General features: G+C 44.4%; 64 protein-coding genes, 4 tRNA genes and 1 other RNA gene (1 of these 69 cut by a window edge). 31 read left to right on the top strand and 38 right to left on the bottom strand.

Going from position 1 to position 51,197, the window contains the following annotated elements:
- Positions 1-26 precede the first annotated feature (26 nt).
- The 8 genes from BME93_06800 to BME93_06765 form a co-directional block, all read right to left on the bottom strand.
- Complete coding sequence (locus BME93_06800; protein ID WRQ72945.1) at positions 27-632, bottom strand: hypothetical protein; 606 nt, start codon at positions 630-632, stop codon at positions 27-29.
- A gap of 259 nt (positions 633-891) precedes the next feature.
- A complete protein-coding gene (locus tag BME93_06795) occupies positions 892-1,479 on the bottom strand; it encodes a Fe-Mn family superoxide dismutase (GenBank protein ID WRQ72944.1) in 588 nt (195 codons plus the stop codon).
- A 20-nt stretch (positions 1,480-1,499) separates the two neighbouring features.
- On the bottom strand, positions 1,500-2,273 hold the full coding sequence (locus tag BME93_06790; GenBank protein WRQ72943.1) for a ferritin family protein: 774 nt from the start codon (positions 2,271-2,273) through the stop codon (positions 1,500-1,502).
- Positions 2,270-2,620, bottom strand: coding sequence for a hypothetical protein (locus BME93_06785; GenBank protein ID WRQ72942.1), 351 nt, complete (start codon positions 2,618-2,620; stop codon positions 2,270-2,272). The genes BME93_06790 and BME93_06785 overlap by 4 nt, the downstream gene beginning before the upstream one ends.
- Positions 2,621-2,696: 76 nt before the next feature.
- Positions 2,697-3,323: a tyrosine-type recombinase/integrase gene (locus BME93_06780; GenBank protein ID WRQ72941.1), complete on the bottom strand. Its 627-nt coding sequence runs from the start codon at positions 3,321-3,323 to the stop codon at positions 2,697-2,699.
- Complete coding sequence (locus tag BME93_06775) at positions 3,308-3,889, bottom strand: site-specific integrase (GenBank protein WRQ72940.1); 582 nt, start codon at positions 3,887-3,889, stop codon at positions 3,308-3,310. The genes BME93_06780 and BME93_06775 overlap by 16 nt, the downstream gene beginning before the upstream one ends.
- A gap of 110 nt (positions 3,890-3,999) precedes the next feature.
- Entirely contained in the window at positions 4,000-5,418 is a 1,419-nt protein-coding gene (proS, locus tag BME93_06770) for a proline--tRNA ligase (protein ID WRQ72939.1), read from the bottom strand.
- A 7-nt stretch (positions 5,419-5,425) separates the two neighbouring features.
- Positions 5,426-6,256: a DUF63 family protein gene (locus tag BME93_06765; GenBank protein ID WRQ72938.1), complete on the bottom strand. Its 831-nt coding sequence runs from the start codon at positions 6,254-6,256 to the stop codon at positions 5,426-5,428.
- A 44-nt stretch (positions 6,257-6,300) separates the two neighbouring features.
- Between BME93_06765 and BME93_06760 the strand changes: the two genes are divergently transcribed.
- From BME93_06760 to BME93_06745, 4 genes are all read left to right on the top strand, one after another.
- A complete protein-coding gene (locus BME93_06760) occupies positions 6,301-7,383 on the top strand; it encodes an NAD(P)-dependent glycerol-1-phosphate dehydrogenase (GenBank protein ID WRQ72966.1) in 1,083 nt (360 codons plus the stop codon).
- Between the two features lie 67 nt (positions 7,384-7,450).
- Positions 7,451-7,654 (top strand): hypothetical protein, encoded by a 204-nt coding sequence (locus tag BME93_06755; GenBank protein WRQ72937.1) that lies wholly within the window; start codon positions 7,451-7,453, stop codon positions 7,652-7,654.
- A gap of 2 nt (positions 7,655-7,656) precedes the next feature.
- Positions 7,657-7,923, top strand: a complete 267-nt coding sequence (locus tag BME93_06750) for a type II toxin-antitoxin system RelE/ParE family toxin (protein WRQ72936.1) — start codon at positions 7,657-7,659, stop codon at positions 7,921-7,923.
- 220 nt (positions 7,924-8,143) lie between these two features.
- Positions 8,144-8,950 carry an LEA type 2 family protein gene (locus BME93_06745; protein WRQ72935.1) on the top strand — a complete coding sequence of 269 codons (807 nt, stop codon included), beginning with the start codon at positions 8,144-8,146 and terminating at the stop codon, positions 8,948-8,950.
- A 145-nt stretch (positions 8,951-9,095) separates the two neighbouring features.
- Here the strand turns inward: BME93_06745 and BME93_06740 are convergent, their stop codons facing one another.
- A complete protein-coding gene (locus BME93_06740; GenBank protein WRQ72934.1) occupies positions 9,096-9,833 on the bottom strand; it encodes a peptidylprolyl isomerase in 738 nt (245 codons plus the stop codon).
- 52 nt (positions 9,834-9,885) lie between these two features.
- On the opposite strand from BME93_06740, the gene cyaB reads away from it, so the two are divergent.
- On the top strand, positions 9,886-10,407 hold the full coding sequence (gene cyaB / locus BME93_06735; protein ID WRQ72933.1) for a class IV adenylate cyclase: 522 nt from the start codon (positions 9,886-9,888) through the stop codon (positions 10,405-10,407).
- On the opposite strand, the gene BME93_06730 is transcribed toward cyaB, so the two are convergent.
- Complete coding sequence (locus tag BME93_06730) at positions 10,391-11,035, bottom strand: metallophosphoesterase (GenBank protein WRQ72932.1); 645 nt, start codon at positions 11,033-11,035, stop codon at positions 10,391-10,393. The genes cyaB and BME93_06730 overlap by 17 nt on opposite strands.
- A 61-nt stretch (positions 11,036-11,096) precedes the next feature.
- Here BME93_06730 and BME93_06725 point away from each other — a divergent pair, with 61 nt between their 5' ends.
- Positions 11,097-11,303: an AtpZ/AtpI family protein gene (locus tag BME93_06725; protein WRQ72931.1), complete on the top strand. Its 207-nt coding sequence runs from the start codon at positions 11,097-11,099 to the stop codon at positions 11,301-11,303.
- A gap of 51 nt (positions 11,304-11,354) precedes the next feature.
- Positions 11,355-13,208: a threonine--tRNA ligase gene (locus BME93_06720; GenBank protein ID WRQ72930.1), complete on the top strand. Its 1,854-nt coding sequence runs from the start codon at positions 11,355-11,357 to the stop codon at positions 13,206-13,208.
- A 9-nt stretch (positions 13,209-13,217) separates the two neighbouring features.
- On the opposite strand, the gene BME93_06715 is transcribed toward BME93_06720, so the two are convergent.
- Both BME93_06715 and BME93_06710 read right to left on the bottom strand, forming a co-directional pair.
- Positions 13,218-13,291: transfer RNA gene (locus tag BME93_06715), tRNA-Pro, on the bottom strand.
- An 8-nt stretch (positions 13,292-13,299) separates the two neighbouring features.
- Complete coding sequence (locus tag BME93_06710; protein WRQ72929.1) at positions 13,300-13,539, bottom strand: winged helix-turn-helix domain-containing protein; 240 nt, start codon at positions 13,537-13,539, stop codon at positions 13,300-13,302.
- A gap of 63 nt (positions 13,540-13,602) precedes the next feature.
- Here BME93_06710 and ffs point away from each other — a divergent pair.
- The 8 genes from ffs to sppA all read left to right on the top strand — a co-directional run bounded on the left by ffs (position 13,603) and on the right by sppA (position 19,125).
- Positions 13,603-13,917: signal recognition particle sRNA (gene ffs, locus BME93_06705), an RNA gene on the top strand.
- 3 nt (positions 13,918-13,920) lie between these two features.
- Positions 13,921-14,005: transfer RNA gene (locus tag BME93_06700), tRNA-Ser, on the top strand.
- A 247-nt stretch (positions 14,006-14,252) separates the two neighbouring features.
- A tRNA-Val gene (locus BME93_06695) sits at positions 14,253-14,326 on the top strand.
- Between the two features lie 109 nt (positions 14,327-14,435).
- Positions 14,436-14,774 carry a cupredoxin domain-containing protein gene (locus BME93_06690; protein ID WRQ72928.1) on the top strand — a complete coding sequence of 113 codons (339 nt, stop codon included), beginning with the start codon at positions 14,436-14,438 and terminating at the stop codon, positions 14,772-14,774.
- 107 nt (positions 14,775-14,881) lie between these two features.
- A complete protein-coding gene (locus tag BME93_06685; GenBank protein WRQ72927.1) occupies positions 14,882-17,038 on the top strand; it encodes a heavy metal translocating P-type ATPase in 2,157 nt (718 codons plus the stop codon).
- Positions 17,039-17,185: 147 nt separating this feature from the next.
- Positions 17,186-17,413, top strand: a complete 228-nt coding sequence (locus BME93_06680) for a hypothetical protein (GenBank protein ID WRQ72926.1) — start codon at positions 17,186-17,188, stop codon at positions 17,411-17,413.
- A gap of 67 nt (positions 17,414-17,480) precedes the next feature.
- Complete coding sequence (locus BME93_06675; protein ID WRQ72925.1) at positions 17,481-18,062, top strand: Yip1 family protein; 582 nt, start codon at positions 17,481-17,483, stop codon at positions 18,060-18,062.
- A gap of 4 nt (positions 18,063-18,066) precedes the next feature.
- Positions 18,067-19,125: a signal peptide peptidase SppA gene (gene sppA, locus BME93_06670; protein WRQ72924.1), complete on the top strand. Its 1,059-nt coding sequence runs from the start codon at positions 18,067-18,069 to the stop codon at positions 19,123-19,125.
- On the opposite strand, the gene truD is transcribed toward sppA, so the two are convergent.
- The 8 genes from truD to BME93_06630 all read right to left on the bottom strand — a co-directional run bounded on the left by truD (position 19,086) and on the right by BME93_06630 (position 24,460).
- On the bottom strand, positions 19,086-20,369 hold the full coding sequence (gene truD / locus BME93_06665; protein ID WRQ72923.1) for a tRNA pseudouridine(13) synthase TruD: 1,284 nt from the start codon (positions 20,367-20,369) through the stop codon (positions 19,086-19,088). The genes sppA and truD overlap by 40 nt on opposite strands.
- A 228-nt stretch (positions 20,370-20,597) precedes the next feature.
- Positions 20,598-21,209 carry a uracil-DNA glycosylase gene (locus BME93_06660; protein ID WRQ72922.1) on the bottom strand — a complete coding sequence of 204 codons (612 nt, stop codon included), beginning with the start codon at positions 21,207-21,209 and terminating at the stop codon, positions 20,598-20,600.
- A complete protein-coding gene (locus BME93_06655) occupies positions 21,203-21,859 on the bottom strand; it encodes a hypothetical protein (GenBank protein ID WRQ72921.1) in 657 nt (218 codons plus the stop codon). Before BME93_06655 ends, BME93_06660 begins: the two co-directional genes overlap by 7 nt.
- Positions 21,860-21,979: 120 nt before the next feature.
- Positions 21,980-22,324 (bottom strand): AbrB/MazE/SpoVT family DNA-binding domain-containing protein, encoded by a 345-nt coding sequence (locus BME93_06650; protein ID WRQ72920.1) that lies wholly within the window; start codon positions 22,322-22,324, stop codon positions 21,980-21,982.
- Between the two features lie 5 nt (positions 22,325-22,329).
- Complete coding sequence (locus tag BME93_06645) at positions 22,330-22,539, bottom strand: DUF4258 domain-containing protein (GenBank protein WRQ72919.1); 210 nt, start codon at positions 22,537-22,539, stop codon at positions 22,330-22,332.
- Between the two features lie 60 nt (positions 22,540-22,599).
- Complete coding sequence (locus tag BME93_06640) at positions 22,600-23,382, bottom strand: NAD+ synthase (protein WRQ72918.1); 783 nt, start codon at positions 23,380-23,382, stop codon at positions 22,600-22,602.
- Positions 23,383-23,745 (bottom strand): P-II family nitrogen regulator, encoded by a 363-nt coding sequence (locus BME93_06635; GenBank protein ID WRQ72917.1) that lies wholly within the window; start codon positions 23,743-23,745, stop codon positions 23,383-23,385.
- Positions 23,738-24,460: a DUF1538 domain-containing protein gene (locus tag BME93_06630; GenBank protein WRQ72916.1), complete on the bottom strand. Its 723-nt coding sequence runs from the start codon at positions 24,458-24,460 to the stop codon at positions 23,738-23,740. The genes BME93_06635 and BME93_06630 overlap by 8 nt, the downstream gene beginning before the upstream one ends.
- Before the next feature lie 138 nt (positions 24,461-24,598).
- Here BME93_06630 and BME93_06625 point away from each other — a divergent pair, with 138 nt between their 5' ends.
- Genes BME93_06625 through BME93_06610 form a run of 4 tightly spaced genes read left to right on the top strand, consistent with a single transcriptional unit; the run spans position 24,599 to position 28,502 of the window.
- Positions 24,599-25,864 carry a serine hydroxymethyltransferase gene (locus tag BME93_06625; GenBank protein WRQ72915.1) on the top strand — a complete coding sequence of 422 codons (1,266 nt, stop codon included), beginning with the start codon at positions 24,599-24,601 and terminating at the stop codon, positions 25,862-25,864.
- Positions 25,848-26,492 (top strand): phosphoserine phosphatase SerB, encoded by a 645-nt coding sequence (serB, locus tag BME93_06620; GenBank protein ID WRQ72914.1) that lies wholly within the window; start codon positions 25,848-25,850, stop codon positions 26,490-26,492. Before BME93_06625 ends, serB begins: the two co-directional genes overlap by 17 nt.
- 11 nt (positions 26,493-26,503) lie before the next feature.
- Positions 26,504-27,364 carry a coiled-coil protein gene (locus BME93_06615; GenBank protein WRQ72913.1) on the top strand — a complete coding sequence of 287 codons (861 nt, stop codon included), beginning with the start codon at positions 26,504-26,506 and terminating at the stop codon, positions 27,362-27,364.
- A 55-nt stretch (positions 27,365-27,419) separates the two neighbouring features.
- Positions 27,420-28,502: a DUF373 family protein gene (locus tag BME93_06610; GenBank protein WRQ72912.1), complete on the top strand. Its 1,083-nt coding sequence runs from the start codon at positions 27,420-27,422 to the stop codon at positions 28,500-28,502.
- Between the two features lie 11 nt (positions 28,503-28,513).
- On the opposite strand, the gene BME93_06605 is transcribed toward BME93_06610, so the two are convergent.
- From BME93_06605 to BME93_06595, 3 genes are read right to left on the bottom strand one after another with little or no spacing between them, the layout of a single operon-like run.
- Positions 28,514-30,178, bottom strand: coding sequence for an ATP-dependent DNA ligase (locus tag BME93_06605; GenBank protein ID WRQ72911.1), 1,665 nt, complete (start codon positions 30,176-30,178; stop codon positions 28,514-28,516).
- A gap of 6 nt (positions 30,179-30,184) precedes the next feature.
- A complete protein-coding gene (locus BME93_06600) occupies positions 30,185-31,177 on the bottom strand; it encodes a homoserine dehydrogenase (protein WRQ72965.1) in 993 nt (330 codons plus the stop codon).
- A 2-nt stretch (positions 31,178-31,179) separates the two neighbouring features.
- On the bottom strand, positions 31,180-31,686 hold the full coding sequence (locus tag BME93_06595) for an amino acid-binding protein (protein ID WRQ72910.1): 507 nt from the start codon (positions 31,684-31,686) through the stop codon (positions 31,180-31,182).
- Positions 31,687-31,769: 83 nt separating this feature from the next.
- Between BME93_06595 and BME93_06590 the strand changes: the two genes are divergently transcribed.
- Positions 31,770-32,288: a nitroreductase family protein gene (locus BME93_06590; GenBank protein ID WRQ72909.1), complete on the top strand. Its 519-nt coding sequence runs from the start codon at positions 31,770-31,772 to the stop codon at positions 32,286-32,288.
- Between the two features lie 42 nt (positions 32,289-32,330).
- Entirely contained in the window at positions 32,331-33,881 is a 1,551-nt protein-coding gene (locus BME93_06585) for a tRNA uridine(34) 5-carboxymethylaminomethyl modification radical SAM/GNAT enzyme Elp3 (protein WRQ72964.1), read from the top strand.
- Here the strand turns inward: BME93_06585 and BME93_06580 are convergent.
- From BME93_06580 to BME93_06535, 10 genes are all read right to left on the bottom strand, one after another.
- Entirely contained in the window at positions 33,868-34,287 is a 420-nt protein-coding gene (locus BME93_06580) for a secondary thiamine-phosphate synthase enzyme YjbQ (GenBank protein ID WRQ72908.1), read from the bottom strand. The two genes, BME93_06585 and BME93_06580, sit on opposite strands and share 14 nt — an antisense overlap.
- Before the next feature lie 302 nt (positions 34,288-34,589).
- A complete protein-coding gene (locus BME93_06575; GenBank protein ID WRQ72907.1) occupies positions 34,590-34,889 on the bottom strand; it encodes a nucleotidyltransferase family protein in 300 nt (99 codons plus the stop codon).
- Positions 34,890-35,008: 119 nt separating this feature from the next.
- Positions 35,009-35,575 carry a class I SAM-dependent methyltransferase gene (locus BME93_06570; GenBank protein ID WRQ72906.1) on the bottom strand — a complete coding sequence of 189 codons (567 nt, stop codon included), beginning with the start codon at positions 35,573-35,575 and terminating at the stop codon, positions 35,009-35,011.
- Positions 35,572-36,345, bottom strand: a complete 774-nt coding sequence (gene rsmA, locus BME93_06565) for a 16S rRNA (adenine(1518)-N(6)/adenine(1519)-N(6))-dimethyltransferase RsmA (protein WRQ72905.1) — start codon at positions 36,343-36,345, stop codon at positions 35,572-35,574. Before rsmA ends, BME93_06570 begins: the two co-directional genes overlap by 4 nt.
- Entirely contained in the window at positions 36,346-36,924 is a 579-nt protein-coding gene (locus BME93_06560) for a DUF655 domain-containing protein (protein ID WRQ72963.1), read from the bottom strand.
- Between the two features lie 35 nt (positions 36,925-36,959).
- Entirely contained in the window at positions 36,960-37,310 is a 351-nt protein-coding gene (locus BME93_06555; protein ID WRQ72904.1) for an RNA polymerase Rpb4 family protein, read from the bottom strand.
- Positions 37,311-37,314: 4 nt separating this feature from the next.
- A complete protein-coding gene (locus tag BME93_06550) occupies positions 37,315-37,605 on the bottom strand; it encodes a 50S ribosomal protein L21e (protein WRQ72903.1) in 291 nt (96 codons plus the stop codon).
- A gap of 14 nt (positions 37,606-37,619) precedes the next feature.
- The gene (locus BME93_06545; protein ID WRQ72902.1) at positions 37,620-38,873 is read right to left on the bottom strand and encodes a tRNA pseudouridine(54/55) synthase Pus10; all 1,254 of its coding nucleotides are present in this window, start codon (positions 38,871-38,873) and stop codon (positions 37,620-37,622) included.
- A gap of 94 nt (positions 38,874-38,967) precedes the next feature.
- Positions 38,968-39,387 carry a hypothetical protein gene (locus BME93_06540; GenBank protein WRQ72901.1) on the bottom strand — a complete coding sequence of 140 codons (420 nt, stop codon included), beginning with the start codon at positions 39,385-39,387 and terminating at the stop codon, positions 38,968-38,970.
- Positions 39,388-39,398: 11 nt separating this feature from the next.
- A complete protein-coding gene (locus BME93_06535; protein ID WRQ72900.1) occupies positions 39,399-40,403 on the bottom strand; it encodes an adenylosuccinate synthetase in 1,005 nt (334 codons plus the stop codon).
- Positions 40,404-40,532: 129 nt separating this feature from the next.
- On the opposite strand from BME93_06535, the gene albA reads away from it, so the two are divergent.
- Together albA and BME93_06525 are read left to right on the top strand one after the other, a co-directional pair.
- A complete protein-coding gene (gene albA / locus BME93_06530; protein ATZ61691.2) occupies positions 40,533-40,823 on the top strand; it encodes a DNA-binding protein Alba in 291 nt (96 codons plus the stop codon).
- 27 nt (positions 40,824-40,850) lie between these two features.
- A tRNA-Lys gene (locus tag BME93_06525) sits at positions 40,851-41,219 on the top strand.
- A 485-nt stretch (positions 41,220-41,704) separates the two neighbouring features.
- Here the strand turns inward: BME93_06525 and BME93_06520 are convergent.
- Complete coding sequence (locus BME93_06520) at positions 41,705-42,436, bottom strand: tRNA(His) guanylyltransferase Thg1 family protein (protein ID ATZ61846.2); 732 nt, start codon at positions 42,434-42,436, stop codon at positions 41,705-41,707.
- Positions 42,423-42,713 carry a PRC-barrel domain-containing protein gene (locus BME93_06515; protein ID ATZ61689.2) on the bottom strand — a complete coding sequence of 97 codons (291 nt, stop codon included), beginning with the start codon at positions 42,711-42,713 and terminating at the stop codon, positions 42,423-42,425. Before BME93_06515 ends, BME93_06520 begins: the two co-directional genes overlap by 14 nt.
- Positions 42,714-42,784: 71 nt before the next feature.
- Here BME93_06515 and BME93_06510 point away from each other — a divergent pair, with 71 nt between their 5' ends.
- From BME93_06510 to purM, 5 genes are read left to right on the top strand one after another with little or no spacing between them, the layout of a single operon-like run.
- Positions 42,785-43,903 carry a CBS domain-containing protein gene (locus BME93_06510; GenBank protein ATZ61688.2) on the top strand — a complete coding sequence of 373 codons (1,119 nt, stop codon included), beginning with the start codon at positions 42,785-42,787 and terminating at the stop codon, positions 43,901-43,903.
- Entirely contained in the window at positions 43,903-45,066 is a 1,164-nt protein-coding gene (locus tag BME93_06505) for a TraB/GumN family protein (GenBank protein ID ATZ61687.2), read from the top strand. The genes BME93_06510 and BME93_06505 overlap by 1 nt, the downstream gene beginning before the upstream one ends.
- A 12-nt stretch (positions 45,067-45,078) precedes the next feature.
- Positions 45,079-45,699, top strand: coding sequence for a hypothetical protein (locus BME93_06500; protein ID ATZ61686.2), 621 nt, complete (start codon positions 45,079-45,081; stop codon positions 45,697-45,699).
- 48 nt (positions 45,700-45,747) lie between these two features.
- On the top strand, positions 45,748-47,154 hold the full coding sequence (locus BME93_06495; GenBank protein ATZ61685.2) for an aspartate kinase: 1,407 nt from the start codon (positions 45,748-45,750) through the stop codon (positions 47,152-47,154).
- Positions 47,151-48,149, top strand: a complete 999-nt coding sequence (purM, locus tag BME93_06490) for a phosphoribosylformylglycinamidine cyclo-ligase (protein ATZ61845.2) — start codon at positions 47,151-47,153, stop codon at positions 48,147-48,149. The genes BME93_06495 and purM overlap by 4 nt, the downstream gene beginning before the upstream one ends.
- 200 nt (positions 48,150-48,349) lie before the next feature.
- Here purM and BME93_06485 read toward each other — a convergent pair whose 3' ends face one another.
- From BME93_06485 to BME93_06475, 3 genes are read right to left on the bottom strand one after another with little or no spacing between them, the layout of a single operon-like run.
- Complete coding sequence (locus BME93_06485; protein ATZ61684.2) at positions 48,350-48,523, bottom strand: hypothetical protein; 174 nt, start codon at positions 48,521-48,523, stop codon at positions 48,350-48,352.
- A gap of 46 nt (positions 48,524-48,569) precedes the next feature.
- Entirely contained in the window at positions 48,570-48,947 is a 378-nt protein-coding gene (gene sepF / locus BME93_06480; GenBank protein ATZ61683.2) for a cell division protein SepF, read from the bottom strand.
- A 58-nt stretch (positions 48,948-49,005) separates the two neighbouring features.
- Positions 49,006-49,509: an RNA-binding protein gene (locus tag BME93_06475; protein ID ATZ61682.2), complete on the bottom strand. Its 504-nt coding sequence runs from the start codon at positions 49,507-49,509 to the stop codon at positions 49,006-49,008.
- 117 nt (positions 49,510-49,626) lie between these two features.
- On the opposite strand from BME93_06475, the gene BME93_06470 reads away from it, so the two are divergent.
- The 3 genes in view from BME93_06470 to purF are tightly spaced (at most 28 nt apart) and all read left to right on the top strand, a layout consistent with a single transcriptional unit that may run on beyond the window.
- Entirely contained in the window at positions 49,627-49,869 is a 243-nt protein-coding gene (locus tag BME93_06470; protein ID ATZ61681.2) for a small nuclear ribonucleoprotein, read from the top strand.
- Positions 49,866-50,048: a 50S ribosomal protein L37e gene (locus BME93_06465; protein ATZ61844.2), complete on the top strand. Its 183-nt coding sequence runs from the start codon at positions 49,866-49,868 to the stop codon at positions 50,046-50,048. Before BME93_06470 ends, BME93_06465 begins: the two co-directional genes overlap by 4 nt.
- Positions 50,049-50,076: 28 nt before the next feature.
- On the top strand, positions 50,077-51,197 hold the 5' portion of the coding sequence (gene purF, locus BME93_06460) for an amidophosphoribosyltransferase (protein ATZ61680.2). The gene runs 283 nt beyond the window's last position; the window shows 1,121 of its 1,404 coding nt (coding positions 1-1,121); its start codon is at positions 50,077-50,079; its stop codon lies off the right edge, out of view.

Below are 51,197 nucleotides of genomic sequence, written 5' to 3'. Positions count from 1 at the left end.
GTGCGAACGAAGGGGCACTCATTTTGTTAATCTTCTGATAACCATTCTGGTAATGGTTTTTGCTGCACTATGTAGACCCGATGAGCCATAATCCCTTCAAAAAATGCCCCAATGAACTGTAGAGGAATAACCAAAGTGTAAAACAGGGTTATCCACTCCCTTATTGCCAATCCTACATCTCCACCAAAAATAAAATTTATCCCTATGTTCATTCCTCCAACGCCCGCAACTATGAATGCGCCTATTTCAAAGGGAACTACTCGAATAGCAACAGGCAGTCTTTGTGGCTCTTTTACCACAACTAAAACTACAAGAAGCCCTACCAAAGCCAACCAGAGAAGCAGGGGAACGATCAAGACTCCTCCTAAGGTAGCGTACATACCGGCACCACCTATTAAGTTTACAGCGAAAATAAATAGAATAGCCTTAAAAACACCTTGGGGTTTTCTCAAGATTTTAAAGAGGGTCTTTCCGACCGGCTTCCTGAGTTGATCAACCTTTACACCAAATTTCAGCGCTTTATCTTTATTAATAGCCAAAAACATTAGCCCAGCAATAGCTCCAACCAAAAATGCAAATGTAAGAGCTACTACCAATTCCCAGTTGTTAATTAAGATTTCAAAAGCTGACATATTTTTTACGTCCCATAGTGAGCATTTCGCCTAACGTTCAAGGCTAAAAGAAGTTGCCGAAGGCAATTTAGGGAAATCTTTCCTGCCTGTCGGCAGACAGGGATTTCCCCTTTATCCGCTGTTATATGACCCGAAGGGCAACCCCGCCCTTTTACAGAAAGGGCGGGGGTAGAGTCGTGGACGAAGGGCGTCATAAATTTATGCTCTCTATAAACCATAGAAACATCAACAGTATTTTTCGTAATTATGCTATTGATTATTATTTTATAAACCTTTTTTCTACTACTCCCCAGTCAATTGCATTAAAGAATGCAGTAATATAATCCGCCTTTTTCAGGCCGTAATCAACCATATAGGCGTGCTCAAATATGTCCATAACCAGCAGAGGTTTCGCACCTGAAATATGTCCCACATCATGTTCATTTATCCAAACATTGAAAAGCCTGTCTGAATCAGGGTCATGATATAATATCACCCAGCCAATGCCGCGCATTGCACCTATTGCCTTAAAGTCTTTTTCCCATGCTTCAAATGAGCCGAAGTCTACTGTATTTTTTTTGAAAAGCGCATGATTTTTATCAATTGCGGCGCCTCCTCTTTTCATATTTCCAAAATATAATTCATGAAGTCGCATGCCATTAAATTCCCAGCCGAGCCTGCGCTTCATCTCTGCAAATTCAGGTGATGTTTTATCAGTCTTTTCAAGCAATTCAATAATTTTATTTATATTATTGACATAACCCTGATACAGAGCGAAATGGTTCTTTAGCAACGTATCGCTAAATCCTTTAGTACCAAGAAGATGATTAAAATCCTCGTATTTGTAGATTTCTTTTTGAATTGTCATATATTGTTACTTCCTTAATTTTAATATTCTTCACATTTAATTTGATAAAAGCTTCTTCCGTGGTCGCAAGATGGACATCTTTCCGGCGGCATTGTTCCAAAATAAACATATCCACATTCACGACAAACCCACCACACTTCTTTCTCTTTTTTGAACACTGTTCCTGCTTCAACTTCTTTCAAAAGTTTCTTGTATCTCTCCTCATGATGTTGTTCAGCTACCGCAATCGCTCTTAGCCTTTTGGCAATTTCAGGAAATCCTTCTTTTTCAGCAACATCAGCAAATTCCGGATACATTTTTGTGTACTCATAATTTTCGCCAGCAATTGCTGCTTTCAAATTCTCAGCTGTTGTGCCAAGTATTGTTGGGGCTACTGCCTCAACCTTTATTTCATCAAGGTTTTCCTTGCTCTTCTTTTTCAACTCGTTAATTAACTTAAATAACCAGCTTGCATGTTCTTTCTCGTTTTCTGCGGTGATGAGAAAAATCTCAGCGATCTGTTCAAACCCTTCTTTTTTGGCAATTTTGGAATAGAAAGTATATCTATTCCTTGCCTGGCTTTCACCGATAAAAGCCCTTGTCAGATTTTCAATTGTCTTTCTCATAGTTTTACCTCCTTTAGTTTTAGTTATAGATTTATACTTTTTATATTTATCATTTTTGCGCCAGAAGTCCACGATTTCATATAACGGTTTCAGCATAAAAGAAGTTTTTGCGAAACAAAAATTTGGGTGAGCCCGAAGGGCGAACCTTTTATGCTGTGTGATATGAAGTGGCGTATCGATATAATTCATTCATCGTCTCCCTTGTGCGCTTCCCTCAAATCCCCGAAAGTACCTCGTCTAACTGTATCGTGGCAATTTGCACACAGCATTACTTCAATTTTTTTCTCAGGGTCTGCATGATGAACCTGAAGAACAAATAGTCTGCTATCGCCACAAACAACACATGTATCTGGCATCGCCTTTTCTTTTAATGCCTTTAAATATTCCACTTTTTCAATTTCCCACTGTTTATTTTTGACCTTTACAGCTGCTTTTCTAGCACCTTCCTTACGCTTTTTTGTATATGCAGATTTTTTCCCTGGACCCTTATTTCTCATTGTTTCCCATGCTTTTTGCGTTGGACTTTTTTCTTCCATATTTTACTCCTTCAACGCCATTTCATATAACTTCGGTATATCCGACATTAATGTCGTATATCCTTCCATTTTGGGATTATATCTGAAACTTACTTCGTATATACCTCCCTTTAGCAGACTGATAACCTTCATCTCCTTCAACCTTATTTTCAATATACGAATTCTTCATTATTAAATCTAGCGGGCTTTTTATCTTACTCAAATCTTTATTGCTTACATGTGTGTATATCTCCGTTGTTTTACTGTTCTTATGCCCCAGCAGTTCTTGAATATACCTCAAATCCACTCCGCTTTCTAAGAGGTGAGTAGCGAAGCTGTGCCTTAGCGAGTGAACACTAACTTCTTTATCAATATCCGCTTTTTTGATAGCATCTTCAAATATCCTTTGCACTGTTCTTGTTGTAATGTGCAGCCCTTCTTTTTGTCCGGGAAAAACCCACTTTTCCGGTTGATACATCTTTAAATACAAACCCAAAGTTTCAATTGCCACATCCGATAGAATCGTATACCTGTCCTTTCTCCCTTTCGCACCCTTAACGTGAATAAGCTTCCTTTGAATATCAATATCCGCTGGCTTCAACTTCACTACCTCACTTACTCTTAAGCCTGCAGAATAAATAAGCATTAAGATTACTTTGTGTTTTATGTTATTTACAGATGAAAGTATTTGAGAAACCTCCTCCTGACTCAATACAACCGGCAACTTCTTATCCTTCCTCGGTCGCTTCTCTGCTTTAAAATCTCGCCATAATAAAACTTCAGCGCATTGATTGCGGTGTTTAAAGTGGATGCAGAAGCCTCCCTGTCATTCACCAGATGATACAGATAATCTCTTATATCCTCATCGGACACTGCATAAGGATTCTTCTTGGAGACTTCCAGAAACTCCTTGTTATGATACAAATACAGTTTTACCGTTCTCTGACTGTATTTCCTTAGCACAAGTTCCTTCTTCAACTCGTCTAAATGTATAATAGGGTCAATTACCAGATTTTCTCCATCAAAAACAGATAAGAGTGTTTCAAGCTTGGAATAGGGCACACTCCAGCATCTCTCCTCTGGATGCCATCTGTATCCTGCGATAGTTTTAATTTTTGTGATGTAGTTTGGATTATAAGGAAAAGAGATTCTAATCCTTTCTTCATCTCTCTTGACCTCTATCATTTCCTCCCTTCCTATGCGAACTTCTCTATCCTTCCATTTTGGTATTATATCAGAACATGGTTCGCATATACATCCCTCTGGTCGAACTTCTCCATCTTTAATCATCTTATCTTCCCCGCCCCTTATCTGTAAGTTATCCAGAGGACTCTTAATCCTGCCTAAATCTCTGGTGCTTACATGAGTATATATCTCAGTAGTTTTTGAGCTTTTATGCCCTAATACGCCCTCGCCATCAACACGACCTTGTTCGTTTCCTTGTTGCAGATGGGGCACTTTCCCTTTTTGGTCTGCGCCAACTCACCGAGCATGTCTGCATCGGCAGCATCTTCCATTTTCATGCCACACTCTTCTTCGCCGCACCAGTTGACCTTGGCTATGCCCTTCTTAACTGCGACTTTCGCCTCGCCCATCTCCTTACAATCGACGATTCTCGCATTGAATGATATTCTCGCCTGCTCATAGAGGTTTGCATGTATTTCCTCCAGCTTTTGTCCTATCGCCTCAACTAATTCGGATTGCGGTATAGATTCCTTCCCAAAGGTATCCCTCTGCACGAGCGTAACCATCTTTTCCTTCAGGTCTCGCGGACCAATCTCTATCCTCAAAGGAACGCCTTTCATCTCCCACTTGAAATACTTGGCACCCGGTCTCTCGTCCGAGTCGTCCAGAACAACCCTAAAACCAGCGCCGCTTAACATCTCACGAACGTGTTTACACGCATGTAGTATTTCTCTTCCAGAGCCAAAAAGAATGGGAATTATGACGACTTGGGTCGGCGCAACCTCCGGCGGCAGCACCAGTCCCCCGTCGTCGCCGTGTACCGCTATTACCGCCGCAATACACCGTTCTGAAATGCCATAACACGTTTGGTGGACATACTGCTGCTCGCCATTGACATCCTCATATTGAATGTCAAACGTCTTGGCGAAATTGGTGCCCAGATGGTGAATCGTTCCGATCTGGAGTGTCTTCCCATCGGGCATCAGGGTGTCCACCGCCATCGTGTAATCCGCTCCTGGAAATTTGTCCCACTGCGGACGTTTGGTTATGACGTGTGGAACTGCCAGCCGACTGTAAAACTCAGAATAGACTCGCATCGCTTCGCGCACCTGATTCTCAGCATCATCCCATGTCGTGTGAGCTGTATGTGCCTCTTTAAACGATGTGATTTCCCTGAGCCGTATGAGCGGACGCGTATGCTTTGTCTCATATCTGAACGTATTTACTATTTGATATATCCTCAATGGCAGATCGACATGTGAACGTATCCAGAGCTTGAACATGGGATATATTGCAGTTTCCGATGTTGGACGCAGTGCCAGTTGGACTTCTAAAGGAGTGGACCCGCCTTTTGTGACCCAATAGACCTCATTCTCAAAACCACGGATGTGTTCCGCCTCTTTCATGAACTCATTTTCTGGTATCAGCAGCGGAAAAAGAGCCTCTTGATGGTCTGCGTCCAACAATGACTTTAAAATGGCATACACCTTGTCTCTGAGCGCGAAGCCAAATGGATGCCACACACAGAGTCCTTTGATAGGGTATCTAACGTCTGTGATTTCTGCCACGGAAAGTATCTCGTTGTACCACTCACTGAAATCTTCTTTTTTTGGAAGTGATTTTGATTTCACCATAATAACCTCATATCCCCAACATCATTCTTAATGTATTCCTCAATCCAGGAGATAGCCCCATCATCAGAATCGCCAGTTTTAATATATTGCCGAGTCTATCGTTCGTATCCTTAAACTGGGTGTTGAGGATATACAAAATCGGAATGACCACGACGAGCTTCAACGGATACATCACCATCGCAGTGCCACTCAATTCTATTAGAAGCGCCGGTAATATGTGTTTTTCGAGATAATCCAGAAAGTCTACCCCTATGTGAGTAGAGGATGCATCGAAAAGGTGCGACCAGATGATGAAGATGCTGAAACGATCGTTGAAGAATTTTGACCGCCTCCCCGTAAGATATACCGCTGATGTAAGAACCGTTGCAATTCCCATAACTGCAACTGGAACCCACGGGAAAACCACCTCTGTTTTTAAGAGCAGAATCAAAGTGCTAAGAACGAACCAAGTAATTCCAACATACCCAAACATCGGCGTGATGGCATCTATTTTATTGGTTTGACGTAGTCTGGCCAATGCCAATAGTATAATGATACATACGATGAGCACAAAAAATTGGACCAGCGGTGTGACAAACAGATAATTTACTGGAGGTGCGAATGTTCCAGCGTCTTCCAAGACCCTGAGCACTCCGCCAACCAGGACATATGGCACAACTGCGAGCATAAATTGCTGATCGATTTCGATATCTAGTTTTTCCAGTAACTTTAATATCCCTAAGAGAATAACGCATAGCAGAATGCCAAACGTCAGTGTATTCACAGGATTATAGCCTGTATCATATATGATGGGGTCGATATAATATTTGAGGATGAATTGTCTAATGATATCGATCATGGGGTGTTTATTTGAGAGAAGATGACTTAAATCTCATCGATTCGTTGGAGGCACATCCTGCACAAACTCGCGCTAATCGATGGATGCAATTGCCCAGAAACATCATCATCGGCCAAAATGCCATACACGAGATAGTCAATGTCTGCAATGACCTTAAACTCCAGGGATGTGCCATGGTCATAACGGGTTTGAATACAAAAAAGATAGCAGGAGACGTCGTTGTTGAATTGTTGTCTGATGGAGGTTATTGTGATACAGACCTAATCGAGGTCTTATCTGCTTCTATGCACGAGGTTGAACGGGTCAAAGGGCGGGCGAACGATATCGGTGCGGCTTTTCTCTTGGGTGTCGGCGGAGGCAAATGCATAGACATAGCAAAACTGGCATCTACTCAGCTGAACATTCCGTTCTTAAGCGTGCCCACTACAGCCTCTCATGATGGAATAGCTTCGTCGCGAGCGTCGCTCATGCAAAGCGGTCAAAGCATATCGATGCCAGCACAAGCGCCAATGGGAATCGTCGTTGACACAAAGGTCATTGCGTCTGCCCCGTATAGATTGCTGGCGTCAGGTTGTGGCGACATCATCTCCAACTATACCGCAGTTATGGACTGGCAACTGGCAAAGAGATTGGGCAAATTACATGGCGCGGACTACAGTGAATATGCAGCAGCCCTTTCCAAGATGACCGCACAAATATTGATTGATGCTTCTAGCTCTATCAAACCTGGCTCGGAAAAATTTGTCCGCATTGTGGTCAAGGCACTGATATCGAGTGGAGTTGCCATGAGCATCGCTGGGTCTTCCAGACCTGCAAGCGGGTCGGAGCACAAATTCAGTCATGCACTGGATAGGCTATCACCCAAGCCTGCTCTGCATGGTGAGCAGTGCGGCGTGGGCACGATCATGATGATGTACTTGCATGGTGGGGATTGGCAGTCCATTCGGGACTCGCTGAGGAACATAGGTGCGCCAACCAACTCAAAGGAACTGGGTATCGAAGATAAATACATCATCGAAGCACTGGTTCATGCCCATGAGATTCGCCCAGAGAGGTATACGATTCTTGGGGACGGTTTATCTAGAGAAGATGCGGAAGAGCTCGCAAAGACCACAAAGGTGATATAAACTTGAGTATTCCAATCGCTCTTTTCTACACGAAGGTTTATATATCGATCAAATAGATTTTACTATTATGGAGACTGGTACAATCCAAATACCAATGAAGATAGTTGAAGAGATATATGATACGCATGAGAAGATAGACCAGATTCTTGAAACACTGGAGGTGCTCATGGACGAGGAGACATTGAAAAGGTTAAAAAAGGGAGAGGAAGAACTAAAAACAGGTGATTATGTAGATGCCAGGCCAGAAGAGATTGAAAAGCTGTTAAGGTAAAGATGCACAGAGCACGTTTTTTGAAGACATTCCTGAAACAAGAGAAGAAACTCAATGCAGATGTGAAAGAAAGGGTTATAGAAGTTGTTGAGGAAATTTTAAGCAATCCCTACTCTGGGGTTAATTTGAAAGGCGATTTGAAGGGATACTATAGGGGGAGGGTTGGAAAGCATCGAATAATCTATAAGATAGACGAATCAGAAAAAAGAGTGATATTCTTCGATGTCGATTTGAGGAAAAGGGTTTATAATCGGTTAAAAAGAAGATGAAATATATTGTTTTAGATGAATAAAGACGTCTTATCTAAGGGGTGTGAGGAGTTTCTGTGGTCCTAAAATTCAATTCTCTGAAAAAATCAGACTAACACATTTATATAGAATGATTATAAAACAAAAGTAAGATTAACGTAAAGACGTTAGCTTGGCAAGGTAATCATATATCACCAGCAACTACACTTAAAGCTTGTAACGAGAAAAATAGAGGAGAGATATGATAAGAAAGATAGGAACTATGGTCGTGCTTGGGGTTCTAATTGTGGGTGTAGCTTTTACTTCTGGTTGCGTTGAGACGGCACCAACGCTGATTGAAGCACCGAAAACAAGTTTGACGATAGTACTCGATGAAGTGAACGATCAAGGCGTCTTCTTCTCCATAGCGCTATCTGTTCAGAACCCGAACCCATTCAGCATAACACTCAAAGACCTGAGGCTCGTGTTGCATGACGATACTGGTGCCGAGCTGGGATCAATGTATATGGAAGGTGGGGATGTTCCAAGCCAAGAAGCAAGAGAGTTCGATGGAAAAGCACAGGTAGGCTTTGGGGTGTTGAATGCTGAGAGGGCCATAACTTCACTCAGTGGGGTTGTGGGCGCTGCTGGAATAGAGAAGGAGCTTGACATAGAGACGAGTGCCACCATCAAGATTCCCTCTATGAGCAGGTTGTTTGCTTCCCCTCAGATCAAGTCTGAAGTCACACTAAAGATAGGTGTTCCAACCGCAACCGCAGACATCAAGATAACCATCACCAACCCCAACGACCTCAGCTTCGGGATAGGCGACACGTCCATAACGATGTACGACAAGTATGGGGCAGAGATAAGTAGCGGAATTATTCCTGGAAAGACGATACCAGCAAAAGGTACAGCAATCCTCGAAGGAACGATCACAATACCCTACGACAAGCTCACCAACCCGGTGAAAACAAAGGTTGAAACTTCTGTAGGATTGAGTGGTGTAGAAGAAACAATCCCGATCAGCACAACCATAACAACCAGCGTCGAGCTAGGGTTACTATAAAGAATCAATATACACTTAAAGCTTGTAACGAGATAACAAGGAGAGGTAGTATGAGAAAGATAGGGGTAGTCTTAGTTTGATTTCCCCATATATACCTGCCGCACCATCACTTCTCAAATGCTATTTTTTCTCGGTTTCCTGCTTCTTATCTGATTTTTTTCTTGCCTGATTTTTTAGCCGATTTCTTTATGGGCTTCTTCGCAGACTTCTTGGCCACATCCTTTTTTGACTTCGTGTATTTCTCGATATACAGCATCTCTTTGATGTCGGTGTGAGCCAAAATCTCATCGGCTATCTGGCGTTTTGATATTATCCAGCGCTGATCAAATGATAGCGAATATGGAACGATTACCTTTGCTATATCGCCCTGGATTTCAACGTCGAGGTCGGCACGCGCATACAAATTTATAAGTCCTTTTATCTTGGCTTTTGTATCATCTATCTTTTCTTCTATGACGTAATCATATACTAACAGTATACCTGCCAGAGGGTGGTTGAAATCAACGCGCGCTCTACGGCCGATTGCAGTCTCCACAACTCCATTCCTGCCATCTATGCTGACCTGCATTCCCGGTTGTGGCTTTTCTTTAAACTTGGTTATCGAAAAAGTCTCGATTAACGCTGGATTCCGCTCGCCAAACCCCTTTTCAGGTGGCACTTCCACAGAGCCCCCGTATCCGATATCTCTTCCTACCATGTCCTCTTCTAACCCTTTTACTGCATGTCCAGCTCCGACCACGACCAGCTGTGGCTCATATTTCGCCTTTTCGTCGAAGGTGCCTGCTTCTTTTGCGATTTTTCCATCCGTCGTATCGAAGACGGTCCCGTTCTTCAGTCGTCCTGTATATGAAATTTTGATAAAATCTCCGTTCTTGATAGGCATAGTATAACCTTAAGCAACTACTTAATATAAAAAAGTTCATCTCATTAAACATATGATAGAAGTAGAAATCAAATCACCCATAGATGACCCTGATGAAATTCGACGCAGGTTGACAGGATTTGGCGCGACCTTTCTATCAAAAGCGAAACAGGTCGATATATATTACAATGCGCCCCATCGCGATTTCGCAAAGACAGATGAGGCGTTGCGCATTCGGGTTGGAGAAGACGTCACTCTGACGTATAAGGGCCCGAAACTGGATTCGCTCAGCAAGACGCGCGAGGAAATCTGTATATCATTTGGAGACGCAGATCAGGCGACTGCGATGCTTAAAGCACTTGACTTCAAGGAGGTTGCGACGGTCGTCAAGGTGCGGGAAACATATCGATTAAACGATTTGATTATTTCGATTGATGACGTGTGTGACCTTGGCATGTTCATCGAGATAGAGTCCATGTCCGGCGCGGATTATCGGTCTGCCCTTGGCAGAGTATTCGAAATGCTGAATAGGCTGGGATTGAAGAAAGAAAATACGATACGCGAGTCGTATCTCGAACTCATTCTCCGTCGATGAAGGCGACCTCGATTTCCGCACCAATGTCAACGACCGCTGCCAGTCCTCTGGACGCTTGTCCTGGGTTCATGATTGTCGTGTTTCCAGACCTGACAACTCCACGTGCTTCATGTATATGTCCGCAGACGACCAGATCGACTTGGCTTAATATTTCCCGTATAGCTTCACTTCCAACATGAGCTCCGTGTATGGCATCCAGCGAATTCTTTGGTGGTGCATGGGATACCAATACGACCCTTCCGTCGCGCTGTGATGGTGGTAATAGTCTCCTCAACATGCCTCGAATTTCGTCTTCAGACATCTCAAACGGTGTACTGAACGGCGTTGGGTTCGAGCCTCCCAGTCCGATGAACGTTGTATCACCAAATTTGAAAGATGAATTATGTATACTTACTGCACCTGATTTCTCTATAACGTCGAGCACACCTTTTGGGTCACAGTTTCCTGGAATTGCCATTACAGGCTGGTCATTTCCCATGATATCAAAGAGCTCCTTGGCTTTTTCCTTGGGCCCAAAATTGGTTATGTCCCCTGCCACGAGAATCGCATCTACTTTACCGGCACGCCCTAAGATGGACGAAATCTTCGAAAAATCTCCATGTGTATCCGAGATGGCCAATAGTTTCACAGATGTAAACATTATATTGCATACGCCTATATAAATCTACTACGCTAATGATTATGTAATCATGGCAAAAGATGAGATTCCCATAGCGTTGAAGATGGTATCGATTGGAGGTGAACTGGCATTTTCTGTGATAGCTGGCGCACTGATCGGTTATTTCATCGGAAAATCGCTTGGCGATAAATGGTTTGCGATATGCTTGGCATTTGGTATTTTTCTGGGATTTGCAGGCGGCATTTACCGCATATATCAAATATGCCGTCGGATTTAATGAATAAAGTTAAGAATATGAAAACATAGTTTAGCAGGAGTAGGTGAAACCATGCAGTTGTTGCTTATCCATTCGGATTATATCGAGTATGAGGTAACAAAGAGCACTCCAGTCGCCGAGAAAATTGACGAGTCGTTCAAGAGGGGGAAGATGGAAGAGGTTCTCACGGCGTTTATCGCGGTGGAAAGTGTGGATAAAGCAGACCCTGCTGGAGTTGCAGGTCAGGCATCAGACGAAATCAAAAAGGTCGCTGCCCAGTTGGGTGTCAAGAAAGTTATGGTATATCCCTATGCCCATCTCAGCTCTGACCTTGCATCGCCGCAAACTGCGCTTGGTGTTCTTAACGATGTCGAGACTTTGCTAAAGCCACATTTTGACGTTGCACGAGCCCCATTTGGTTGGTATAAGGCATTTAAGATCAGCTGCAAGGGGCACCCTCTTTCAGAACTCTCGAGGACTATCAGGCCAACGGAACAGGTTTCAGAGGCACTTAAAGCAGAAAGAAAGATAGAATCACACTGGCATATATTGACCACCGATGGTACGCTGGTCGATCCGGATGAATTTGACTTCTCCAGACATCAAAAACTCAAGAAACTCGTGGATTACGAGATTTCCAAGAGCAGGGCAGTGGATCGAGTGCCACCGCATGTGGAATTGATGCAACGCATGGAGTTAGCGGATTATGAACCCGCATCTGACCCTGGCAACATGCGATTCTATCCAAAAGGGCGCCTTATGAAAAGCCTGTTAGAAAATTACGTGCTTGCCAGAGCCATCGATTACGGCGCCATGGAAGTTGAGACTCCGCTGATGTACGATATGGAACATCCAACGTTGAAGGAATACCTTGACCGTTTTCCTGCGCGTCAATATTCGATAGAGTCGGATAAAAGGCGATTGTTCATGAGGTTCTCGGCGTGTTTCGGTCAATTCCTGATGAATCGTGACATGACGATTTCGTACAGAAATCTGCCTTTGAAGATGTTCGAATTGACAAGATATAGCTTCAGACGCGAACAGAGTGGCGAACTGGTCGGCTTGCGCAGGCTGCGCACATTCACGATGCCTGACATGCATACGCTTTGCCGTGACATGGGTCAGGCCATTAGCGAGTTTGAGAAACAATATCAAACGTGCATGGATGTTTTGAATGGCATTGGACTGGGTCTGGACGACTACGACGTCGCCATCAGACTCACCAGAGAGTTTTATGAATCGAATAAAAAATTCATCAGCAGATTGGTCAAAATCGTGGACAAGCCCGTGTTGATCGAGATGTGGGATAGGCGCTTCTTCTATTTCGTACTCAAGTTCGAATTTAACTTCGTCGACGCAATGGACAAAGCCAGTGCATTATCGACTGTACAGATGGACGTGGAAAATGCAGAGCGATATGATATCAAGTTCATCGATTCCGATAACGAAGAGAAGAGGCCGATTATCTTACATTGTTCCACCAGCGGCGCCATAGAGCGATGCATATATGCATTGCTTGAAAAGGCCCATGTGGATTCACAGCAAGGCATCACATCTGAGCTACCACTCTGGCTATCTCCGACGCAGGTCAGGCTGATCTCCATCGCAGACCGCCATATCAAGTATGCCGAGACTGTTGCAGGGCAACTGGAGAACCACCAGATCAGGGTCGATATCGATGAAAGAGATGAGACAGTGAGCAAAAAGATAAGAGATGCAGGCAGAGAATGGATACCGTATGTGGTGGTAATCGGTGACGAGGAGATGAAAAGAGAGAAACTAAGCGTCAATATCAGGGGAAGTGTCAAAAAAGAGCTGGACATTGATCAGTTGATTAAACTTGTAGTGGACAGGACCACTGGAATGCCAAGCAGACCGCTCTCACAACCAAGAAATTTATCCTCAAGGCCAAAGTTTAGTGGATGAACAGCACGATGGGGCTGCGGAGATTTGAACTCCAGTCAGAGGACCCCCAGTCCCCTAGGATAACCAGGCTACCCTACAGCCCCTTAATTCCTCACATGCCACGGATTCTGTTCTCTATCTCAATACCAGTTTCGGTCAATGAATACGTTTCTCCATCCGCTTTGACCAACTCTTTTCTCTCGAGGTCCTCTAAGAGTTTTATGGCCAATCTCTTTGGCATACGCGCCATCTTGGCGATTTTACTCATTTCGAGAGCGCCGTTAGAGAGCGCCTGTATTATTTGTTCTCTTTTCCTGTTGCCCGATATATATCCAACCAATTCTTCTGTCATGATGTTAACTCAATATACGTACAGTGCGATAAGTTTATTGCCATTTGCTTCTTATAATACCTTTGGCGGGCTAGCCTGGGCGGTTCGGCGTCGCCTGTCACTCGAAACCGTCGATATGCGATGAGGCGAAGCTTGAGGAAGATATTTCAAATATATTCCAACCCAAAAATTTTACGGTGAAATCTCGTCCTGTGGGGACAGCTTTGACGCAGGGGCTAACTGGAGAGATTGCCCCTCTTCTTGGTTATGGGCACCGGTTTAGATCCGGAAGGGAGCAGACCTACCATAAATGACTGTCGCTCATAGGGATGCGGGATAGAGGCGAGTTTTTGGACCATTGGGATATATGCGAAATGGCGACCGATAGCGTGCCCGCCTTCGGTCGAGGTCGCCTAGTCTGGTATGGCGCAGGTTTGCTAAACCTGTGTCCCTTTGGGACTCGAGGGTTCAAATCCCTCCCTCGGCGTCGCAATGCAATACAGCGTATTGAGCGAAGCGAGATAGGTCAAATGATCAACCTTTTTGAAGGTTGGTTTGCAGGTTGGAACGGCGCGACCTGTTGAAGCGGAGCGAAAACAGGTCAAATGATCAACCTGTTTGCAGGTTGGTTTGCAGGTTGAAACGGCGCGACCTGTTGAAGCGGAGCGAAAACAGGTCAAATGATCAACCTGTTTGCAGGTTGCTCGGCGTCAAACTTTAAATAAAAGTTAAGGGGGTCCGTGGTCTAGTTGGTTATGACGTCGCCCTCACATGGCGGAGGTCGCCGGTTCGAATCCGGCCGGGCCCATCAAAAAGAATTAGGCGTGGATGTCAGAAAAGTGCATCCTGGGAAGCGGCGCTGGCTGCGCAATAACGAAAACGAAAGGCTGGTAATATAAAATAATAGGAAAAGAAGTATGAACAAAAAAATTACAATTGGATTTATTATTTTAGCGATAATTATCGGAGGATATTTAATTTTGCAACGGGAAACTGTAGTCCCCACGCCTCCCCAAGAGATCCAAACCGCGCCTGTAAAAGAAATTGAGATGGCATCCGGTAATTTCTTCTTTAATCCAAATAGCATAACCGTTAAGAAAGGAGAATCCGTAAGAATTTCTTTCACCAATGTCGGTATTCACACCTTCACTATTGATGAGCTTGGGGTGGATGTTCCATTGCGAGGTTCTTCTCCCGTGGTAGAGTTTGTTCCAACGAAGACAGGGACCTTTCAATTTTATTGCGCTATTCCCTGACATCGGGAAGCCGGACAAGTTGGCACGATTACCGTAGAATAAAAATGTGTTTTTAGGCATCAGCGAAAGATACTAAAGGATTATTAGGTTGTTAAAAAAACTAAACAATGACTAAGAAATTTACTATTAAAATTAAGGGCATGCATTGCGCTTCCTGTGCCAGGAATATTGAAGCCCAGATTAAGAAACATCCGGGCGTTTATTCGGTAAACGTGAATTTTGCCACTGAGCAAATGTTTGTTGAAAGCGAAGAAGCTGTTTTGGAGCAGGACTTAAAAAAAATTGTTGAGCAGACCGGATATAAAGTAGTTCAAGAAACGAGCGAAGAGGAAGAAACAGAGAGGAAGATTATAGAGCAGGCAAAAACCAGGGCAATCTTGGCTCTGATTTTGAGCGTTCCTTTAATGTTTACAATGGTTTTGATGTATTTAGATAGGATGTTTTTTGGCCAACTCTGGGTAGAAACCATTTTATCTTTTATCGTGGTCTATATTTTAGGATGGAAAACTCATATTTCAGCTTTTCAGGCAGTAAAGCGACTCTATGCCAATATGGACGTCTTGATTTCTCTGGGCACTTCAGCCGCTTTCTTTTTTGGAATAGCTAGTTTTTTTGTGAAACTACCGGTCTTTTTTGAAATAGCGGCTTTTATTATGGCATTTCATCTCTTGGGACGATATTTGGAAGTTAGGGCTCGAGGCAAAACCTCAGAGGCCTTGCGTGAACTCTTGAAATTAGAGTCCAAAACCGCCCGGATTTTAGTAGACGGTCAAGAAAAAGAAGTGTTAATTGAAGAAGTCAAAGTAGGGGATATTATGATTATCAGGCCCGGCGAGAAAATTCCCACCGATGGCAAAGTGATAGAAGGACAATCTTCGGTTGATGAATCAATGGCCACAGGAGAATCAATGCCAGTGGAGAAAAAAATAGGCGATGAAACAATCGGAGCAACGGTTAATCAATACGGGGTATTAAAAATTCAAGCAACCAAAATCGGTAAAGATACTTTTTTAGCCCAGGTTGTTAGATTGGTTGAAGAAGCTCAAAGATCGCGCATTCCAATTCAGGAATTTGCTGACAAAGTAACTTCTTATTTTGTGCCAATTGTCTTAGTTATTGCCTTGTTGACTATTGTTGGTTGGTTGATTGTCGGACAATGGTTTGTGGCAATTGTGGCAGCAATTACGGTTTTAATTATTGCCTGCCCCTGCGCTTTGGGATTGGCCACGCCCACTGCTTTAACCGTGGGAATTGGCCGGGGAGCAAGACAAGGCATTCTCATTCGCCGGGGAGAGGCGATTGAATTGATGGGAAAAATAAAAATAATTGTCTTGGATAAAACTGGCACTCTTACCAAAGGAAAACCAAGCGTCACGGATATAATTCCAATAAATTCTAAATCCAAAATCCTAAATCTTCTTCAGTTAGCAGCTTCTGTTGAGAAAAATTCCGAACATCCTTTGGGTCAGGCAATCGTCAGGAAAGCGGAAGATGAAGGAGTTGAATTGATAGATGTTGAAAATTTCAAAGCGATATTCGGCAAAGGAGTTGAGGCACAAATTAACGGGAAAAAGATTTTGGTCGGGACAAAAAAATTAATGGAGGAAAATAAAATTGATATTTATTTTGTCCATGGAACATTAGGCGAATTAGAAGAACAGAGTAAAACAGCCATGCTTATTTCGGACGATAAAAAAGTTTTAGGAGTAATCGCCGTGGCTGATACTTTGAAAGAAGATGCCAAAGAAGCGGTTCAAGCCCTTCATAAAATGGGATTTAAGACCATTATGCTAACAGGAGATAACGAAAAAACAGCTAAAGCCATTGCTAATCAGGTTGGAATAAAAGAAGTTATCGCCGAGGTCTTGCCAGGTGAAAAAGTGGAAGTAATTAAGCGGTTGCAAAAACAAGGACTGGTGGCAATGACTGGCGATGGGATAAATGACGGTCCGGCCCTGACCCAGGCCGATGTGGGAATTGCCATTGGCACTGGCACAGATATTGCCACTGAAGCCGGAGAAATTACTTTGGTTAGGGGCGATTTGAGTTCTTTGGTTCAAGCCATTAAACTCAGCCGGGCAACTTTTAAAACAATTCGCCAAAATCTTTTCTGGGCTTTCTTCTATAACACAGTGGCGATTCCGATGGCCGCTTTTGGAATTTTGGCCACAATGCTCGGTCCCATTATTGCCGCTGGCGCCATGGTTTTCAGTTCATTGTCAGTGGTTGCTAATTCTTTACGTTTAAGAAAGATAAAATTATGATTGTTTAGGAAAGTCGTACCTTTATTTTCTTCGTGAGTAAGTGTTATTCCAAACGCTCTTTTAATGAAAAGGTATGAATTAAGAATTATTTAAAATTTTAGGGAGTTCTTTGTCGTTACCAGCGCACTGGAAGGATGGGGTAAGCCCTTGTACCTTAATAGCGACGGCTCACCAGTGAGTAGACAAATACAGGCAGGTAAAAATTGGGGGAGTTTGAGGGGGAAAATTTTTGCGGGGGCGATTAAAAAATGTTTAGAAAATTTTTCTGTTTTGCTCGCCGTCAGGCGAACGGAAACACTGGGCAGGTCAATCGGCAAAATCCTCTGGATTTTGCTCAAAGAAAGTTCTGACATGTCCAGCAGACACCATCATTAATCAGGCATATTATTTATATGCTATCATAACCAAAGTATAATCAATATTCATTAAGGTGACAAATAATATGACAGATTTAATAGAAGAAATTGGCGGAGTCATTGTTTCACCATGGGAAACATTAGAGAATATATCAAAAAAAGAAGATATTAGGAGTGCATTCATAATTGTTTTAATTGCAAGTATCCTTTCTGGCATGCATACTATACTATTGCCGGAAATGCGAGCAATGTTCGAAATACTTGGAGTTGGTATCGATTATACTATATTGTTCGTATTCAGTTTGGTCTTGGGTCTTATTGGGTGGGTGTTATCAGCAGGGATATATCGCTTGATCGCTATGATGCTGGGCGGAAATGGAAGTTATAACAAAGTTCTTCAGCTTTTAGGGTATGCGTATGCGATGTATTTTGTTTATCTTCCAGTAAGTGCTTTTGTGATGATTGCATTGCCAGTATTATCAGGTGTTATCACTCTGATAGGTTTAATTTGGGCTTTGATTCTATCAGTCTTTGCCATAAGCATAGCAGAGGGGTTCTCAAAGCTAAGAGCGATTGCCACGGTGGTGATAGGGATAATAGCAGTTGTCATTTTGTTTGTGATAGGGGCAGTTATCATGATGGCGGCATTTATGCCAGTACTAATGTGAAGTGGTGGTAGAATTGGATGAATTTGATAACCTACTAAAGAATAATAGTGATGATGGTGCACGGGTTATCGGAAGTGAAATATCAGACGATAAATCAAATAGAAACAAAAAGATCGGATACATCCTGATCGCAATAGTGCTCGTGTCAACCGTGGCAGGGATAGTATTGATTGCAACTGGAGTAATCGATACGAGAGTGGACGACTTCTGGACCATGCGAGAATCGGTCGCAGTGATACACGTTCAGGGACCGATACTATCTGGGAGCATACCTGGCGGTTTTGGTTTTGCGTCGTCAGAGGATGTCATCAACAGCATCCGTGATGCAGAGAGAGATTCATCCGTCAAGGCAATCATTTTGAGAGTTAACAGTCCAGGTGGGACACCTGCAGCAGCCCAGGAGATTGTGGCGGAGATGGAGCGAACAGAAAAGCCAATCGTGATATCGATGGGAGACATTGCGACGTCTGGAGCCTACTGGATTTCAGCATCGGCAGATTATATCATGGCCAGTGAAGACACGATGACCGGGAGCATCGGCGTCATCTGGGTCATTGAGAATAGAGAGGCATACTTCGAGGAAGAGGGGGTAAGATACGACGTTTTTAAGTCAGGTGAGATGAAGGATATGGGGGCGCCATGGAGAAATCTTACCGATGAAGAGATAGAGTTGATAGATAACCTCCTGATGGCAGTTCACATGAGATTTGTGAACACGATCGTAGAGGGCAGGGGAATGCCGATAAACGAGGTGAAAGAACTCGCAGATGGTCGCATATTTCTGGGTGCAGATGCAAAAGAACTGGAGCTAATCGATGGATTTGGCAATCTGTACGATGCCATTGATGTCGCAGCTAAGCTTGGCGGGATCGTAGGAGAGCCACACGTAGTACATATGAACAGGCCAAGTCTTGCGAGACTGCTCTTTGGTGGCGAAGCCACAGCAGAAAAGGATTATGCGCAGTACTTTACGCGTTATTTGGAAGAAAGCCTCCATGGGAATATACTGGCCGTGCCATCTAATCAATTTTTCATGTACTCGCGCAACACAATGGTCGCATAACTACCTTTAGGTAGCGAGAACTGCATGGCCATGACCTCATCGATAGCTGTAATCGGCATGACCAGTGATAATATCTCTCTCCTGCGACCTTTAGACGCAAGTTCTGACATGTTCGATACTCTGAAGTTGTCGAGTTCAATTCCCATTTCATCGATGATACATCGTTCGACCTCGCCTGGTTTGCCATCTGCAAACTGTGAGCCATAGCCTAACAACGGTGCCGTCACGAATGCCCTTTTTTTGTGAATCAAATTGTTTATCCCATCGACGTTATCGTCCGTCGTTCGCTGGATCCGTGAGACATCTGGCAAACCTGCTTTATTTGTAAAGCAGACGACGTCTCCTGGAATTGCGCTGTTTATTGGCAGGCCCATCTTGAGCCTGCGGCTCAGAATCCTGTTGAAAACGTATGACTGGTATGCGTGGACGAACATTTTCTGGAGCTCGGTGGATATTACCCTGAATGCACCAACATAGTCGTCCGGGTCCCTGGCAAGAACGTTCAGCATTGCACGTTCATATCGCAGATGGGTCGGAAACCGTTTTAGTGCCGATTTGAAATCTCTGGTTTTTAAGAGGTCATCTCTGGCAGTTCGTGTACTCTCTGGTTCTCGTGAAGACGATTTTGCGAGATATATCAGCGCAGCCTTTTCAACGTCGCAGTTAACCAGAGCCTCGCCGACCAGATGTGTTATGGGGCGCAGTGTGCCAAATCGCTGGACACCAAAGAAATTCGGAACGCCCCTTGCTTGGGCGATCTCGCTGGTTATCGACTCCATCCTTTCGCGCGCGATTTCGATGGGTATATCCATATCTCTTACTATTATTCGGAAATTATTGCCCCACAGGTCGCCCAGGGCCACTTTTTTGTTGGAGCGCCCGATCGTTCTGAGTTCTACACCAGGCAAATTAACGCGTTGAAGCTCCTCTGCGTCCACATCCCAGATGCTTATCTTCTGTTTCGTGAGAGCTCTTTTATCCTTTGTGCCAGCCCAGCCGAACCGTTTTTGGCTGATGCCCAGCGATCTAGATAGAGTTCTGATCAAATGATGCATATCCCAATCGCGCTTGGTCAATTCGACTATCAGATAACGTCCATCTGTACCCTCTATCCGATTGGTAATTTCTTCTACACAAAAATCATCGATACGCTGGCGGATTTTGCCACCGATACCATGTGTTTTCGTCAGATAGAGTTCGATGCCGATTGCGCGCTCGAGTGGAGGGGTGGTGATGTCCATCATAAACCAGATTTAAAATAAGTAGGTATAAATGGGATGGATGATTTTTTCAAGAAGGTCAAAATGTCTAAGAATAAAAATGAGTCCCACGCATGCGAAATCCCTGTTGTCAGCCTTATTTGACATATATAGGATAGGTGCTGTGGATTCTTCACTTAACGGCTGGCAGGTATGCGAAGTGCGAGGCAGAGCGGAGGATTTGAGCGAACGCAGTGAGTTGTATGTCCACCGTTAAGCGATGTGGCTATCATATAATTTCAACATCCCCTCGATAAAATCTTTCTTGCCACCACGAGATGGATGCCGAATGTAAATTATTTTTTCGTTAGGAAACAATTCCTTTAATACTTTTTCACCGACTTGACCAAGAGAACAAAGCTTCTTAGGCTTAAATAAGTCATAAACAATTCTCAAATATTTCTTTCCTTCTTCTATTTCTAATACATTTGGTCTCCTATTGCTCTTAGGTATCCTACTTTTATTGGGGTGGAATGGAAAAGCATTCCATAAAATAGGAACCAGTCTATTGCTCCCCAAAAAATCCCATAAGATTGTTGCTGTATTTTCAGAAACTACTTGATGAAGTACAATTTCACTTCCAATTTTTTTAAATATTTTGTGCTCTGACTTCTTTATAACCGCCCCACTTGTGAAAGGTATTCCTGTTAGTCTACAGCCATTATATCCGGGGGCTTCACCTATTAGAAGCACATCATGTTTATTTTGAAGAAGATAATCGAAGTATAATCGTAAATTATTACGAATGTCTTCGTCTTGATATTGGTTGAAGATGATATCAGATGAGTCTCTTTTTGATAAAGACGTTAAAAGATTGTTTAGCATACCTGATTGCTTCCATAAAGTTTCTTTAGTTTTCTCTCTTTATCTTGTTTTGCCTTCTTACCCCAGTAACATTGACCTTTAAAACCGCATCCTTCGCAAATATCTATAATCTCTTTTCTTCCAGATGCACGCCGTAATCGATTCATTATCCCCTGTGTTTGCTTTTGATATTTATCTGCAATACTTACAGTTTGCTTGGTTTTTAGATTCTTCAGAATGTTATTAACGTCATTTTTTATAGAAGAATTGCCCCAACTCACGGGAATCCCCTTTGAATGGTAGTTTATTTCAAAGCAGCCATCCTTAGCTAAAAGAACATGTTCAGAAGCATGAAAACCCTTAGGTTTTTCAAATTGTTTTCCAACTTTAAAATAACCTATAATTTTGTTCTTCTTGTTCCCAGAATAGTCTGTATGCCGCGTATAAAATATGACATATCGATCCGGATCATTTCGTTCCAGAAATTTATTAACTTCTCTGCGATGACAACCCGTATCATAAGACAATGTTTCGAACTTTGGGTATTGATAGTGTCCGGTATTTGTGGGATTACACATGAAGAAATCTCGATGCATCACCTCATTTGAGAATAAAAGACATCCTTTCGGCATATCAGGAAGAGAATTATAGTAAAATAGAATCCAAATCATTTTGCCACCGTGTCTTGTTAGCCATTTCGCTTAACTACTCATAGACGCCCCATCTCCTTATGAGATAGCTATCGTTTAAACCAGATAATGCGTTATTTAAAAACAAACCAAACACCATCATCAATCTAAAATCGTCACCAAAATCTTCTTTCTGCCCTCTGGAACGATTTCAACTTCCTTTCCATTTTTCAAATCTGCGAACTCTGCTATTTGCTTGGGTATGCGCACCATCAATGATTTCCCGGTATAGCTGATCTTCGTCTTTTTTGCGATTCCAAAAACACCAGCTTTCCTGGCAGCTTCCGTCATTCTTTCAGCCGTTTCTTCATCAAAGTACTGTTCTCCACAGGAGCAGACGTCTGCTGGAAACTTTCCTAGATTGATGCCGCAGACTTCGTAGTCCACCTGTTTCCTCGGCAGGAGTCGGTGCAGTTTCTTATCACACATTATGCATTTTTCTAACATTTTAATCACCTTTTTACTTCGAATACAGTTATCACAACCACTTTTTGATCCAACTTTCTAAAGACGACTTCCAGGGTGCCCATCCTAGCATGCATATTCCCTCTTGAATCAGGACCAATTTTCATGCCCTTAACAATCGTTTCTTTGACCTCGCTTGGTGCATACCCCAAACAATCCATCTTTTCTTTTGCATGTCTAGTGAAGATAAATTCCATAACTTACCGATAAGTTATGATAAGTAAAGATATATAAATTTGACGCTCTCGCTGGTCAATCTACATCTCCAGTATGGGCACCATCTCTCTCTTGTGCTTGTTCTCCTCGATGCGCTTGATGATGCGTTCTATGATGTCTTCAGATATGCCCAGCTCTATTTTGATATTGGCAGGTGCCTTCTTCTCATCGATCAGTTTCATCAAAATCGAATCGATTATTTCGTATGAAATTCCCAGCTCCTTTTCATCGGTTTGACCCTTCCATAAACCAGCAGATGGCGGTTTCTCGATAATCTGCTTTGGCACTTTAAGATGCCTGGCGAGTGCCATGACCTGTGCCTTGTAGAGACCCCCCAGCGGGAGCATATCCACTCCACCATCGCCATATTTTGTCGCATACCCCAGGATGACCTCGGTTTTATTTCCAGTTCCGATTACCAATCTGTTCAATAGGTTTGCATAATAGTAGAGGGCGCACATACGTATCCTCGCCTTTAAATTTCCATTACATATATGAAGGATGGGGTCGTAGTCTGGAATTGCGCCAGCGAATGCATCGAGGATTCCGGATATTTCTATCGCCTTGTGCTTAATGTCAAGTACCTCGATAACTTCCATTGCATCGCAAATATCTTCAGGATCGGTGACGCCCCTCTCAGGAATTAATATGCCCAAAACATTCTCTTTGCCAATTGCTTTTACCGAAAGGAACGCAGTTAATGTAGAATCGATCCCGCCGCTTAATCCTATGACTACTCCGTCTTTTTTTGCGTTCTCTACACCAGAACTTATAAATTCAACGGTCTTTTTGATAGTCTCATCAAAATCAGATTCTAATCCCATCTACTGTTCATCCTTTTTATCTTTTTCTAACTTCTCGCCGCATCCTTCCAAATGAACGATTCCTACTACCTTATAGACTTCATGTACAAAGGCCACTCCCCTGCCTGGTTTTTCTAATTCTCCAGCCTTAACTATGGCTTCAAGCACTTGCTCGGTTTTGGGCTTTTTGATGAGAATCATGATAACTTCTCTTTCCGACTCGATGGGTATGCCAAAAAATTTCTTGCACTCATGAATCCCAGTTCCTCTGGCGAAGAAGATGGTTGCACCCTCCGCTCCTGCATTTTTGGCAACGTCCACGATTTTATCGGCCTCGCCCCTTCCTATGATGACATAAATAACATCATGTGTGTTTTTATGCAATTGCAAAGCCTCCTATGTACTTGATTATTATCCCCATAGTCAGAACAGAAATTATTGGACCTACTGATGCCAATGCAATCAATCCGAATCCATCTATTATCGGATCGCGTCCACCTAAAACTCCAGCTAGCCCCACCCCCAACGCCAAAACGAGAGGTACTGTCACTGGACCGGTGGTTACGCCACCACAGTCGAATGCAATTGCGACAATTTCCTCAGGAGCAAAGAAGACCAGAATCAAAGCCAACGTGTATGCAGGAATTATGATGTAGGGTAATGGAATGCCCCACACGATCCTCATCATTCCCACCGCCACTGCAACCGCTACCCCGGCCGCCACGGTGTTGATGAGCAGATTTTTTGAAATCACCCCCACGGTGAGTTCTTCCACTTGTAAACCGAGTATTCTTAGGGCTGGTTCGGCGATGGTGACCGTATATCCCAATAGCAACGCAAAAACGACGATTAACCAAAGCACCTCTTTTTTGGGGAGCGCTGCACCTACTGCCTCACCAAGGGGAAATAATCCGAGTTTGATGCCTTGCAAAAACAATATTAACCCAATGACTGCCATCGTAATTCCAATGGCAATTTCATATGGATTTTTTATTGGCATCTTTAGAATAACTAGTTGAAAAATGACCAATAATATTATCACGGGGGCTATCGCTTGTAGCACATCTATTGCCGTACCTTTAAGACCATAAAACGCCATAATCCCTCTCCGAGTATGTAAACTATTTACAGATTAGTATCATATAAGCCTTTTTAGTGACATAATTCTCGTAGAGAAACTTTTAAGTCATTGTGTTGCTACCACTTAAACCCAAATATCAAATCGTGTGGAGATTACATGGACTCAGAGATACGGCATATCATAAATGCGGCAAAATCACATACTAAATTATATGGTGACTCGTTGCCGATGATCGCCAGCGAGAATATCACCAGCCCCATCGTCAGGCGGTTAGTTGCCTCAGACCTTGGACATCGATATGCAGAGGGCAAAGTGGGGCATCGCTATTATCAAGGTTGCAAATACATCGATCAGATTGAAGAAAGTGCAATTAAACTGACCAAACGACTATTTGAAGCGGAACATGTTAACGTCCAGCCGATTTCAGGAGTTAATGCAAATATCGCGGTCTTTTTTGCACTGACACGCCCTGGAGATTTACTCATGCCGCTAAATGTGCCACACGGCGGACATGTCAGCCACGCAAGATACTCTGCCGCCGGGATCAGGGGGTTGAAAATAGAGTGCCATCCTTTCAACAACGAGGAAATGAATATTGACACAGACCTGATGGTTAAAAAAATTCTGAATATAAAACCAAGAATCGTTATGTTTGGGGCAAGCTTATTTTTATTCCCTCACCCTGTAAAAGAGGCACAGCAAGCCGCAGAGGAAGTTGGCGCTAAAATCGTGTACGATGCGGCCCACGTATTGGGGCTAATCGCAGGAAAGCAGTTCCAGGACCCGTTGAGAGAGGGGGCGGATGTCGTAACTGGTTCGACTCACAAGACGTTTCCAGGTCCCCAGGGTGCATTGATATTATGCAAATCCGATATCGCAAATGAGATAGATGATGCTGTATTCCCTGGAACCGTCAGCAATCATCATCTGCACCACGTAGCAGGTCTGGCTGCGACCCTCTCTGAAATGATCGCCTTTGGAGAAGATTATGCAAAGCAGACGATAGCCAATGCAAAGGCGCTGGGGCAGGCTTTGTATGAAACAGGGTTGGATGTGCTTTGTGAAAAAAAGGGATTTACAGAGTCGCATCAAATAGCCATCGATGTTTCGAAGCATAAAGGTGGGGCAAAAGTGGCATCCAATCTAGAAAGGGCTAATATCATCGCAAATAAGAATCTGCTTCCCTGGGATGATGTAAACAATGCAGACAACCCATCTGGTATTCGTCTGGGCGTTCAGGAATTAACGCGCCTAAATATGAAGGAATCGGAGATGCAAGAGGTCGCAAGTTTCATCAAGCGCGTCGTAGTAGATGCAGAGAGTCCTGAAAAAGTTAAAAAAGACGTGATGCATTTGAAAAGAAGATATCAAATTGTCCATTATTGTTTTGATGAGGGAGGCGCATATGAGTTCCCCGAATAAAAGTGCAAAGCTGATCGTATTTGACATGGACAGCACCCTGGTCGATGTGGAAATAATCGATGAGCTTGCTAAAGCCGCAGGCGTTGGCGATGAAGTTGCCAGGATAACCAGAAAAGCAATACGAGGCGAAATCGACTTTGAAGAGGCTCTTAAAGTTAGAGTGCAACTTTTACAGGGTCTGCCCGAGGCAGATATCAAAAGGATTGCAAAAAAAGCTCCGATTATGAGGGGGGCAAAACGCTTGATAGGCGAGGCGAAATCCAGAGGATATAAAACGGCGATGATTACTGGAAGTTTTATGACTGCTGCCGAGATAATCGGAAAGAAACTCGACCTCGATTACGTAATCTCCAACGAATTGGCGGTCAAGGACGGAGTGTTGACCGGCGAGGTGAAAGGCCCACTTATGACACTGGGTTCAAAAGAACGAGCGCTGGTGCAGATTGCGACATCAGAAGGCATCCCCCTCAAAAACTGTGTGGTCGTGGGAGATGGGGCGAATGACTTAGATATGTTTAAGAGCGCCGGGCTCTCAATAGCATTTAATGCCAACTCGGTATTAAGGGATGTCGCAGATATAGTAATAACTCAAAAAAACCTTGAATTGATCATACCTTTATTACCTTGATGGGAGCGAATATGTTAGAAGACTTACAAAACAAGATGGGCAAACTGCTCGAAGAAGCAGATAAGCATAAAAAGGAGCGAAACAGGTGGAATGCCCATGCCAACATATCGGCGACGCGGAGAAACGAACTCAACGATAAAACAAAGAAATTAGTGGAACAGGCACAACAGTTCAAAGAAAATAGAGATGGGTACAATCAGAATGTGCGTGACCTTAAAAAAAAGAGAGACGAATACAATAACCAGGCAAATAGCATCTATGCAAACCTAGATTCGTTGCGCAAAAAAAGCAATGCAGGAGGGGGGATGTCGCTCAATAAACTCAGACAGGATATCGACGCGCTGGAGTTCAAACAACAGACGGAAGTGCTGAGCATAGACAAGGAGCGCCAACTCGTTGAGAAGATTTCTGCACTTCAAGAAGAGTTTTTGAAAAGGAAAGAGCAATTGGAGCAGGATGAGGAGTTCAAAGCGCAGTTAAAAACAGCACAAAAGTTACGGGATGGCGCTTCAGAATGCCATGATAAGCTCACCGAGTATGCCAACATGGCCCAAGAACAGCACGATAAGATGCTCTCTACGTTTAAAGAGGTGGACAAGATTAGAGCTGAAGCAGATGCGATGCATATGGAATTCATAAAAGCACAGGAAATCGCCGACAATGCCCATCATATGTATATCGGGCAGCGAAGGGAGATGCGGGATATTAGTAAACTGATAATTGGCTTGAAGAGAAATGAACAAAATATCAAAGAAGTTGAGATGAAGGCAGAAGCCAATAAAGTGGCAGAAAAATTATACGATAAATTTAAAAAAGGCGAAAAGTTGAGCACAGAAGACCTGTTTATATTGCAACGCTCGGACATGCTCTAAATTGGGAAGTGGTGGGGAATCTTTTTATATTTTCCACAACTATAATCGAGACGTAATGGTAGACATACTTATAATTTGTATCGACCGAGATGATGATCTCGGATACAAAGCGGGGATTAAAAGCCCTGTCATCGGTAGAGGTGGCAATCTGGACGCTGCGATGCAGCTAGCACTTTCGGACCCGGAGGACTCAGACATCAATACCATCTTCGGCGGAATACAGATTTACGATGAGCTCAAATCACAGGGACAGGACGTCGAGATTGTAATGATTTGTGGCAGCCAAAACGTCGGCATTCAATCAGATTTAATCATAGCAGAGCAACTCGATGCAATTCTGGAAAGAATCAATGCAAAAAAAGCAATCGTAGTGTCCGATGGAGCCGAGGATGAATCTGTTTTGCCAATCATCGAGTCGCGCATCAAGGTCGACGCAGTGAAACGGGTTGTGGTCAAGCAAAGCCAAAACATAGAGAGCACATATTATATTATCAAGCAATTGTTCGAGAACCCCAAAATATCCAAGACATTTTTCATACCGATTGGACTGGCGTTTGTCATCTATGCGATTTCGCTGTTAGCGGGTTACCCACAGGGTGCCGTCATCGCCATCACAGCCTTTGTGGGCATTTATATGCTCATCAGGGGGTTTGAACTGGATGACGTCATGGGGGACTTCACCGAAAATTTGAAGCGATTATTCTATGGTGGAAAAATGTCATTCGTGACGTATATATCTGCAGTAATTTTAGGTTTTATAGGCATTATTCAGGGATTAGCTAATATCTGGGAACTTGAACCGCAAGGCATATTGATGATAGTTATAACATTTATCAACGCATCGGTCTGGTGGATTGTAGCCGGCGGATTGTTTGGCGTAATCGGAAAAATAGTCGATGCATACCTTGGCAAAGGGGGAGCAGGACACTATCTGGTTTTACCGTTCTTTATATCATCAGCAGGACTGCTCCTCTGGGCAGGGTCGGGGTATATACTAACGCTCAAGGAATATGGATTTACGGCCGGGGCACTCATACATCTTGTCATCTACATCATCTTTGCCATAATTATGGCATTGATCGGAGTAAGACTCTCGACATATATGAAGAAGTCAGAAAAAAATAAGGCATCCAGATGAGCATCAATCCTTTAGGTCTGCCCTTTTTGTTTTTTGTATAATTCCCGCACTCGTTCAATGGTATCGGCATCTTTCACTGATTTATCCTCTCTAACCCTCACCAACCGGGGGAAGCGAAGGGCAAAACCAGATTTGTAATTTGAACTCCTTTGAATCTCCTCATAGCCTATCTCGAATACGATTTCAGGCTTTATCTGTATATCCATTTCCACATCAGAGAGGACTAGGTCTTTAAACAATTCGGTCAGTTCCACCAACTGTTCATCTGTTATTCCAGTTCCAACCCTCCCAATATCGAGGAGCGAGTCCATTGTTGGATTCCTGCAAGCCAATGAATATGAACCGATAAGGTTCGCCCTTCTGCCTTCGCCCCACATGCCTCCAACGACTACAAGGTCAAGTGTTTCCGCCACTGGCTTGACCTTCAACCAATTTTTCCCCCTCTTGCCGGGGGTGTACATTGATTTTGGATTTTTTGCCAATACCCCTTCGTGACCGGCAGATATCGCGCCTTTATAAATGCGCTCTGCGACGCTGATATCGCTGGTTATTGTCTGGGGCGATACCTCAATCATCGGTGCATGGTCTTTTTTTAAGCTCTTCTCAAGAATGCGACGCCGTTCAACCAAGGGCTCATGTATTAGACCTTCTCCGTCCAGAAACAGAACGTCGAATAAAGATAGGTGGAGGGGAATCTCCCTGGCAATTCGCTTGACCTCGTATTTTCTTCGGAATCTTCTCAGAATATCTTGAAAAGGCCTTGGCTTTCCGTCTTCTCCTATCGCAATCACTTCTCCCTCAAGGATTGCCTGTTTAAAACTCACACCATCTTTGAGCATATCTACGACATCTGGAAGGGATTTTGTAATGTTTTCCAATCGCCTGGAGTAGAGTAGGATATCACTATTTGTTTTGTGGATTTGTACACGCGCTCCATCGTATTTATATTCTAAAGCGACCTCACCCATCTCTTCTATTGTGCTCTCCACATCCTTGGCTACTTGCGCCAACATCATCTTGACCGGTCGCCCTAGTTCGATGTCCAATCGCCTCAGCTCCTTTGCGCCCTTTTTTGCAGTTACGGCGACCAATCCTAAATCGTTGGTCAACATATACGCCCGTTCAACCTCATCCTTTGATACGTCAAACGCCTGTGCAATGGCGTCCCTGACGGTGCCCTCTCCAACCCCTATACGCAACTCTTCCAGTACCAATCTAGCAATATATCGCGCCTCTTTTGGTCGTGCCGAGCCAAATAGGTCCGCCAGTATCCTGGTCTTCTTCTTTTGCGAAGCTTTGCCACCTGCCCTTGAGATGGCTTCGAAGCTCTTGTAAACATGTCTTACGGTCAGCTCGCCAGCGAAGAGGGGTCGCTGCATCTTTTTTTCACATAATTTCTCACAAGCCAGCCCCGCATCTCCCAGTTCCCTCACCCCTGCTTTGACCTGGCGCTTTTTGACGCCGGTCGCCATGGCTATCGCATCATATAGCAAACTGGGACCTATACCGAGTTCCTCCGAACTCCAGGCAGGGAAGATGGACCCCTCGATAAAACGTGTAACGATGTCCAGATTGTCTGCGCTCTTCAAAAATTTAGAAATAATTCTTGCCATCTCGAGGTTGCTCGTGACACTCTCCAGTTTCTCACATATCTCCGCAAATTCGATGAACTTCATATAACACTACCGTGCAATACTTATTAAATCGCTTAATATCGAGCTGGAAGTTTCAACTGCGCCTGCGCCCTTGCCAGTCACCGTTATCTCCCCAGCCAGGTCAGTCTGTATCGATATTATATTCAATGTGCCCCCTACCGCAAGCGGGTGATCTTTAGGGACCAGATGCGGGGCGACAGTCGGTTTGTTATTATTTTGTATCTCTCCGACCAGCTTTATAACGTATCCATCATCATACGCCAATTTCAGTGCTTCCGGGGTGATATTCGTGATTCCGGCCACGTCCACGTCTTTATAACCAATGTCCATGTCAAAGATGGAGTTAGCGAGAATCACCAATTTACAGGCGGTATCGATACCTTCGACGTCATATGTAGGGTCAGATTCTGCTATACCCAACTCCTGCGCCTCGGATAACACGTGCTCATATGGCAACGCTTCCATTGTCATTCTGGTAAGGATATAATTACAGGTGCCATTGAGGATGCCCTCGATTCCGAGTATTTCATTCGCCTGCAATGTCTCTCTCACCAGGTTTAATACTGGCATGGCGCCACCGACCGAAGCTTCAAACATGAACTTAACGTCATTTTCCTCTGCCGCTTTTTTCAATCGAGTATAGGCAACTGTCAACGGTCCTTTATTTGAGGTAACGACATGTTTTTTTGTCTCAAAAGCAGCCATCATATGAGACATGCCAGGTTCGCCAGTGTCGATGTTTGTAGGAGTAGCTTCTATTACGATATCTGCATCAACCTCTTTTAGTATATCGATTGCTTTCAGTCCCTTTTCCCAATGAGGATGCTCGTTCAGCAATTTTGACTTCATCAGATCGATGCCCCCTTCACACACAATGCTCCCGTCCCGTTCACCGATTCCCACTAACTCAAAGTCAATTCCGTATTTACCTTTTATGTACTCCCTTTTCTCAGAAATGCTCCTTGCAACTCCGCTGCCTATTACACCAAATCCGACTATTAAAATGCGCACCTTCTTCAACATTACAAAACCTCTGTTTTGACTCGTTCGATCAATAAAAGACCTTTTTCATGTGCGATGTTCCTCAATAACTCTATCGCATCCGACAGTTCTTTTTTTCCCATAGCACGTATTATCAGTCGTGCAGATGAATACTGGTCTATGCCAGGCATTGACATCGCCAGGTCCTTGACCTCTGCATATCCAGTACCATCAACCTGAGCTATGGTATCACTGATATCGGAATGAACGATATGTCCGACAAGTATCACGACCGCTCGTTCGCGTAATCGCTCCCTTCCAATCTGTGCAACCACGACCCCATCATTTTTCAACCTGTTGACCAGGGTATCAACCCTCGTTTCATCGATCTCAAAGGCAATTTGTACTGGAATCAAACCTCTCGGATTTTTTCTCTCCCTGTGATGAACCACAGAAACTATATTGCCCCCCAATTCCGAGATAGGACGAAGCGCCAATACCAGTTGTCCGGGTATGTCTTTTAACTCCAGATCCATTGTCACTCTCATATATGACCCTGCCACGATATGTACTTTAATCCTTAAAGATTTATGGCTAATTATAAGAATAATAGTTAGAATATGGATTTACCATGAATGAATGTTTCAACATCATAGAAACTCGAAGGTCGATACGCAGATTCAAAAAGAAAAAAGTGAACCTGTCAGACATAAAGACGCTGCTACGTGCCGCGCATATGGCGCCATCCGCAGGAAATCTGCAGGCACGGGAGTTCATCATCGTGACAAATGAAGACGGGCGCAGAGGATTGTCGGAAGCCATATACAGTCAACGTCACGTTGCAGAAGTGCCCGCCATGGTCATCGTATGTGCCAATATGCTGCGCTCAGAACGGCGTTATGGGGCAAGAGCTGCCCTTTATGCCATTCAGGATGCGACAGCATCGGTGATGAACATATTACTTGCTGCCCATTCTCTGGGCCTTGGAACCTGCTGGATAGGCGCCTTCGATGAGAGAGAAGTTTCATCGGTTTTGAGCATACCAGCGCACGTGCGACCAATTGCATTGGTAGCGATTGGACATCCAGATGAGATGCCAGATACGCCACCAAGGCTGGGTGAGAGGATAGAGCACTGGGAGGGCTGGTAAAAGGTGTCCAACTCCAAGTCAGCATGTCGAGAAGTAGTGGAGATGATATTAAAAGGAGAAGTCCGCACCCACGACGAATTAAATGCCGCCAAGAAATCGATTAGCATGCAGTACGGACTATCCGGCTTTCCAAAGAATTCCGCTATACTTTCCACCGCCACTGGGAGTGAACGGGACATCATCAAGAGATTGGTCCAGATAAAACCCGTTCGAACTATTTCTGGAGTCGCGGTAATAGCGGTGATGACGTCTCCTCACAAATGTCCACATGGTTTATGTGTTCCATGTCCTGGAGGCCCCCAATCCCATTTCCAATCGCCGCAAAGTTATACTGGCTATGAGCCTGCAGCATTGCGCGCGGTTCAGCAGGATTTTGACCCCTACCGCCAGGTGACGGAGCGGCTTAAACAACTGAAACAGATGGGGCACTCCGTCGACAAAGCAGAATTGATCGTCATGGGTGGCACAGTTACATCCCGTTCCCTGTGCTACCAGGAATGGTTCGTCCGACGCTGTATAGATGCGATGAACTGTTTTGGCTCTGCGGGGTGCGCAACTTTGTCGCTTGAAAGTGCACAGGCGATTAATGAAACGGCAAAGGTCAGAAACGTAGGAATTACGTTTGAGACGCGTCCGGATTGGGCACGAAAAGAGCATGTCGACCAGATGTTGAAGATGGGTGGAACCAAGGTCGAACTGGGGGTTCAGAGCACGTATGATTTCGTGTTGAAGCGAATGCAGAGGGGGCACACCGTTAAGGACGTTATCGAGGCCAACGCCGTCCTCAGAGACAGCGGATTCAAGGTCGGATTTCACATGATGCCTGGGTTGCCTGGTTCAGATTTTGACATGGACCTCAATATGTTCAGGCGCATATTCACCGACCCAAAATTCTGCCCTGATTATCTGAAGATATATCCAACGCTGGTGATAGAGGGGACGCAGTTGTATGAAATGTGGCAAAGCGGAGAATACGACCCGCTGACGAACGAAGATGCCATCAAATTGATATGCCAAATAAAGATGCTGCTTTCCAAATGGACCAGATTGCAGCGAATTCAGCGAGAGATTCCCGCACACTTGATTATGGCAGGCGTGACCAAGAGCAATATCCAACAACTTGTTGAAAACAGACTTAACGAATTGAATAAAAGATGCCAGTGTATCAGATGTCGAGAAGTGGGACATGCACTGCTGAAGGGCATTGTCCCTCACCCAGAGCATATTGAACTGAAGATAGAAGAATACAACGCGTGCAATGGTCTTGAACATTTTATATCATTTGAAGAAAGCGATATTCTAATTGGATTTCTGCGGCTCAGGTTTCCGCATAATCCATACAGACCAGAATTAAAAGATGCCGCCCTGGTTCGCGAGCTGCACGTTTATGGTCCGATGGTTCCATTGGGACAAAAAGCCGCAAGCGAATGGCAGCATAGGGGATATGGAGAAGAGCTTTTAAAATGTGCTGAAGAGCTTGCACTTGACGCAGGATTTAGCAGGATTGCTATCATCAGCGGTATAGGTGTGCGAGAGTACTATAAAAAACTTGGTTACGAACGGGATGGCCCATATATGGTCAAACTCCAATAATTTGAAGTATCAGCCTGCGTGATCGCGGCTGATTATCCAAATCGATGAATACGACCTGCTGCCATGTGCCCAGCATCAATTTCGCATTCGAGAAGGGTATCGTCTCACTTGGGCCCAACAGCGAGGCGAGCACATGGGAGTGGCCATTGCCATCGCCCCATTTGAGATTGTGCTTGTATTCCATCTCCTGTGGTGCCATTCGTTCCAGTGCATTGGCCAAATCTTCGACAAGACCGGGCTCATATTCTATCGTTGTTATGGCACCGGTGGACCCAGGCACGAAGACTGTAACGATGCCATCCTTCAGATTAGACTCTTTCAGCAATTCAGCAACTTTGTCAGTGATGTCGATGATGTCGACATTGCCTTTACTCTGCAGGTGGACAGTTTTTGTTATCACAGTCATAATTTATCTCCCTTGGGCGGAAACTTCTTGAATCTGTATATCTCATTTCTCCATAATGGTAAGTATATTTTGTTTCAGCACAGGTAATTCCCTTTCAACAACCCCCCCATGTAAATTCAATATCGACCCCCAAAGTACCCATAAATAAGTTTGTCTCTCATACTCGCAATTTGTCTCCATGGAACCTCGCTATATTTCTACCGTAGTTCCAGTGGTAAGTTTTTCACAAGTCGTCTTTCGTTTTCCCTTTTGTGTATTCTTCAATAAGTTCGATACTTTTGAGTATATGTTTAAGGAATATCTCATGATCTTTCTTCATAAAAAACCTCCTGCTCATCGAGAATATAGTCTCTAAGCAAAGGGTGTATTGAATTGTAAGTTAGAAGATCGACTTCGCGATTCAGGATATCTTCAAGTTCCAACTCAAGTCCTACAAGGTCAAGTAGAGTTTTATTTTCTCTATCTTTGAACTCTATGAGAATATCAATATCACTACTCCCTCTTTCTTCACCTCTTACAAATGAACCAAAGAGTGCCGCCCTTTGAACACCATATCTTTTAAGTATGGGCAAGATTTTAGCTTTGATATCCTCAATAGTCATTTTTGTTCCCCCATCCATCTGCCCAGAGCAGTTCCACATATTTTTTGTTATTTGACATATCTGCTGCCTTAATTTAATATCATCATTTCATATAACAACTACCATTATACGTCTTCCCATCATAGAACTATCCTCTTGCCGCGAAGGACCACCAATCTCTCAAAGAAGTGCTTTTCGCTCAAAACTTCATCTACCGCAAAACCAAGTGACTCCATCTTCTCTTTGACCTGCTCAATTCCAGTCAGCGAAGATATCAATAATAAAATTCGGCCCCCTTCTCCTAAATGTTCATTCGCCTGCCCCAAAAATCTATTGATGACTGTCCGTCCGTCCCTTCCGCCATTCCATGCACATTCAATCCAGCCATCGACCTTTTCGTCTTTAGAAGTTGGTAGATATGGTGGATTAAAAAGTATCAGGTCGAACTTTCCACTAATCCCGCCAAACATATCGGTCCTGATGACTTCCACTCCATTTAGCCTTGCAGATGTTACAGCATATGGATTGATGTCGGTGGCAACCACTTTTGCACGGTCCATCAGGCACATTGAAACGATGCCCGAACCTGTTCCGATTTCCAGAACGTAATCCGACTCTCGTACTTCGGCAAGCGCTGCCTGTATCATCAAAAACGAGTCCTCTGCGGGTTCATATATATCGGGCAGTGACACCTCTGGCACAATCATGAGATTGCCTCATATACCATATCGGACAGAATTGCGAGTTCTTCGGGAGATAACTCTCCTGGTCGCTTGTGCATCATATTTCTTGGCAACATATTGACGATTTCATTGGCATCACAGTGCGACCCGTGGACAAATCTGGATTTTATCTGGAACATATTGATGATAGCGTTCTTCATCTGTTTTCTTCGTTGCGTAAACACAGCGGTCACGAAATCGAAGAAGAATTCTTTATTCAACACGTTCAACGTGGGCGGTCGTGGAACAATCTTCACTATGGCAGATTTTACTTCTGGTTGTGGGCGGAATGCGGTTTTGGGTACGCTCTCCAGTATCTCTACATCTGCGAAATACTGAACGCATATTGAAAGCCTACTGTAGTCTTTAGTATTGGCAGTTGCAACCATTCGTTTGGCAAACTCGTGTTGGTACATTAAGATGCCCAGCTGGAAATCATGCTCTAAGAGTTTGAATGTAATATCGGACGAAATAGAATACGGCAGATTGGAAACGACCTTGTCAAATTCGGGGAAGTCCACTTTCAGCGCATCACCGTGGATGATATCGACATTGGGAAGTTTGAGGTCACTTATCATCTCTGCCAAACGGCCACTTGATTCGATGGCGAACACCTTAGCGGCTTTTGCCGCAAGTGCTTTTGTTAGATTGCCAGCACCAGCGCCGATTTCAAGCACTACGTCATCGTCGATATCTGCATAATCGATGATGCGCCCAACGACTCGTGGGTCTATCAAAAAATGTTGGTCATGCATCTATCTCACAAATATCCGATATTTTATATGCTCATCCCGTAGCTCTTCTATTATCCTGTGAACGATAAGCTTCTCCGGATGGTGCAAACCTTTAACCCTGTCTCTGAGGTCTTTAAAGCTCGTAAATTTGCCCTTCTTCCGCTCATCGATGAGTGTCCACATCAACTTTTTACCGATGCCGGTGAGCAACTCCAACTGATGTAATCGGGTCGTCAGAGGTTGGGCTTCGTTAAAGAAATCGACAAACCGCTCTTCGTCGTCAATCACCCGCTTTTCAAGCACATAAGGGAGCTCGATTCTAGCGCCATGCGTGAGCTCGTCGTATTTAAGTCTCCTCTTGACATGGTCTATTTCTTTCCTGTCACCCTCGCCAACATAAACTCGCTCCTGAGTCTGCGGCACCACGCCTTCTTTGGGAATCAATTCCAACAGCACAAAATGGTCCTCGCCCACACTATGAACTATTGGTTTCTTTTGGTATACTGGTCGGGAATCGTCCGGATGACCATATGGCAAATAATCCAAAACCAGCGCATATTCTTCTTTCTCTTCGTTCGGGGCCATCGATTCCAACTCCATATTCAACAATATACTTACACATACCAATCGAATATCTATGCATGCTTGCTAACCAAGTTCAATATCTTATCCAGCTCTTCGGCATCAAGCGTATATCGCTCCTTTGCATATATCGACCGCAATTCGTCCCTGGTCTCTGGCATTATATCTGCAATTTTGATGGCGATTCCAGGCTTCATCTTTTCGAGCTTTAAGAGCTGCTCTACCAGCGTCTTAGCAGACTTCTCACTGGTTTTGGCAAATTTCGTCGCATGTTCAATCGCTCGACGTTGCTCATATCTCAACTCCTTACCAGCAGTAGTGCGTTTTTTCTGAATGTCGGTGAGACTGCTCTTCACTTCCGCAAGGGTCAGTAATTCCTCATTTATAATCTCTTTAACGATCATTGAATCACTTCTGCGGTTTAAGATGCTGTGGGCATACTATTATGTCTTTCATCATATTTCCATCCCTTACTTCAAGTAAATATGCCCTTCCACGCTGACCCATGACTGTAGCAGTCCTGCCATGAAACTTGGGATGCGGCATGCCCTTATGGATGCTTGGGTCGATGGAAATATGGACATTCTGTCCTATTACAAATTCCTGAATCGCTCTGCTTATGGGAGAAATGCCCTTCTCTCTTGTCGATTTTTTGAGTTTATGTCTAGTTTTTCTTCTTTCACCATGTGATTTCTGCATGCAAATCCTCCGACTCATTCCTTAATTTCAATGACGTCCAGTTCTACCATATGGACATCAACCCCAAGCAACTCAGAAAGGCTTGGTTTTGTCTTTCCAGCATCGCCGGATATCAGTTCTTTGACATATAGTCCGCCCACACAATGAACCTGAATCGTTGCTGAGTTGTCGCTCATATCTTCAAGCTCAACAGAGTGCACGGTTCTTTTTCTGAGCTTATCTGCTCGTCGATGTGCTACTCTCGTTGGCGTTCTCTGTTTGATGATAGAACCACTTAGTTGGTCCAATGCAACTTTAAGTTTTTCTCGTGAGATGACACCTTTAAATGTAATTTTAAGCCTATAAACTTTATCCGTGGTATTGGCCTTAATATCCTCTACCACATCTTTAGTGACAAAAATCAAGTCACTCACCTCGACCTTATCCTTGGCGCAGTTGTTGATATCGTCCTTTAAATGCACCAAATCGAAGTGTCGGCGTAGCGGACGCTTAACCTCCAGTACGAAAGGCCTCCCTCTGCCAAGCATGAGAGCATCTATATCCTCGCGCCCTGCCCCATGAAATACCATGTCGATGCCCCCGCTGAGCTCGATAACTGGGCCCTTTATCAATTCCTCTACCGATTCCTTATACATTTTTCCGAGATAATTACAGTGTTCACAACCTTCTCCATCACATTCTCTGCACGGCCATTTGGTTTGTGGTATGCCTCGTACCAGTTTTTTATACCGCCCGTAGATAAACAGCGAGTTGACATCCAATTCGACCTTGTTCTCAACTATATCGAGCATGACGACTATATCTGGTCGTTCAAAATCCACTTCTTTGGCAGTTTCGGCGTAGATCAGTTTTCCCACCTCTCGATTCAATTCTGACTTGAGCGGCTCTGCGTATACCACCCCGGACTCCGCCCACAGAATCTCCTCGTTTTCCGCAAGCAGTCCAGATACCCTAGTGCCGACGAGAAACGTGTCGTACTGATGGTCTGAAAGCTTATCCGTCGCTAGCCTGGCCCAGACGCCCAGATTCTCGAATAGTCCATTGCATACCCAACATCTTTTGCCTGTATGCGATTCCAGTCTTTTTTGCAGAGAATCCTCTCCTTCTTTTGACTTCTGGTCGGCAAACATCATTAAAGCCCTCTTGATTGCAATCCCCCGTTCCTTATTGGTCAGTCCGGTCGCCAGTTTTGCGAATTGTCGCCCCAAACAATTGTAGCAAATTGGCCCCTGCTCCAATATCTTAATCGCCATATCTATCATGCTCATTTCTATCCATCCTGTTGTGCACTACGATAATGCAGTGTGACCGACTACGATAAATTCTCTCATGGCATTGAATGTATGTTTCAATGCATATAATCTATACCACGACAATACTGGTCTTGGACTCCAGCCGGTTCCATCCTCCAAGCCCCGCGCTAATCTCTGCACCATTCCATGCTACATATATTCTTCCAACGAGCCTGTACTCGCCTGGCTCACGTGGAGTCCAGTAAAACGTGCCCATATCTTGTAGAGGAAAAGCACCGGAAAATTCGAATGGTATGTGCTCATAAACTTTGGAGCCATCGTTCCTGTACACTGTGATCGACGGAATTCCATGTATGTACCACAAACCAGTATTCTGAATCGTAACACCAACCGTCTCCCCCACAGGATATTCTGGTTTGTCAATAGAGAGTGAGATACGAGATAGCCACCCTGCTGTGCCGCTGCTTAATAGAAGCATCAAGCACACAATGAGAATCCATAATATCTTAGATTTGGCATCTATGCTCATCTAAATCAACCTCAGCCCCGCAGGTCTATGGTTTCGGACATCTGTGAACCAGTAGATATTATCGTGATTGGCACCCCTATATCCTGCTCTGCTTTGCGCACGAACGTCTTTGCCATATCGCTGAGTTCGTCATAATCGGTAACGCCCCTGCATGTAGGGTCGAGCTTGTCCAGACACGTTAATGCCACTTGTGTTGCCCCGTTGATCATCGCTGAATATCGCGCCATCTTTCCGTCCCATCTGCCGATGCGCCTTGGGCGCCCCGTAACCGTACCATATTCGATGATGCCGAGTTTCTGCGCTTCTTCTGGGTGCATCTCATCAAGGAAGGGGCCTCCACCGACTCGTGTCGGAAATGCCTTGAAGACTATCATCACTTCATCGACCTTAGTTGGGCCGATGCCGACGTCAGCGGCGATCTGGGATGCCGACGTATCTTTTGACGTTACGTAAGGATACGTCCCATAGAATAAAGATATACCAAAGCCCTGGGTCCCTTCGATAATTACGTGTTCGCCCATCTCCAGGGCTCTGTTGATCTCCAATGGCACGTCTGCAATATATTCTCTCAGCTCCTCCACATCTTTCGCTTGACGCGCACATCGCATAACCCGGTCCTTATTTGCAGGACCGCATCCGGTACCCGTCGTACCGATTATATCTGCCAATCGCGCAGTTCCTTTATCCTCTTGAATGTGCCTTTCTTCGATAATCGTACAGCGTTTGTCGACGCCGATGCGACCCTTTACTCCCAGCTCTGCTACCTCGTGCTCCAAAACACGCGGGTCGACCAAAACGCCAGCGCCGATTAACAAGCGCGCCTTCTCATAGATAAAGCCTGATGGAACCATTCTAACTCCATACTTTTCGTCTCCTCTCTCAACAGTATGCCCTGCATTCGGCCCAACCCCTCCCCTTGCTATTACGGTTGGCTTATCTCGATGAGCCAGATATGCCACGATTTTGCCCTTTCCTTCATCTCCGAAAAATCCACCTGTCACGATCATTGCGCCCATATCGTCCTCCTATCACTCGAACCTTTTTAGGATGCCCATTATTTTATCGCTCTTTCTGGTTTAAAGTTTATCGATAAAAAGGGAAAAGTTAATAAGACGAACGTCAATTAGAAAGCGAGGCGATTGCAGATGGCAAAAAACAGCACAGAAGATAACGTGATATACGTTGGAAACAAACCAGTAATGAACTACGTACTTGCCGCGGTAACACAGTTTAACGATGGCGTAAAAGACGTTACTATCAAGGCAAGAGGTAGGGCGATCTCGAGGGCAGTCGACACCACGGAAGTGGTAAGAAATCGATTTATGAAGGACATAAATATCAAAGACATCAAAATCGGAACCGAAGAGTTGGAAGGAGAGAAAGGAGATAGTATCAACGTTTCCTCCATCGAAATATTCCTAAATCGCCCCGACTGAACTGCGTTGTAAGTATTTTATCACTATGGGCCGGTAGCTTAGTTAGGTGGAGCGATGGGCTCTTAACCAAAGCGTTCTATTAGAACGCTTGAACCAAAACGTTCTATTAGAACGTTTGAACCAAAGCGTTGCATGCGCTCGCATTATGAATCTATCGAGCACTGCTGAAGTCCCACCTGGATTACAACTCCACCAGAGGGGTCGCAGATGAAACATCTGCGAGTCCGCTAAATCTGTTGATTTAGTCGGGGTGTTGAATTTCCGAATTTCCGAAGGAAATACAACTCTCGCAGTTCTCCGAACTGCGACATGTCTCATCTGATGCATGTTGAAATTCCAAAGGAATTAAGTTGGAGAGTCACCCATAGGTCAAGGGTTCAAATCCCTTCCGGCCCGCTTAAATCAAAGAGTTAAGCGGATGCCCAGATGTTCATTCTAGGTCAACGCTAAAAATAGCAATAGTTTTAAATAGAGATTAAAAAATTGATATGCTCGCTAAAAAGAGATAAACCATTATCTTAAGAGAGGGGGTTAATATCACTCCTAAAAACAAAAGCATCACACGTAAAGGGGATATAAAAAATATGCGTACATTCAAACGCAGATGTTTATTCCAATCATAAATTAAAACCGAACTCAAAATAAATATTTAAAACATGCTGCCCTGTGGACGGGGCTTGCTTTCAACAATTCGTTGGTAAACCGCGAAAAACAGGTCTGTTGATCGGAATAGTCCCAAAAACAGTTTTGGTATGATAGATGTAAGAATCTCCTTCCTCGCAACTGGAGGTTGTAGGGGGTAGTTCACATCTAAACAGATCGCACGTGACCTTGGCTTGAGTTCAAAAGAAGTAGAAGTCAACCTAAGATTTTGGCGCGAATCATTCTTCTGCCAGTAGCTTACTGATTAGCATTTGTCCTTCCTTTGAGTTGAAGAGTGGCAATTCCCAGTCCTGAATGACCTTGCTCCTGTCGGTCACCACCTTTGCCCTGTTTTTTGGGTCATATCCGGACTTTTTATACTTCTTCTTTAAAATTAGTATGCCACGCCTCTGCCACAGTGGGGTCTTGGTCAGATTGATTCCTTTTTCAAACAACATATCATGAACCTCTTTTGCGTTCATGCCCATCATCCTCGACGCTGCAGTTCGTTTAGATAAACCATCTTCTCGCAGAGCATGATATCCATACGAGTGTACGTGGTTTTTCCATGCCTCTGCTTGGCGCCATTCTAAGTACCCACATATATCCTCTCTGGAGAGGGGGACGACGCGCGCATCGAAAGACAATGGCATTTTACTATCCAGTGCCAACGTCAATGCACTTGATAAAAAACTCGGGACGATGGAGTCCAATTTCTCAATTCGGCCATGAAATGGGAGTTTCAAGAAGAATACATTGACCTCATCCGAGAACGTGTACGCGAACTGTGGACTTAGTCCGCTCTCTTTCATAAGACTCTCGGTCGAATCCGCCATAGCCCCCGCAAACGTCTTGTCATACGGCTTCTGGGAACTCAATCGCTCCAGCGTCCTTTTAAAATTTCTGCCGTCGATTCTGATTACTATAGGAGGTATTGCCTTGATATCCGAATAAACTTCACGTTCCTTCATCACTCAGGGATTCTTCGGGCTCTTCTACGACCTTTTGCCTAAACCTATCGGCGGTTTGTTTTATCACCACGACATCTCCTACCGACATCACCCAGCGATATGGGATGATGACACCTCGACTTTGTATATCGAAGGTGTCGGGATTCAGGTCGGAGATCGCCAGACCCGTTATCTTTTTCTCATTTGCGTCGAGTACGGTGTCGCCGACTTTCCCAACGTATTTGCCTCTATCTGTGTAGACCTTCAAACCAAGTAGTGATGTTATCTCAGCCTTCATATTAGATTCCTCAGATACCCATTGTGAACTAAGAAGATATATAGTTTATCGTGATATCTAATATGAAATATATGATATCACTAAAAACGTCAATTCAGATTGGAAAAGTAATGGGCATACCCATCAAACTCCATATTACATTTCTCATTATCCTGCCAATATTCGTACTGGTCTTCGCCAATAGCCCAGCACCATTTGGATTCTCTGTGGTTGAATCCATAACACTGCGGTATGTTTTTGGCGGACTTGCCGCAGTATCACTATTCGGTTGCGTCATATTACACGAACTGGGACATTCGTATGTGGCGCTAAAAAATGGTGTGAGAATTAAAAATATCACGTTAATGTTATTTGGCGGAGTGGCATCGATGGAAGAAATTCCACGGAATCCAAAAATCGAGTTGAAAATGGCTATGGCTGGTCCTGGTGTAAGCCTTATGCTCGCGGTTATATTCACATTGTTGTATTCGTTGGTCAGGCCAGTAGTTGGCGGCGATTCTCCCATCTCCATCTTATTACATTTATTGGGAGCATTGAATGTGGTTTTAGGTATTTTTAATCTAATCCCTGCCTTCCCAATGGATGGTGGCAGGTTATTGAGGGCATATTTGGCGACGCGAATGTCCTACATCAATGCGACACGTAATGCAGTATATGTTGGAAAGATGTTTGCGTTTGCCATGGGCATATTCGGCTTGATGATGCTCCATCCATTTCTCATATTGATAGCATTTTTTGTGTATATCGGTGCATCCGAGGAAGGGGAAGCTACGGAAATTGCCACGACATTGGATGACGTCAAAGTCAGCGATGTCATGACCCGTAACGTGATATCCGTACCACCAACTATGACCGTCAGCAAGCTAGTCGACCTGATGTTCAAGGAGAAACACATGGGATATCCAGTGGTCGATGAAGCCTGGAAGAGCGTCAAGGGCATCGTGACGTTCTCTGATGTGCAAAAAATTCCCCGCGAGCGGCGAGACATTACTTCTGTAGAGGAGATAATGACCCGCGACGTCCTATCAATTGTTCCGGATGATGATGCGTTTACGGCATTAAAGACGATGTCCCAGAGAGAGGTCGGGCGATTGCTGGTCATGGAAAATGGAGCGATTGTCGGAATCGTTTCCAGAACGGATTTAATAAAATCGATTCGACTCCTGCGAGAGAATAAAAAGAGGATATAATGAAAGACAATGCTCATGAGATAATTATCATCGGTACTGCCCACGTCTCCAACAAGAGTGTCGAAGAAGTTAAATATGTCATCGAACGAGAACGGCCCCAGATAGTTGCAGTTGAATTATGTGCTAAACGATACCATGCACTGAGGGGAGACGTCCCAGAAGAATTGTCGATAAGGGATATCCTAAAGGGTGGAAAGCTCTACTTCGTTTTGGTCCAGTGGTTGCTGGCATTTGCACAAAAGAAAATCGGTGCAGATGTTGGCGTAAAACCTGGTGCAGAGATGTTATCGGCTATCGACAAGGCAGAAGAGATTGGCGCCAGAATAGTCCTTGTAGACCGGGATATCCAGATAACCATGCAGCGATTCTGGTGTAAAATGACGTTTTTCGAGAAAATGCGAATGTTCTTTGCACTGATAGGCACGTTATTAGGAATCGGAAGCGATGGAAGCAGTAAGATAGACCTGGAAAAGGTCACGGAAGAGGATACGGTCACACAGCTCATAGCAGAACTCAGGCAATTGGCGCCGAATGCGGCAAAGGTTCTGGTGGACGAGAGAGATGCATATATTGCCAGAAACCTTTTAAGTGTATGTCAAGATGGCAGGGTCGTCGCTGTTCTGGGCGCTGGTCATCGCGCCGGCGTTCAAAAATTCCTCTCAGCTCCCGAATCGATTCCATCTCCAGAAGAGTTGACGGCGCTCCCAAAGAAACGGGTTGACCTGGCAAAAATTATCGGAATTATGGTCATCGCAGCTGTCATTGGAATCTTTGCATTTCTTATCTTGACAGGGAGTCCGTCACACGTAATACTTATCGCCTTCGGTTACTGGTTCATCATAAATGGGGTATTGAGTGGTGCTGGCGCGGCAATAGCAGGAGGACATCCATTATCAATACTCACTGCATTCTCGGTTGCATGGATGACATCGCTCAATCCGTTCCTGGCCGCCGGATGGTTTGCTGGGCTGGTTGAGGCATGGGTCAGAAATCCCACAAGCGAGGATATAATCGCGATAACCCATATTGAGACGTTTAGCGACTTAATGAAAAATCGATTGTTCCGGATAATACTGGTCGCAGCAATGGCTAACATCGGAAGCATGCTCGGTACATTCATAGGAATATGGGTTATATTTACCCAAACAGGAATACAATTCTGAGGCAGATAGATAATGGTATTTCGAATAAGAACTAGCAAAACAGAGATCAAGCACCTCATAATTGCGTGGCTGGCGATATCCTTTGCATTTGCGATACTATTCGCGCGTGATGGAGGTATGATACTTTCGCCAGGCTTCATACAACCCATGATATTAGCCCTGTTTACCGTAGGAATCGCATTTCTGCTACATGAGATGGCGCACAAAATCGTCGCCCAGAAATATGGATATTGGGCAGAATTCAGGATGAGTCCAACCATGCTGATGTTCGCAATTCTATTGGCATACTTTGTTGGCATCGTATTTGCGGCACCTGGCGCCGTAATGATAGTTGGACAATATATCACGCGCAGTCAGAATGGAAAGATAGCGATCGCAGGACCGATGACGAGCATATTACTCGTATTTCTGTTCCTGCCCCTCCTATGGTTGGGCGGTTTTATCGCCAAGATTGGGATATATGGAGTAATCATCAACATCTTAATCGCCCTATTCAACCTGCTTCCGTTTGGCCCTCTGGACGGGCGCAAGGTCATCAAGTGGAGCAAAAGCGCATACTTCTTCACGGTATTTGTCGCATTTGTAATGCTCGGATGGATATTTATCAAAGTTATGCCATACGTTTCCTTATAAATCCGCACCATTTATATTATGTGCATCACGTGTAAGATGGTTGACCATATGAGACTCGTCATGAAATTCGGCGGAACATCGGTCGCAGATGGAGTTAAAATACGGGACGTTGCATCCATTATACGACAGAGCTATGAGAAAGGAAACGAGATAGCCGTAGTCGTCTCAGCAATGGCAGGTGTGACAGACCAATTAGAGGAAATGGCGAAAAAGGCATCAAAAAATCGGGATGTTACCGAAATCAACAGTTTCGTAAAGAGCCTGACAGAGCAACACCATGATGCCGCCAAGAATGCCATCGATGATGCGAAAATAGTAAGTTCTGTAATCAAGGAATTGAATGCTAAAATAGGAGACATGTCAAACGCTCTCATCAGCATTTGCCATCTGGGAGAGTTGACAGATAGATCACACGACTATATACTGTCATTCGGGGAAAGGCTATCAACCCCAATACTAACTGGCACCCTTTTGTCGATGAAACTGGATTCATCCTCACTCACTGGCGGGGAAGCTGGCATTGTAACTAATAGTAATTTTAAGAATGCAAAACCACTGCTCGAGATTACCAACGAAAATGTCAAGAAGTGCATTCTTCCATTAATCGAAAAAAAGACGATTCCAGTCATAACTGGCTTTATAGCAATTGATACAAAAGGAGTGATTACGACCCTGGGACGAGGCGGTTCTGACTATAGTGCATCCATCATTGGCGCTGCAATATATGCCGACGAGATTTGGATATGGAGTGATGTAGATGGCATCATGACTGCAGACCCAAGGATCATCCCAGAAGCACGAACGTTGCCAGTGATATCATATCTCGAGGCGATGGAACTATCCTATTTCGGAGCCAAGGTGATACATCCAAAAACGATAGAGCCAGCCATTCAAAGAGACATCCCAGTACGGGTTAAGAATACGACCAATCCAGACCACCCAGGCACCATCATCGTGAAAGACCATGAAGAATTGAAGGACATCGTCAAGGCGGTTACCATAATTAAAAACGTTACATTGATAAACGTCAGCGGCGCGGGAATGGTGGGGACGCCCGGAGTTGCCGCACGGGTATTCGCCACACTCGCCGATGCTGGAGTAAATATTATAATGATTTCGCAAGGTTCGTCTGAGGCAAATCTCTCTTTGGTCATCGATTGCTCACATCTAAATAAAGCGCTTAGCGCCCTTAAATCCGAATTCATCGAGAACGTGGTCAGGAACATCACATACGACGAGGATGTGTGCAGCATCGCCGTCGTTGGTGCAGGAATGGCAGGAACGCCTGGAGTGGCTGGACGCGTTTTTTCTGCATTAGGTAAAGTTGGCGCTAACATACGGATGATATCACAGGGTTCGTCTGAAGTGAACATTTCCTTCGTCGTCAGCAAGAAGGATGCGAATACTTCCGTGAAGGCGCTGCATGATGAGTTCAAATTGGGTGAAGAGCGATGAGGAAGGGGATGACATACGCCGAGGCTGGCGTGGATATCTCAAAAGAAAATAGTGCCATCAAACGTTTGACCAAGCATCTGATGTTTAAAAGAACGGGGTTTGGAGCGCCTTTAATCGACATAGGGCATTATGCAGGCCTGATCGATCTGGGTGACTTTGCACTCGCCATGACCACTGACGGCGTTGGCTCTAAGGTGCTCATCGCTAGTGCCATTGGAAAGTGGGACACCATCGGCATCGACTGCATAGCGATGAACGTAAACGACTTGTTGGCAGTTGGGGCGGAGCCCATGGCATTCGTGGACTATCTAGCTATGGAAAAAATAAACGAGGACGTGATGGAGCAAATCGGAATGGGGCTTCAAAAAGGCGCTGAAATCGCGAACGTCTCAATCATAGGGGGTGAGACTGCCACACTGCCCGATATTATCCGTGGTTTTGACCTTGCAGGCACATGTATTGGGTGGGTCCAAAAGGACAAAATAATCACCGGCAAGGATATTCAGATAGGAGATGTCATTCTCGGTCTACCCAGTTCTGGTATCCATAGCAATGGTCTCACGCTGGCGAGAAAGATCATTGAAGGCGCTGGTTATTCGTATCGGGATTCATTTTCATCGGATTCAAAAAAAAGTATTGGAGAAGTGCTACTTACCCCGACACGCATCTATATGGAAGTGTTGGAACTGATAAAAAAGTGCGAGGTACACGGATTGGCCCATATCACCGGAAGCGGCTTGCTGAAGCTGGGGCGCATAACCGACCATGGCTTCAATTTTGATAAACCTTTAGAGGCTCAACCCATTTTCAAGTTCTTGCAAGAGGAGGGCGGCATAAGTGATAGGGAGATGTACCAAACCTTTAACATGGGCATGGGATTTCTTGCGGTCATTCCATGGGGCGAGGGCAAAAAAGCGCAGAAGATCGCCGGTGGAAAAATCGTCGGAGAGGTCGTTGAAAACGGCATCAGGGTGAGTGAAATCAAAATCCAATAGAATTTAAACAACGATCATCCCGTCTTCAACTTTTCTGCCTCTTTCTTCGTGAGCTTTCGCCGTGTTGCACACTTCGAGATGATGGCGCTGTTACCAGCTGGGTCTTCTATGATAACGGTGATTTATATCCTGCCAGATTTTACTTCCCTGATGGTACGTAAAATCTCATCGATGCGAATTAGTTGAGATTCGGCTTCCGCTCATTTTTTACTCATTTGAACGATACTTTCGATGCGGTCAAGGATGCCTTCGACGTTTGTCACGAACGATTCTGACAATAAACCAAAGGTTCCATGTCCACGCCGAGCTATGGCATCCATATCGTGCCGGAGGTGGAGCGTATCAACATGCTTAAAACCGCACTGGCAACTCATGCCGAGGTTCTCCAAATTTCGAACTTCGCATCGACAGCGCCATCATTCAATATCTTCCACTGATAATTTTGGTTCGATTTATCTTCACGGACCTCGGAGTGACTATCACTTGATTGTCTCCAATGCCTGCGATGTCACCACGAACGTCCGCAGCCACCTGTCTGAGGCCCCTGATTGCCCGCTCTGATATCAATTTATCATTTTTTATGAGCGAGATGTCGATCATCACGATATTGCCCTCGTATACTTCTTTTTTCAACTCTGGAAGCTCGTTGAGATTGGACAATTGAGCAATCCGTACATACATCTCTGCGGGTTCCTCATCCAGACCCTCTTCGTACATTCCCATATCCAGTTCCGTATATTCATCAACCCCTACTTTTGGTTTCGATCCAATTAGTTTACTCAAAAACCCTTTTGACATTAACTTCACCTCGGGGCTATATTATATTGACATATATTTAAACTTGCTTCCTTTATAATCATATCTCGAGTTTCCATATCTTATCGCCCACATGGTGAATCGATTTGATTACCTTTCCACTATTCCCAATCATCTCTTCACCAGACGTCAACGCTATCCCAACGGCAAGTGGTTTACCATGCACCTCGTCCACAACGATGACTATGTCTCCTTTTCGTATTCGGCTATCTGCCTCCACGATGCCGGGGCACATTATATCTGCGCCCTTGGATACTGCCCGAACAGCGCCACTATCAACTACGACCAGATTCCGTTTCGGTCCGAACTTGAGTGCGCCCCTAACCGTCGGGAATATCTTTTCGCCATGCTCTGGGCTCATAGTCATGAAGAAGGTTGGTTCATCATTTACGAGCACAATACGGTATTCGTCATCAGTCTCTATACTCTCGAATTTTTGGGCAGTGGAGAGTTGTTCAACATCCATTCCAAAGGTAGATTTGAGTTGGTTTATTATTTTCTTCTTTACGTCATCCCTTAAATGGTGTCTGGCTTTGATTTTCAACGTCTCACACCCAAACTTTTAACTTCAATGCAAATGATATAAAGGTACACATGAAGGATGCATATAATACATTGCAACTTGAATGTGATTAAAAATAAAATTATTTGGAGGTATTTCATGGAGAAACGTCCGCTTGATATTTTAAATGGTTCGCTAAATGCGCCAGTCATAGTGAGGCTCAAAGATGGAAGGGGATTTAGAGGAAATCTTCAAGGTTATGATGTCCATATGAATCTGGTATTGGACAAAACCGAAGAACTGAATGACGCGGGAGTTGTAAAAAAATTGGGCGTGGTTGTGATGAGGGGTGACAATGTCGTATATATATCCCCTCCACCAAAAGAGGGGGGTGAGCAATGACTAAGGGAACGACCTCGATGGGCAAAAGGCAAAAAAGGACACACGGCAAATGCAGACGATGTGGCAGTGTTTCATACAGCATCCATAAGAGGCAGTGCGCTTCATGCGGATTTGGAAAAACGAGCAAGATGCGCGGGTACAGCTGGACTAAAAGAACGGTGAAGTATATCAAAGTATAACATAATAAATGCTTTAGGTGATTGATAATTGCATGAAGAATGCGGCGTGGTTGGTGTTGCACTTACCCCTTCCAGTGAAGTTAATTCGGCTGCATTATTCATTTATTATGCACTATATGCGCTTCAACATCGCGGTCAAGAGTCCGCCGGTATCGCAACCCATGATGGTGAGCGTATCAGAGACGTCAAAGAAATGGGGCTGGTATCGGAGATTTTTGACAAAAAACGATTGGACCTATTAAAAGGCTCTCTTGGAATTGGACATGTCAGATATTCAACCACTGGCGCTTCCAGAATTGAGAACAGTCAACCATTGCTCATCAACTATAAGGGCGGCACCATTGCCATCGCACATAACGGCAACTTGATAAATTCCAGGGAGCTGCGAGCTGGGCTGGAGGCAGAAGGGCGAATTTTCATAACAGACTCCGACACAGAGGTGATAGCACATCTACTCGTCAAGGAGCTGATTAAATCGAACTTTGTAGAGGCGATTCGTCGTTTAATGCAGTGCCTGGTGGGGTCATATTCACTAACGCTTCTCGTCGATGATACGGTGGCGGCAGTTAGAGACCCGCTGGGCATTAAACCATTATGCATCGGCAAGATAGACGGTGGGCACATCGTCGCATCTGAAAGCGTCGCAGTAGACGTTTTGGGCGGCACTCTCATCAGAGATGTGCACCCAGGCGAGCTCGTAATATTGAAAGATGGCGAAATCGAGAGTCACCAGATATGTCGCCACAAGAATTCCGCACATTGCTTTTTTGAATACGCGTATTTTGCCAGGCCAGAGTCCATCATCGATGGACGGCTTGTATACGATGTGAGACGCCGTATAGGGGAGACACTAGTTGATGAACACGATGGGAAGGTGGATGTGATATGTCCTGTACCGGATTCCGGCACTACGTTCGCCATCGGATACTCGATAAAATCGGGTTTGAATTATATAGAAGGGCTGATAAAAAACCGTTATGTAGGACGAACGTTCATCATGCCAGGTCAGGAAATGCGAGATACCGCAGTAAAACTGAAGCTGAATGTCATCAGGTCTAACCTCAAAGGTAAACGGGTGGCATTAATCGACGACAGTATCGTCAGGGGCACGACATCCAAGCGAATCGTCGACATGATACGCAGCGCTGG

It is taken from the genome of Methanosarcinales archaeon Met12, assembly GCA_002813105.2.
Lineage (GTDB): Archaea > Halobacteriota > UBA148 > UBA148 > JAJOKI01 > JAJOKI01.
This window is presented reverse-complemented; position numbering and strand designations above follow the sequence as displayed.

What these genes read in the sequence shown, in the direction of transcription:
- BME93_06800 (WRQ72945.1), bottom strand. Translation starts at nt 632, where the DNA reads ATGTCAGCTTTTGAAATCTTAATTAACAACTGGGAATTGGTAGTAGCT.
- BME93_06795 (WRQ72944.1), bottom strand. Translation starts at nt 1,479, where the DNA reads ATGACAATTCAAAAAGAAATCTACAAATACGAGGATTTTAATCATCTT.
- BME93_06790 (WRQ72943.1), bottom strand. Translation starts at nt 2,273, where the DNA reads ATGAATTATATCGATACGCCACTTCATATCACACAGCATAAAAGGTTC.
- BME93_06785 (WRQ72942.1), bottom strand. Translation starts at nt 2,620, where the DNA reads ATGGAAGAAAAAAGTCCAACGCAAAAAGCATGGGAAACAATGAGAAAT.
- BME93_06775 (WRQ72940.1), bottom strand. Translation starts at nt 3,889, where the DNA reads ATGATTAAAGATGGAGAAGTTCGACCAGAGGGATGTATATGCGAACCA.
- proS (WRQ72939.1), bottom strand. Translation starts at nt 5,418, where the DNA reads ATGGTGAAATCAAAATCACTTCCAAAAAAAGAAGATTTCAGTGAGTGG.
- BME93_06765 (WRQ72938.1), bottom strand. Translation starts at nt 6,256, where the DNA reads ATGATCGATATCATTAGACAATTCATCCTCAAATATTATATCGACCCC.
- BME93_06755 (WRQ72937.1), top strand. Translation starts at nt 7,451, where the DNA reads ATGGAGACTGGTACAATCCAAATACCAATGAAGATAGTTGAAGAGATA.
- BME93_06750 (WRQ72936.1), top strand. Translation starts at nt 7,657, where the DNA reads ATGCACAGAGCACGTTTTTTGAAGACATTCCTGAAACAAGAGAAGAAA.
- BME93_06745 (WRQ72935.1), top strand. Translation starts at nt 8,144, where the DNA reads ATGATAAGAAAGATAGGAACTATGGTCGTGCTTGGGGTTCTAATTGTG.
- BME93_06740 (WRQ72934.1), bottom strand. Translation starts at nt 9,833, where the DNA reads ATGCCTATCAAGAACGGAGATTTTATCAAAATTTCATATACAGGACGA.
- cyaB (WRQ72933.1), top strand. Translation starts at nt 9,886, where the DNA reads ATGATAGAAGTAGAAATCAAATCACCCATAGATGACCCTGATGAAATT.
- BME93_06725 (WRQ72931.1), top strand. Translation starts at nt 11,097, where the DNA reads ATGGCAAAAGATGAGATTCCCATAGCGTTGAAGATGGTATCGATTGGA.
- BME93_06720 (WRQ72930.1), top strand. Translation starts at nt 11,355, where the DNA reads ATGCAGTTGTTGCTTATCCATTCGGATTATATCGAGTATGAGGTAACA.
- BME93_06710 (WRQ72929.1), bottom strand. Translation starts at nt 13,539, where the DNA reads ATGACAGAAGAATTGGTTGGATATATATCGGGCAACAGGAAAAGAGAA.
- BME93_06690 (WRQ72928.1), top strand. Translation starts at nt 14,436, where the DNA reads ATGAACAAAAAAATTACAATTGGATTTATTATTTTAGCGATAATTATC.
- BME93_06685 (WRQ72927.1), top strand. Translation starts at nt 14,882, where the DNA reads ATGACTAAGAAATTTACTATTAAAATTAAGGGCATGCATTGCGCTTCC.
- BME93_06675 (WRQ72925.1), top strand. Translation starts at nt 17,481, where the DNA reads ATGACAGATTTAATAGAAGAAATTGGCGGAGTCATTGTTTCACCATGG.
- truD (WRQ72923.1), bottom strand. Translation starts at nt 20,369, where the DNA reads ATGATGGACATCACCACCCCTCCACTCGAGCGCGCAATCGGCATCGAA.
- BME93_06660 (WRQ72922.1), bottom strand. Translation starts at nt 21,209, where the DNA reads ATGCTAAACAATCTTTTAACGTCTTTATCAAAAAGAGACTCATCTGAT.
- BME93_06655 (WRQ72921.1), bottom strand. Translation starts at nt 21,859, where the DNA reads ATGATTTGGATTCTATTTTACTATAATTCTCTTCCTGATATGCCGAAA.
- BME93_06650 (WRQ72920.1), bottom strand. Translation starts at nt 22,324, where the DNA reads ATGTTAGAAAAATGCATAATGTGTGATAAGAAACTGCACCGACTCCTG.
- BME93_06645 (WRQ72919.1), bottom strand. Translation starts at nt 22,539, where the DNA reads ATGGAATTTATCTTCACTAGACATGCAAAAGAAAAGATGGATTGTTTG.
- BME93_06640 (WRQ72918.1), bottom strand. Translation starts at nt 23,382, where the DNA reads ATGGGATTAGAATCTGATTTTGATGAGACTATCAAAAAGACCGTTGAA.
- BME93_06630 (WRQ72916.1), bottom strand. Translation starts at nt 24,460, where the DNA reads ATGGCGTTTTATGGTCTTAAAGGTACGGCAATAGATGTGCTACAAGCG.
- BME93_06625 (WRQ72915.1), top strand. Translation starts at nt 24,599, where the DNA reads ATGGACTCAGAGATACGGCATATCATAAATGCGGCAAAATCACATACT.
- serB (WRQ72914.1), top strand. Translation starts at nt 25,848, where the DNA reads ATGAGTTCCCCGAATAAAAGTGCAAAGCTGATCGTATTTGACATGGAC.
- BME93_06615 (WRQ72913.1), top strand. Translation starts at nt 26,504, where the DNA reads ATGTTAGAAGACTTACAAAACAAGATGGGCAAACTGCTCGAAGAAGCA.
- BME93_06610 (WRQ72912.1), top strand. Translation starts at nt 27,420, where the DNA reads ATGGTAGACATACTTATAATTTGTATCGACCGAGATGATGATCTCGGA.
- BME93_06605 (WRQ72911.1), bottom strand. Translation starts at nt 30,178, where the DNA reads ATGAAGTTCATCGAATTTGCGGAGATATGTGAGAAACTGGAGAGTGTC.
- BME93_06595 (WRQ72910.1), bottom strand. Translation starts at nt 31,686, where the DNA reads ATGAGAGTGACAATGGATCTGGAGTTAAAAGACATACCCGGACAACTG.
- BME93_06590 (WRQ72909.1), top strand. Translation starts at nt 31,770, where the DNA reads ATGAATGAATGTTTCAACATCATAGAAACTCGAAGGTCGATACGCAGA.
- BME93_06585 (WRQ72964.1), top strand. Translation starts at nt 32,331, where the DNA reads ATGATATTAAAAGGAGAAGTCCGCACCCACGACGAATTAAATGCCGCC.
- BME93_06580 (WRQ72908.1), bottom strand. Translation starts at nt 34,287, where the DNA reads ATGACTGTGATAACAAAAACTGTCCACCTGCAGAGTAAAGGCAATGTC.
- BME93_06575 (WRQ72907.1), bottom strand. Translation starts at nt 34,889, where the DNA reads ATGACTATTGAGGATATCAAAGCTAAAATCTTGCCCATACTTAAAAGA.
- BME93_06570 (WRQ72906.1), bottom strand. Translation starts at nt 35,575, where the DNA reads ATGATTGTGCCAGAGGTGTCACTGCCCGATATATATGAACCCGCAGAG.
- rsmA (WRQ72905.1), bottom strand. Translation starts at nt 36,345, where the DNA reads ATGCATGACCAACATTTTTTGATAGACCCACGAGTCGTTGGGCGCATC.
- BME93_06560 (WRQ72963.1), bottom strand. Translation starts at nt 36,924, where the DNA reads ATGGAGTTGGAATCGATGGCCCCGAACGAAGAGAAAGAAGAATATGCG.
- BME93_06555 (WRQ72904.1), bottom strand. Translation starts at nt 37,310, where the DNA reads ATGATCGTTAAAGAGATTATAAATGAGGAATTACTGACCCTTGCGGAA.
- BME93_06550 (WRQ72903.1), bottom strand. Translation starts at nt 37,605, where the DNA reads ATGCAGAAATCACATGGTGAAAGAAGAAAAACTAGACATAAACTCAAA.
- BME93_06545 (WRQ72902.1), bottom strand. Translation starts at nt 38,873, where the DNA reads ATGAGCATGATAGATATGGCGATTAAGATATTGGAGCAGGGGCCAATT.
- BME93_06540 (WRQ72901.1), bottom strand. Translation starts at nt 39,387, where the DNA reads ATGAGCATAGATGCCAAATCTAAGATATTATGGATTCTCATTGTGTGC.
- BME93_06535 (WRQ72900.1), bottom strand. Translation starts at nt 40,403, where the DNA reads ATGGGCGCAATGATCGTGACAGGTGGATTTTTCGGAGATGAAGGAAAG.
- albA (ATZ61691.2), top strand. Translation starts at nt 40,533, where the DNA reads ATGGCAAAAAACAGCACAGAAGATAACGTGATATACGTTGGAAACAAA.
- BME93_06520 (ATZ61846.2), bottom strand. Translation starts at nt 42,436, where the DNA reads ATGAAGGAACGTGAAGTTTATTCGGATATCAAGGCAATACCTCCTATA.
- BME93_06515 (ATZ61689.2), bottom strand. Translation starts at nt 42,713, where the DNA reads ATGAAGGCTGAGATAACATCACTACTTGGTTTGAAGGTCTACACAGAT.
- BME93_06510 (ATZ61688.2), top strand. Translation starts at nt 42,785, where the DNA reads ATGATATCACTAAAAACGTCAATTCAGATTGGAAAAGTAATGGGCATA.
- BME93_06505 (ATZ61687.2), top strand. Translation starts at nt 43,903, where the DNA reads ATGAAAGACAATGCTCATGAGATAATTATCATCGGTACTGCCCACGTC.
- BME93_06500 (ATZ61686.2), top strand. Translation starts at nt 45,079, where the DNA reads ATGGTATTTCGAATAAGAACTAGCAAAACAGAGATCAAGCACCTCATA.
- BME93_06495 (ATZ61685.2), top strand. Translation starts at nt 45,748, where the DNA reads ATGAGACTCGTCATGAAATTCGGCGGAACATCGGTCGCAGATGGAGTT.
- purM (ATZ61845.2), top strand. Translation starts at nt 47,151, where the DNA reads ATGAGGAAGGGGATGACATACGCCGAGGCTGGCGTGGATATCTCAAAA.
- BME93_06485 (ATZ61684.2), bottom strand. Translation starts at nt 48,523, where the DNA reads ATGAGTTGCCAGTGCGGTTTTAAGCATGTTGATACGCTCCACCTCCGG.
- sepF (ATZ61683.2), bottom strand. Translation starts at nt 48,947, where the DNA reads ATGTCAAAAGGGTTTTTGAGTAAACTAATTGGATCGAAACCAAAAGTA.
- BME93_06470 (ATZ61681.2), top strand. Translation starts at nt 49,627, where the DNA reads ATGGAGAAACGTCCGCTTGATATTTTAAATGGTTCGCTAAATGCGCCA.
- BME93_06465 (ATZ61844.2), top strand. Translation starts at nt 49,866, where the DNA reads ATGACTAAGGGAACGACCTCGATGGGCAAAAGGCAAAAAAGGACACAC.